Origin of the sequence: Halomonas sp. AOP7-E1-9 (assembly GCF_052376035.1) — a bacterium.
In the GTDB taxonomy this organism is placed as follows: domain Bacteria; phylum Pseudomonadota; class Gammaproteobacteria; order Pseudomonadales; family Halomonadaceae; genus Vreelandella; species Vreelandella citrativorans.
This window is the reverse complement of record NZ_JBQSVC010000004.1, coordinates 1-56694: the sequence shown is the minus strand read 5'-3', so window position 1 is coordinate 56694 and position 56694 is coordinate 1. Positions and strand designations below refer to the sequence as shown.

The window sequence follows — 56694 nt, the reverse complement described above, 5'->3', positions numbered from 1 at the left end:
CATGTGATCATAAATGTCCGGATCGGACTCGGTCGGTGCACGACCTAGCCCCGCGCCCATGCGGATATACTTCTCATAGGTCATCCACATTGAGGCAGGGGCCATAAAGGTCTTGTAGTAGAACCCTGGCGGCATAAAACCACCGCCCAGCTTGCCTACCCAGCTCATTACGTCACGCTGAACGTTGGGCCAACCATTGGTACTGCGCGCCACCAGGCCGTTGTACAGGCCCTGCTGGGTAGCGCGGACGTTGGGCACTTGGGTGTCATCCTTGGCGCCCAACTGAACGACGCCATTGGGCTCTTCGGCACCGGCGGCGACAATGCCGCGAGCGCGTGAATACTTGAAGCTACGGTTGACGATATTCACGCCGTTGGCGAGCAGTGCCGAAGCGAGCGTGTCGCCTTTCAGACCCTGGTAACGCTGACCGTTAAAGGTGAATTCAAGCACTTGGGAACGATCGACACGCCCACCGGCATCAATACGATTTTTCTGGGTCATGACGAGGCCTCCTCATTCAGTGCTTTGTTTTCAGGCCGTGCGCCCACGGTCTGCCAGCCGCCATCGGCCACCTGACCACCTTGTTCGTGACGAGCATCGGGCGTTGCCGCCGTAATGCTTGGCTGCTCACCCATGGGGTAGGTTTCGAGAATTTCGTAGGTCACCGTATTGCGGGTGATATTGAAGAACTTGCGACAGCCCACCGAGTGCACCCACATTTCGTGGTGAATGCCGCGCGGGTTGTTGCGGAAGAACAGGTAGTCACCCCACTCCTCGTCGCTGGTGTTGTCCGGGTCGGAAGGGCGCATCAAGTGGGCCTGGCCGCGAGGGTGGAACTCCTCTTCCTCGCGGTGCTCCTTGCAGTAGGGGCAGAAGATATAAAACATGATGGGCTCTCCTCAGTGCGCCACGCCAGCGGCGCCGTGTTCATCAATCAGCGCACCGGTATTGAAACGGTCGATGGAAAAAGGCGCAGCGATGGGGTGCATTTCACCCTTGGCCAGGCTTGCGGCGAAAACATGCCCGGATCCGGGGGTCGCCTTGAAACCACCGGTGCCCCAGCCACAGTTGAAATACAGACCTTTAACCTTCGTTTTGGACAGGATCGGGCAAGCATCCGGGCAGGTATCGACGATGCCGCCCCACTGGCGGTTCATACGCACCCGAGAGAACATCGGGAACATCTCGACGATGGCCTGAAGGGTGTGCTCAATGGTCGAGTAGCTGCCGCGCTGGCCGTAACCGACGTAGCCGTTGATGCCCGCCCCGATGACCAGGTCGCCCTTGTCGGACTGGCTGATGTAGCCGTGAACGTGGTTGGACATGGTGACGGTATTGAGGACCGGCTTGAGCGGCTCGGACACTAATGCTTGTAGCGGATGGGATTCCAACGGCAGCTTGATGCCCGCCATGTTAGCCAATACGCCGGAGTTGCCCGCCGCCACGCAGCCCACGGTATTGGCTTCGATATCACCGCGGTTGGTGTGGACGCCCAGCACCTTGCCATCGCGAATCTTGAAGCCGGTGACCTCGGTATTTTGCAGAAGATCCACGCCGAGAGCATCGGCACCACGCGCATAGCCCCAGGCCACCGCATCGTGGCGCGCCACGCCGGCACTCTTCTGCCAGGAAGCGCCCATGATCGGGTAGCGGGCACGGCTGGAAATATCCAGTTGAGGCTCGATCTCCTTGATCTGTTGCGGAGTGACTACCTCGCTGTCGATACCGTTCAAACGGTTAGCATGAACGCGGCGCTGAATATCACGCATGTCCTGCAGGGTGTGGCCCAGATTGAGTACACCGCGCTGGGAAAACATCACGTTGTAGTTCAAATCCTGGGAGAGGCCCTTCCACAGATCCAGCGAGTGGTTGTAAAGCCGCCCTGATTCATCCCATAGATAGTTAGAGCGTACGATGGTGGTATTACGTGCGGTGTTGCCGCCGCCCAGCCAGCCCTTTTCAACCACGGCGACATTCTTGATGCCGAACTCTTTCGCCAGGTAGTAAGCAGTGGCTAGTCCGTGACCGCCACCACCGACAATGATGACGTCGTAGCGCTTCTTGGGCTCAGGGTTGCGCCACTGGCGCTCCCAGTTTTCGTGATGTCCAAGCGCATGTTTGACCAGTCCGAAGCCGGAATAACGTTGCATAAAGTTTCTCCTTGATCGGCTCCGCGGAGCCGGCTGGCGGCTATCGTCAGGCGATTGAGGCGCTATCGGCTACGTGCTCACTGGTGGTTTGGGCTTGGCCATATACCGGGTAGTGGGCACACAGGTCGGCGACGTTTTCACGTACCTGGTTTTCTACGTCAGTGGTGTCCTGCTGGTCGGCCAGTACGTCAAGAATGTCGCAAATCCAGCCTGCCAGGTGCTCACAGTCTGCCTCAACCATTCCGCGGGTGGTTACCGCCGGAGTGCCAATGCGCAGGCCCGAGGTAACGAAGGGGCTTTGCGGGTCGTTGGGCACGGTGTTCTTGTTGACCGTGATATGCGCGCGCCCAAGGGCTGCGTCGGCATCTTTACCGGTAATGCCCTGTTTGATCAGCGAGACCAGGAACAGGTGATCGTCGGTACCGCCGGAAACCACATCAAAACCACGCTCAACGAAGATGCGCGCCATCGCACGGGCGTTGGCGATAACCTGACGCTGGTAGTTAACGAAGTCCTGGTTCATGGCCTCTTTGAACGCCACCGCTTTGGCCGCGATCACATGCATCAGCGGGCCGCCCTGCTGGCCGGGGAATACCGCGCCATTGAGCTTCTTGTAAAGCGTCTCGTCGCCATCGGCGGAGAGAATCAGGCCGCCGCGCGGGCCGCGCAGTGTCTTGTGGGTCGTGGTCGTCACGACATGGGCATAGGGCAGCGGGCTCGGGTAGAGACCAGCAGCTACCAGGCCCGCTACGTGGGCCATATCGACCATCAGATAGGCGCCGACTTCATCGGCGATGTTACGGAAACGGCGCCAGTCGACCACGCGTGAATAGGCCGAGAAACCCGCAATGATCATTTTCGGCTTATGCTCTCGCGCCAGCCGCTCTACTTCGTCGTAGTCGATTTCGCCGGTGCCTTCGACCAGGCCGTACTGGATAGCGTTGTAGTGCTTGCCCGAGAAGTTGGGGGCTGCACCGTGGGTCAGGTGGCCGCCGTGGGCCAGGCTCATGCCCAGAATAGTGTCGCCAGGACTTACCAGCGCCATGAATACCGCCGCATTGGCCTGAGCGCCGGAATGGGGCTGTACGTTGGCATAGTTGGCACCAAACAGGCTGCAAGCCCGCTCGATAGCCAGCGCTTCCACCTTGTCGACGAATTCACAGCCGCCGTAATAGCGCTTACCGGGATAGCCTTCGGCGTACTTGTTAGTCAACTGGGTGCCTTGCGCTTCCATCACCAGCTTGCTGGTGTAGTTCTCAGAGGCGATCAGTTCGATGTGGGCTTCTTGACGCGCTGTCTCTTCAGCGATTGCCGAGGCAAGGGCCGTGTCGTAGTTGGCCAAGCGGGCTTCGGGAGAAAAGTTATTGTGAGTCATCTGGGTCTCCAGGCTAGTCGCTTATATTCGGTCTGGGAGTTTGTTAGCGTCAGGAATGGCATCACCATTCACGCTATCGTGCCGCGATAGTATCGCTGGGCTTGCCCCCCAAGATGCTTACCGACGTCACCGCTCGGCGTATTTGCGACATTGACGTGAATTTTTTATGGGCCTTTATAAGGCGTCGCTCATTTATTGCTCGACGTCGTTTATAAGTAATTGCGGGTAGGCCGGGTGCGTCATGCTGCGGCAACAGGCTAATCTTTAATTGGCCTGCTGATCAGGAAGCGTTTCTCGAAAGCGCTTCACATACGCCAGCTCGATTTAAAATAATGATGCCAGCGCAGTTGTTGGAGTGGCCCTTGATAGCGTCCTTGAGACCGCTCTCTGAGAAAACCTCTTGAGACTGCGCCAGCACCCGGAAGAGAGGATTTCGCATGTCCAACAATCGTGGTGTTGTTTATATCGGCGACGGTAAAGTCGAAGTTCAGGATATCGCCTACCCGAAAATGGAAACCCCCCATGGCAAGCCCATTGATCACGGTGTCATTCTGAAAGTAGTGTCCACGAATATTTGCGGCTCCGACCAGCACATGGTACGCGGACGCACCACGGCGCCTACCGGTATGGTGCTGGGGCACGAGATCACTGGTGAGGTGATCGAAAAAGGCAAGGGCGTCGAGTTTCTAAACATTGGCGATATTGTATCCGTTCCCTTCAACGTCGCTTGCGGCCGCTGCCGCACCTGTAAAGAGGGCCACACCGGTCTTTGCCTGCATGTTAACGATGACCGAGCGGGCGGTGCCTACGGCTATGTTGATATGGGTGGCTGGGTGGGCGGTCAGGCGCACTACGTAATGGTGCCCTACGCTGACTTCAACCTGCTCAAGTTCCCGGACCGTGATCAGGCCATGAGCCAGATTCGCGATCTAACCATGTTGAGCGATATTCTTCCGACTGGTTTCCACGGCGCCTTGAAAGCGGGCGTTGGTGCGGGTTCCACCGTGTACGTAGCGGGCGCAGGCCCTGTAGGGCTGGCCGCTGCCGCCTCGGCACGCCTGTTAGGCGCAGCGGTAGTGATGATTGGCGATTTCAACAAGGATCGCCTGGAGCACGCCCGCAAGATGGGCTTTGTACCGATTGATCTAAGCAAGCATGACCGTTTGGGCGAGATGATTGCCGCAGTGGTCGGCGAGCCTAGTGTGGACAGCGCCATTGATGCGGTGGGCTTTGAAGCGATCGGGCATGGCGGTAAAGAGCAGCCGGCAGTGGTGCTTAACCAGATGATGGAAGTCACTCGCGAAGGCGGTTCTATCGGCATTCCTGGTCTATACGTAACGGAAGATCCGGGTGCGACCGAGAAAGCTGCACAAACTGGTAGCCTGAGCCTGCGCTTTGGCCAGGGTTGGGCCAAGGGGCTCTCGTTCCATACCGGCCAGACGCCGGTAGTGCAGTACAACCGCCAGCTGATGCAGGCCATTCTGCACGGGCGTTTGAACATTGCCGAGATCGTTAACGCCCAGGTGATTTCGCTGGAAGATGCGCCAGCAGGTTACGAGCAGTTCGATGCGGGCGTGGCCAGCAAGTTCGTGCTTGATCCGCATGGATTGCTTGGTGTTGCCTGATTAAGCGCTAAAAGAAGCGGGTAACCAACGCTAATAACGCTCATGGCTACGTGCCATGGGCGTTTTTTTGTGTCCGCTTAAGGCGAGTGTACGGCACAAAAAACGGATACCGAGGAGCTCAGTATCCGTTTTGGGGTTGGGCTAGTGTTGTGGATGAATGAGGGGCTACCGCGTTAGAAATCGACCACGAGGTCGCCTTTCGGTTTGCTGCAGCAGGACAGAATGTAGCCCTCTTCAATATCTTCGTCGGTGATACCGCCGTTATGCTCCATTTCCACCTCGCCAGATTTCAGCTCCACTCGGCAGGTGCCGCAGATGCCCATACCGCACGCCTTGGGAATATGCAGCCCCAGCTTGGCGGCTGCGGCGTGAACCGTTTCGCCTGCTTGTATACGTACACTTTTGCCCGACTGGGCAAATTCGATGTTGATCAGATCCTCAGGCTCTGCTAGCTCGGCTTCCACTTCGGCCTGCTCGGCAAGCTCCAGGACGTCTTCCTGAACGTCAACCGGCGTCTCGCCAAACAGCTCTTCATGGTAGTGGTCCATGTTGTAGTTGTTGGCGCGCAAAATCGCTTTGATGGCATTCATATACGGTACGGGGCCGCAACAGAAGATCTCCCGCTCAAGGAAGTCCGGTGCCATTAGCTCAAGCATGGGCTGGGTTAGAAAACCGCGGTAGCCAGCCCATGCCTCACCGATATCTTCTTTCTTCTCGCACACGATATGGAGCTTGAATTCGGGGATGCGCGAGAACATGTGCACCAGCTCGCGATGGAAAATGACATCGCGCGGGGCACGGGCGCTGTGGATGAACTCCACATCGACGTTGGCGTTGGTATCGAAGAGCCAGCGCGTCATCGACATTAGCGGTGTGATGCCTACGCCGCCTGAGAGAAGCAGTACCTTTTCGGCAGGAAAGTCGATGGAGTTGAAGTTGCCCACCGGGCCATGGACCACTAGCTCGTCGCCGACCTTTAAATTGGCATGCAGCCAGTTGGAGACCTGGCCTCCCGGCACCTGTTTGACCGTGATTGAGAAGCTGTAAGGCACAGAGGGAGAGCTTGAAATCGTATAGGAGCGCATAACGGGCTGATTATCGATTTCGAGCTCTAGTGTCACAAATTGGCCCGGCTTGAAGAAGAACATTACCGGCTGTTCAGCCATAAAGCAGAACGTGCGAACGTCCCAGGTTTCCTGAATGATCTTGACGCACCGCACATGGTGGCGGCCGTTGGTCCAGGTTTGGGTCGTGACGGGATTAAAGAAGTTCGTTGTCATCGTCGTCTCAATATGGCCGTGCTATCGCGTTGCCTTCACCGGCCCGTCCTGTCTGCACGGTCCAGCACCATTAACCTGCATTCTGGGTACGCGCTTTATGACCAGCTTGCCTGTTAGCGACACGCACTTACCTTGCGGCACCTTCTGCCTATCAAAAATCTCCGCCCACGTCGTCGCCACGCCACATAGTGTCGTGGGCAGACAATTGAAAGCAAATGGCGTGGACCACAATCCATCAACAAGTAGCAAGCGCTGCGCGCTTCACACAATCGCCAGGTTCAGCAACTTAACAACAACACAATTACGTTTGGTTAATGACTCTGTCGCCACCCTGGGTAAGGGAGGCGGTATTTAAAAGGATATCTGGTATGAACAAGACAATGGATGACACACTCAACGACCCTCTGGCTGCCATGCGTGAAGCGACGGTTGATATGCTACAGTCCCGCGCGCACGCGTTTTCTCTACCCCAACCGTTCTATAACGACGCCCGCTTGTTTGCGCTCGACATGCAGGAAGTCTTTGAAAAAGAGTGGCTATTCGCAGGGATGACCTGCGAGATCCCGGCCAAGGGCAACTTTATGACCTTGGAAATCGGTGATAATCCCGTTGTGATTGTGCGTGGCGGTGAAGGTCAGATTCATGCTTTTCATAACGTATGTCGCCATCGTGGCTCACGGCTGTGCACCAAGGACAAAGGAAAAGTCGCTAAACTGGTATGCCCCTACCATCAGTGGACTTACGAGCTTGACGGTCGCTTGCTGTTTGCCGGAAGCGACATGGGTACGGACTTCGACCTTAACCAGTTCGGGCTGAAGCCGGTTAACGTGCGCACGGCGGGGGGCTTTGTATTTATTAATCTGAGCGATAACCCGCCCGCCATCGACGACCTCCTGGAGACGCTTGAGCACTACCTTGAGCCGTACCAGATGGATAACGTCAAGGTCGCTGTAGAGTCGAGTATTATTGAGCAGGCCAACTGGAAGCTGGTCATCGAGAATAACCGCGAGTGTTATCACTGTAATGGTGCGCACCCAGAGCTTTTGAACTCGCTAATCGAGTTTGACGATACCGAAGACCCGCGCGCGACGGACAAATATAAAGACCTGGTGACCCGCAAGCAGGCCGATTGGAACGGCGAGCAGGTGCCTTGGCGGCTCAAGCGCTTTGACAAGCGTAACCGCCTGACGCGCACACCGCTACTTGATGGCGTGGTGTCCATGACCATGGATGGCAAGCCAGCGTGTAACAAGCTGATGGGCCGGTTGACCAGCCCGGACATGGGCTCGCTGCGCATTCTGCACCTGCCCAACTCCTGGAACCACTTCATGGGCGACCATGCCGTCGTGTTCCGTGTATTGCCGCTTGGCCCGCAGAAAACCATGGTCACGACCAAGTGGCTGGTGCACAAGGACGCGGTAGAGGGCGTGGATTACGACCCGGAAAACATGCGTCGCGTGTGGGACGCCACCAACGATCAGGATCGCCAGCTGGCGGAAGAGAATCAGCGCGGTATCAACTCCAAGGCCTACCAGCCCGGCCCCTATTCACCAACCTACGAGTTTGGCGTCATCGACTTTATTGATTGGTACTCCGAGCGCATGCTCAGCAATCTGGGAAGCGATAGCGTATCGCTGCAGTTGGCGCAGGGCTAACTGCACGCTGATGATGGGCTGGCCCGCTTTGGCGGGCCAGCCTGCGTCTAGCAATTGCCAATCCGTTCATCAACGCATTAATCAATCAGCTCATGCCCTTACTCAAAGGGCAGAAAACGCTCAATAGCGTGGCGTACCGAAGGCAGCAGAATGTCCTTTTGATCGATAAGCTTGCGCACCAACGTTGGCAGCTCGACAATCTCCTGCTTGCGATGGGCCTCAGCGGCGATTTGAGCACATGTATCGGGGTCGGCGTTCTCTGGAATATCGATACCCAGCGCGGTCAGCTGTGCCCGAAAATCATCACCATCAATCAGTTCGACAATCATCATGACGGCATCCTCTCTTGTGTTGGTTGTTGGTCTGTCAGTGTACCTATAAATCGGCCGGCAATAGCGCTGGCAACGCGGCAATAGCTATGCCGGGGTCGGTTTTGAATAACTGCGCAAGTGAGTATCGCCTAAAAATTTAAACGCCCTATCCGCCACCTTGGCGGTTAGCGTACAGAAAAAAATAACAATGAGGATAACCTATGGACCATGATGATCCTGTTTTGACCCCCGGTCAGGATAACAAGCAGGTGATGGGGCTGGATTTCCATAACCCCGTCTTTCCGCTCTCCGCACTCGCCATTCTGCTGTTTATTCTTTATGCGCTGATCTATTCCGATGCTGCGAATACCCAGCTTGGCCTTGCCAAGAACTGGTCGATTGAGCATTTCGACTGGCTGTTCATGATTGCGGGTAATATTTTTGTAGTGTTCTGTCTGGCGCTTATCTGTCTTCCGGTTGGGCGGATACGCTTGGGCGGAAATGATGCCAAGCCGGAATACTCGCGCACCTCCTGGTTCGCCATGCTGTTTGCGGCGGGTATGGGTATCGGGCTGATGTTCTGGAGTGTTGCTGAACCAGTGGCCTACTACACCGATTGGTACGGTACACCCTTGAATATTCCCCCAGGTACACCGGAGGGCGCTAGCGCCGCTATGGGCGCCACCATGTTTCATTGGGGGCTTCATCCATGGGCGATCTATGGCGTTGTCGCGCTATCCTTGGCTTTTTTTACCTACAATAAAGGCTTGCCGCTAACCCTGCGCTCTGCTTTTTACCCGATTTTGGGTGAGCGAACGCGCGGCTGGGCAGGCCATGCCATTGATATTCTTGCCGTATTGGCAACCATCTTTGGCTTGGCAACGTCGCTTGGCTTTGGCGCTACCCAAGCGGCTGGCGGGCTTGCCTATCTTTTCGACATACCCAATACCCTTGGAACGCAGATGGCAATCATCCTGGTGGTTACAGTGATTGCACTGTTTTCGGTATGGCGGGGAATCGACGGCGGCGTCAAGCTGTTCTCGAACATCAATATGGTGGTCGCGGCAGTGCTGCTGCTGTTTGTGGTAATCGCCGGACCGACGCTGATGATTATAACGGGAATTGGCACCACGGCAGTGGACTATGTCAGCCATATCCTGCCGCTTTCGAACTGGATTGGCCGCGATGATGACGTCTGGTATCACGGCTGGACCATCTTCTACTGGGCGTGGTGGATCTCCTGGTCGCCGTTTGTGGGGATGTTTATTGCCCGTGTATCCCGGGGGCGCACGGTACGCGAGTTCCTGATTGCGGTGCTGTTGGTGCCGACGCTGGTCACGCTGGTATGGATGAGCACCTTTGGCGGCGCGGCACTGTTTCAGGCCGAAAATAGCATGGGCGAATTAGCCAACGGCATCAGCGACGTTTCGCTTGCCATGTTCCACATGCTGGAGCTACTGCCGTTCACTGGCATCACCTCGACGCTGGCGATTGTGCTGGTGCTGGTCTTTTTCATTACCTCGGCGGATTCTGGCTCCCTCGTCATCGACAATATCACCGCGGGTGGGAAAACCGATGCGCCCAAGGGGCAGCGGGTGTTCTGGGCCGCGCTTGAAGGTGTCATCGCTGGTGTGCTGCTTTACGGTGGCGGTAGCGCGGCGCTTAGCGCGCTGCAAGCAGGCGCGGTGGCGACAGGGTTACCCTTTACGCTGGTGCTTCTGCTGATGTGTTTCAGCCTTTACAAAGGGCTTCACAAGGAGTGGCGCGAGCTCAATGCGGTGCCCAAAATAGCGCGATAGTCAGGTTTGTTGCTGTACTTTGTTGTTGCCAATAGGGGCGCCATTTCAATGGCGCCCCTATTGGTTAGCGGATATCGTGTCGTGATTCCTGCATGCGTTGCCGCTAATAGCAAAGAGTAGACAGCCAAAGCATTGCACCATGGCTAAACAATATTAATAACCTGACGGCTATTCTCATGATTTACACCATCGCAATACTGCTCAGCCTGGTGGGCTACTTTGTTATCGGGCATCTCGCCGGACGGCGCGTCAAAGGTCTGGATGATTATCTGGTTGCTGGCCGCAATGCTCCCACGTTTTTTATCCTGGGTACGCTGGTAGCAAGCTATCTCAGCACCAGCGCGTTTCTCGGTGAAACGGGTTTTGCCTATCAGGGCTATCCGTTTGTGATGCTGATCTTCGCGGCCGTCAGCACCTCGGGATGCCTGCTGGGTGCGCTGGTGTTTGGGCGTTACCTTCGGCGCAGCGGGGCACGTACCGTGCCGGAATTTTTTGGCAAGCGCTTTGCCTCGCGCCGTGTTCAGGTGATTGCCGGGCTGACCACAATTATCGGCCTTGGCGCGTATCTGTTAGGCGTTATGCAGGGCGCGGGCATCATGTTCTCTGAGCTGACCGGTATGCCGTACTGGGTCGGGTTGGTATTGGTGTGGGCAACGTATACGGGTTTTATTCTCTATTCGGGATCGCCCGGTGTCATGCTCACCGACACCATCATGTTTGTGATCTTCTCGCTGGCAGCCTTGGGCGGTTCGATCTATGTGATTCAAGATTTGGGCGGGTGGAACGGTGTGGTGGAAGGCCTGCTTACCCAAACCGACAAGCCCGGCATTGCGCTATGGCACGGCGTGCTGGAAGGGCCTGAGGCCAACTTCTCCTCGCCTGGCGAGGCGCTTACCTGGGGACTAACACTCGGCCTTGTGTGGGCAGCGGTGCTGGCGGCGAGTCCTTGGCAATCCAGCCGTTACCTGATGGCCCGCAATGAGCACGTGGTAATGCGTTCGGCCATGTTGACGGCAGTGGCGCTGGCCATCTTCTACGCATTGATGATGATGACCGGGGCGGCCATCAATCTTTACGATGCCGGGCTGGACCCGGAGCGCTCCATGATTTGGGTGGCGCTCAACGTGCTGCCAACCTGGCTTGGTGTGGTCATTCTAACGGGCGTCTTTGCGGCGGGGCTATCGTCTTGCTCGACGTTTCTGTCGATCATCGGCTTTAGCCTCTCCAACGATATCCTCTCAGCCTCGCAAGATGAGACGTCGGCCATGCGAAAAAGCCGTATTGCGGTGCTCGCTGCGGGCTTGATAGCACTGCTGCTGGCGCTGTTTCAACCGCCTGCGGTTATGTCAGTGGTATGGTTTGCCGCCACGCTATTTGCCTCTTCCTGGGGGCCGGTTGCTTTGATGAGCATCTGGAGCAAGCGGATTACCGCCGCAGGCGCGGGCTGGGGCTTGGCGGTGGGCTTTGTGGGTAACGTCGCGCTGTCGATGATGATTCAGGCCGAGTGGCTTAGCCTGCCGGTATATTTGCACCCGGTACTGCTAAGCACCTTGATGGCGCTGGTGGCGATTACGCTGGCTTCCAGGTTTACCCATGTCAGCCAGGCCGAGAAAGAGTACCAGACGTTTCTGCATACATTTGATGCTCAGGCCGTCAGTGGCTGGGTGACAGGCACCCGTGTGATTGCCCTGTGCACCATGCTTTCCGGTGGCGCCATCGGGGTATTTCTCTGGCAACAGTACGCGGTCACGTTGGCCGGGTTCGCCGAGCAGTTTAGTGTGCCTGGCAGTGCCGTGCAGGGTGGCTATATGCTGGCGGTCGGCTGCGGGAGCATGTTGCTGATGGCGGGAGCCGTAGGGTTCTGGGTAGTTCGCCCTCGCCAGCAGAGGGCTTCAACTGCGCCGGTGGCCGTGTCACCTGGCCGTTAACACGGCCTGGGCCGTGAGCCTGCGCTCAACTGTTACGCTTAACCGCTCGCCCATGGGTGAGCGGTTATCTTTTTCTGCCAACCGGGAGTCAATATCATGCAGTTAAGTGGTTATCAGCGCGGTCTGTTGATGGTGGTACTGGGGGTGGTGTTTCTCAGTTTCGACGGCCTGCTGATCCGCCTTGCCGATACCGAGGGTTGGACCATCGTCTTCTGGCGCGGCTTTTTGATGTTCTGTGTGCTGGGGCTTGCGTGTTGTCGAGGCAACCGACTGGCCACGCTACGCGTGAACCCTTTTTCATCGCTGGTTTCGGCAATACTGTTGGGGCTGATTTCGGCGCTTTTCGTACTCGCGGTGATGAACGCCAACGTAGCCAACGTGGTGGTGATCCTTAGCACTGCGCCGCTGTTCGCTGCCCTGTTTTCACGGGTGTTTCTCAAAGAGCGTGTCGCTTTGCGCACGCTGGTTGCGATCGCCGTCTGCATGCTGGGCATGAGTTTGGTCTTTATGGGCGAGGGCGCTCACGGCATGCTGGTAGGCAATCTTTATGCGCTGGCGGCGGCAGCGGCGATTGGCGGTAATTTGACGGTGCTGCGCCGCTTTCCGAGCATTGATCGCATCGTGGTGATTGCTGGTGGGGGCTTGCTTTCTGCGGCAATCGCGCTGCCTTTGGCTTCGCCGTTTGCGCTGGATGCCCCGCGCTATGGCGTCCTCGCGGTGATGGGGCTTATTCAGATGCCGCTGGCCACCGTGCTGATCAACAGCGCGACCCGCTATCTGCCGTCGACGGAAGTGGCGTTGTTCTATCTGGTTGAAACCGCGCTGGGTACGCTCTGGGTATGGTGGTTGTTGGGCGAGCAGCCCACGGCCTCAACGCTTGCGGGCGGGGCGGTGGTGATCAGCGTGCTGATGGTACATGCGGGGATTGGCCTGCATTTGGAAAGGCAGCGCCTGCGGCTATACTCGGGCTTTATGGGAAAGTAGTACGTTTGCCGCTCATGAACCTGGACTAAAAAGCCCGCCGAGAAGGCGGGCTGACAGTATCGTTATCGTGAAGCAGTGCGCCTAGCGCAGTACTCCTTCCTCCTTGAGCAGTTTGAAGATCGCTTCGGCACCCTGTTCTGGGGTGACGTCGTTAAGCGTCTGCCCACCACCACCGCCGGACTTGGCAGCGGCGGCTTTGAAACGGTCACGCGCCGATGATGACTTAACGATCTTAAGCCGCTTGGGACGCTTGCGCGCTGGCTGGAACTGCCAAGTGCTTAGTGCTTCATCAAGCTCGCTGGCCGCTTTTTGATGGGCTAACTCGCCGCGCCTGGCGGGGCCAAAGGCACTTTGGCGGGCGGCGGGAGCGCTGCTGTCCACCGTGGCAAGCGCCGGTAGACGAATGCGCAGGCGCCGCCGCTTGCCGCGCGGCAATGCTTGCAGCACCGTGATCACTCCCTGCTCGACCTTTTCTACCGCCGCTAGACCGGTAATGATCGGCCAGCCAAGCGCCTCGGCCAGTAGGTAGGGCGTTACACCCGAGGCCTCGCCGGTTTCGGCGCGAGTACCGGTCAGCACCAGCTGCGGGGCGCTGGCGCGTAACGCGTTGGCCAGCGCGGGGATTACATCGGCGTGGGGTTGCTGCTCGATCAAGCCAACAGAGTTGATACCCATGCCGAGATAGCCGCGGATGGCCTCTTCATGATCGCTATTTTGCTGGCCGGCATGTAGCAGGCTGACCGAGGCGTTTTCCAGCGTCAGGGCCATTTCTACCGCTCGGGCATCCTGGTCGGCGCGGCGTGCGCGCGCGGTCAGTGGGTGTTGGCCTACCGAAACCAGTACAGCGACGTTCAGCGCGTTGGCGGTTGATTGCTTGGCACTTTTGTTACTGACATCATGCGGCATCGCGATTCTCCTGCTGTTCAGCGCGGTACTGCTCAACCTGTGTAACAAGGGCAGCGAGTATCTGGCTGGCATCGCCGATCACTGCCAGGTCGGCACGTTTGACCATATCGCAGCCTTCATCGAGGTTGATCGCCACCACCTTCTCGCAGCTCTGAATGCCCTGAAGATGCTGGATAGCGCCGGAAATTCCTACCGCTACATAAACGCGGGCAGAGACCCAGGTGCCGGTGGCGCCCACTTGGCGGTCGCGCGGCATAAAGCCGTCATCCACCACCACCCGTGAGGCGCCTTTGGTGGCGCCGAGCACCTCGGCAGCGTGATGATAGCTATCCCAGCTTTTCACGCCATTGCCAGCAGAAAGGATAAATTCTGCTTCCGCGAGCGATACGCTGGCCGGGTCCACCGCGACTTCGCCCATGTCCTCAATGCGGCCGAGTATTTCGGGAAGCCCGTTAGAAAGTGTGATCGGCTCAGCCGCGTGGCGGGTTTCGCTGACCGGGTCGGCGCACTCGGCCAAGGCCAGTACGATACGGGGCAGGACGCGGGTAATGTCGTTTCTACCTGCCGCACCACGTGCGGTACAGCGCCAGCCGGTTGCGCTTTCAGTGTCTGCCTCGACCTGCCAGACCTGAGCGGCCGGGCGCTCGCCAAGCCTTGTGGCGAGGCGCCTGCCGAGCTCACCGCCAACGCTTGAGTCGGGTAGCAGCCAGTAGCGGGGCATCATTTCACGATCTACGCTCTGCAAGGTGGCGACGCTAAGCTCCGGCAGGTAGCCCGAGAAACGCTCGCCTTCCAAGTGTAGTAGCCGGTCAATACCCGCCTCGTCAAAGGTGGTTTCTTTATGCTCGCCAAACACCACGGCCAGTACGGCACCAGGCTGGGCCGGGTCGGCATCGGCTAGCTGGCGGGCAAGCCCTAACAGATCACGGTCGTGGGAGGAAAGGCGCCCACCAGCCATATCCGGTACGACCGCCACCATAAAGGCGGGAGTGTCGATAGTGACCGGCGTCCTCGTATCCTTGGCCTCAACGCTGCGCCCTGGCGCCTGTGCCGCCTGCTGGACGCCGCTACGATCAATGCGCCGAATGCCGTTGGGACCGATGAAGCCGACCGCATGGGGGTTGCGGCGCATCACGCCGTTAGGCCCCATCCATTCGCTGGCTACTGCGCCGCCACCCAGTTCGGCGAGCATCTCAAGATGTTGCGGGTGCAGGCGGTTGCGGGCGATCCACTCTTTTCGAGGGTCACGACGAACAAGCTCGCTCATGGCATTACCTCCAGGGTGGCGCGCGGTGATGCTGGCGCGGGCTTACTTTGGGTCGCCTTTTCGTCAGGCGTTGTGATGATCAACGCGTCGGCGACCAGTTCGGCGATATCCTTGATGTCAGCGCGGGGTTCTACCACGCCTTCAAGCATCGCAGTGCACTGTGGGCAGCCTACCGCGACCAGGTCAGCACCGGCTTCGCGAACATCTTCCATACGCATATCGGGAATCCGCTGCTTGCCAGGAATATCGGTGATCGGTGCGCCGCCACCGCCACCGCAGCAGCGCGAGCGATAGCCAGAGCGAGCCATCTCCTTAACCTCAATCCCTAGCGCCTTGAGCACCGCGCGTGGGGCTTCGTATTCACCGTTATAACGGCCCAGGTAGCAGGGGTCGTGATAAGTCACGTTGCCGCCTTTCCAGGCTTTGAACGTGAGCTTGCCGTCGGTGACGAGCTGGTTGATATAGGTGCTGTGATGGAAAACCTCATACCGGGAAGGCATGTCGGCGGTGCTGAGATCGGCGTACTCGTTTTTCAGCACGTGGAAACTGTGCGGGTCACAGGTAACGATGCGTGCGAAGCGGTACTGGCTCAACGTCTTAATGTTGCGCCGCGCCAAACTCTGGAAAGTAGCCTCATCGCCCAGACGGCGGGCGACATCGCCGCTATCACGCTCTTCATTACCCAGTACGGCGAAATCGATCTCGGCAGCACGCAGCACACTGATAAACGCGCGCAGCGTGCGCTGGTTGCGCATGTCAAACACGCCGTCGCCCAGCCACAGAAGCACCTCGGCTTCGCGCTTGTCGGCCATCAGCGGCAGATTGAGGTCTGCCGCCCAGTGCAGGCGTGAGTCAGGTTCGAAGCCGCCGGGGTTGTCGGTCGCAATCAGGTTGTCTAGCACTTCGGCGCCCTTATTGGGCGTATTACCGTGTTCCAGGGTCAGAAAGCGGCGCATATCGACGATGGCATCAACGTGCTCAATCATCATGGGGCACTCTTCAACGCAGGCGCGGCAGGTCGTGCAGGACCACAACGTTTCGGCATCCACCAATGCGCTACCCGTGCGGGCAACAATCGGGTCGTGGGGGCTGCCGCCATGCTCGCCGACCGGCTTGCCGGGGTAGGGCGAGCCTGCATAGTGGGCGTCGGTGCCGCCTGCCATGCCGACTACCATGTCCTGAATCAGCTTCTTGGGGTTGAGCGGCTGGCCGGCGGCAAAGGCCGGGCAGACGGCTTCACAGCGCCCACACTGAACGCAGGCATCAAAGCCTAACAGCTGGTTCCAGGTGAAGTCAGCCGGTACCTCAACGCCGAGCTTGGCACTTTCGTCATCCAGCGCCAACGATTTGAGCCCGGTTGAGCGGTGCTCTCCGCCAGCGCGCTTGGAAAAACGCTCGGGGCGGCGATGGAAGGCCAGGTGCAGGGCGCCGGCAAAAGCGTGTTTCATCGGCCCGCCCCAGGTCATGCCGAAGAACATCTCGCCAAGGCCCCAGGTGATGACACCGGCCAGCACCAGTGCAGCCAGCCAGCCTGCTCCGCTTTGGAAAAAGCCTTCTGGCAGAATACCGGCAGTGGGCAGCGTCACCACGAACATGCCGATGGAGAACGCCATTAGGCTCTTGGGCAGGCGCATCCACGGCCCTTTGGAAAGCCGTGAGGGTGGCGGGCTGCGCCGCTTGGCAACCACTAAACTACCCAAGAACATGCTCACCGTGGCGGCCAGCAATACCCAGGCCAAGATAGTGCTATCAAGCCCAAAGCCATGTACCACAATTGCCAGTAATGCGGCCAGCACAAAGCCGCCCGCGGTGGCCACGTGGGTATGGGAGATGAGTTTATCCCGCTCGACAACGTGGTGTAGATCCACCAGGTAGCGCCTGGGTACCTGCATCAGGCCGCGGATAATCGGTGCAGGAGAGGGCCGCCCCTGGCGCCACAGACGCACACGGCGCACAGCACCAATGGCAGCCAGTAACAGCGCAGAAAACAGCAGTATCGGTAGGAGGGTATCAAGCATGGCGTCTCTCCTCTCAGAGACACCGTAAGTACGAAATGTCATGAGCCTGATGGCCCATGACATTCAGCTTACAGCGTTAGTGGGTCAGAAGTCCTTGCATAACCGCAGCGCGTCATAAATGGCGGCATGCGTGTTGCGTGGCGCGGTGCAGTCACCCAGACGGAACAGCACGAAGCCATCGCCGCTTTCAGACAGACAGGGCTGAGGCTTGATCGCGTAGAGCGCTTCGATATCGGTCTGGCCCTTGTTACGCGACTGCTCCTTGAGGCTGTAGTAGAGGGCTTCATCCGGGCGCACGCCGTTTTCCACCACCACCTGATCCACCACCCGCTCTTCTAGCGCGCCGGAGTACTCGTTTTCAAGCACCGCCACCAGTGAGTCGCCTTCGCGATATACCTTATGCAGGGCGAGATCCGAGGTCATGATCACCTCTTTCTCGTACAGGCTGCGGTAGTAGGTCGGGAAGGTGGTGCCACCCACCGCGGCACCCGGCTTGATATCGTCGGTAACGATCTCGACCTTTGATCCCTTGTCTGCCAGGTAGTCGGCCGCTGAAACGCCGGAGAACTCGCAGATAGTGTCGTAGACCAGTACATTCTTGCCCGGCGCTACGCTGCCGCTAAGAATGTCCCAAGTGCTGACCACCAAGCTCTTGCCCAGGTCGCTGTCGTAACCCCACTCCGGTACCTGGGAGAGGAACGGCTGCCCGCCGGTGGCCAGAATTACTATATCCGGGCGCAGATCAGCAATGGTCGCTTCGTCGGCACGGGTACTCAGGCGCAGGTCGATCTCAAGGCGTGCCAGCTCCAGCTGGTACCAGCGAGTGATGCCAGCAATCTGATCGCGCTGGGGGGCTTTCGAGGCCAGGGTTATCTGACCACCGAGCTGATCCTGGGCTTCAAACAGGGTGACATCATGACCGCGCTTGGCACATACGTGTGCCGCTTCCATGCCCCCCGGGCCACCGCCCACGATGACTATCTTGCGTTTGGGGCCTTCGCTTTTCTCGACAATATGCGGCAGCCCCATGTATTCACGTGCGGTCGCGGCGTTCTGAATACACAGCACGTCGAGTCCTTGGTACTGCCGGTCGATGCAGTAGTTGGCACCCACGCACTGCTTAATCTGGTCGATCTGGCCCATCTTGATTTTGGCGATGATGTGCGGGTCGGCAATATGAGCACGGGTCATACCCACCAGGTCCACGTAGCCACCTTCAAGAATACGTTGGGCCTGATTGGGGTCCTTGATGTTCTGGGCATGGATGACCGGCACGTTGACCACTTCCTTGATGCCCGAGGCCAGGTGCAGGAAGGGCTCGGGCGGAAACGACATGTTGGGAATGACGTTGGCCAGGGTGTTGTGGGTATCACAGCCAGAGCCTATCACGCCGAAGTAGTCGATCATGCCGGTGGCGTCATGATAGGCCGCGATGCGCTTCATCTCCTCGTGGTCGAGGCCATCGGGGTGGAACTCGTCCCCGGTAATGCGCAGGCCCACCACGAAGTCATTGCCCACCTCGGCGCGCACCGCCTTGATCACTTCCATGCCAAAACGCATGCGATTTTCGAAGCTGCCGCCCCACTCATCGGTGCGCTTGTTGACGCGCGGGCTCCAGAACTGATCAATCAGGTGCTGGTGTACGGCAGAGAGCTCAACGCCGTCGAGACCGCCTTCCTTCGCCCGGCGCGCGGCCTGGGCGAAGTCACCGATAATGCGCCAGATCTCTTCTACTTCGATCGTCTTGCAGGTCGAGCGATGCACTGGCTCGCGAATGCCCGACGGCGATACCAGCGTCGACCAGTCGAAGCCATCCCAGCGTGAGCGACGGCCCATGTGGGTGATCTGGATCATGATCTTGCCGCCATGCTTGTGCACGGCATCGGCCAGGTTCTGAAAGTACGGGATGATGCGGTCGGTCGAGAGATTGACCGAACTCCACCAGCCCTGGGGGCTGTCGATGGAAACAATCGACGAGCCGCCGCAGATGCACAGGCCGCAGCCGCCCTTGGCCTTCTCTTCGTAGTATTTGACGTAGCGGTCCGTGGTCATGCCGCCGTCGGTGGCGTGCACCTCGGCGTGGGCCGTACTGACCACACGGTTACGAATGGTTTGGTTGCCGATCTGGATCGGCTTGAACAGTGCCTCAAATGCCATGGCAGCGATCCTCAGTTCTTGGGCGTGACAACAAACAGGCCGTACTCACAGCCCTTTTCGGCGCCGCTTTGGGTCTGTTCGGCAACCGTGCGCAGCGAGCTTCCACGCGCACTCAGAATCTGGTCCATGGCACCGGCAAACCAGCCGGTGAACATGTACTCGATTTTACGGTCCACTTTGCCCATCTGATACACGAAGGCGCTGTGTTCAAGGCGCACGCGGGCCGTGCCTGCATTCAGGTCAATCTCTTCAGTCACGAAGATGCCCCAGCCGCGCTGCGAAAGACGCTTCATGTAGTGCTCGAACACGTCCACGCCTTCCATACCGTGGAGTTCGGCCTCTTTTTCACACCAGTGCCAAGCGCTTTTATAGCCCGCTTGGTAGAGGATGTCGGCGTATTTTTCAGCACCCAGGGCCTCTTCAATGGCGACGTGGTTGTTGACGAAGAAGTGGCGCGGGACATACAGCATCGGCAGCGCGTCGGTTGTCCAGATACCGGTTTCGCTGTCGACGTCAATCGGGAGCTCGGGGGCGGTTTTGGTCACGGTTGTATTCCTTACACTTATATTTATTCAAAAGACATTGAGTTATTCAGTGGCTTCCAGGATCTCGTCGAACGGCAGTACAGGCTGTGCATGTACTTATTCGCCCCACACATCCTTCAAGGTTCTAACCCAGTTCTCGCCCATGATTTTTCTGACCTGAGATTCGCTCAGGCCGCGCTTGAGAAGCGCCTCTGTCAAGTTGGGGAATTCGCCGATAGTACGGATACCTTCGGGATTAATGATCTTGCCGAAGCTGGTCAGGCGGCGGGCATAGCCCTTGTCGTGGGTCAGCCACTCAAAGAAGTTCTGGTCATGGCCTTGGGTGAAATCGGTGCCGATACCGATGGCGTCTTCACCCACGATGTTCATGATGTACTCAATCGCTTCGCAGTAATCGTCGATGGTCGAATCAACGCCCTTCTTGAGGAACGGGGTGAACATGGTGACGCCGACAAAGCCGCCGTGGTCGGCGATGAACTTGAGCTCTGCATCCGACTTGTTGCGCGGGTGTTCCTTGAGTCCGGAGGGCAGGCAGTGGGAGTAGCACACCGGCTTTTTGGACTCAAGAATGACTTCTTCAGAGGTCTTGGCGCCTACGTGGGAAAGATCGCACAGCATACCCACACGGTTCATTTCGGCAACGATCTCGCGGCCAAAGCCGGACAGCCCGCCGTCACGCTCGTAGCAGCCAGTACCGACCAGGTTTTGGGTGTTGTAGCACATCTGCACAATGCCTACGCCGAGCTGTTTGAAGATCTCGACATAGCCGATCTGATCTTCAAAGGCGTGCGCATTCTGGAAACCAAAGATGATTCCGGTCTTGCCCTCTTCCTTGGCGCGCATGATGTCGGCGGTGGTACGCACCGGGCGAACCAGGTCGCTGCACTCTTCCATCAGTTTGTTGGAGGCGACAATATTGTCCACCGTTGCCTTGAACCCCTCCCAAACCGAGACAGTGCAGTTGGCTGCCGTCAGGCCGCCACGGCGCATGTCTTCCAGCAGTTCGCGATTCCATTTGGCAATGATTAGGCCGTCAATGATGATGGCGTCCTGGTGTAATTCGGCAGGGTTCATAACGTGGCTCCTGAATTGTTTATGTAGGGAGCATAGCGCTGAGGTGGTGCCTATCTGCTCTTGGAAACGACGATGGAAATTCCAAAAGCGTCATCATGAGAAATGCAGGCGCAGGAAGCCTGGTGAATAAACAGAAAACACGGTACAAAAAAAGAGCCGCCTTGCGGCAGCTCTAGTTCAGCGGTGGTACACCCGTTTAGCCAAGAGGAACGCTGGCAAAGGTGGGTTCGCCCTGGGCATAGGCCAGAGCCAGCAGCGCGCTTGATGCCGGCTCGTTGCTGACAGGTTCTGCTCCCCAGCGCTTCAGCAGCGGAGGAATCTTTTCCGGCGCTTTTTGGCGTGTATGGATGCCCAAGCGCTCATCGCGTGGCGGAATACCAAAACATTCTCGATAGCACTTGGAAAAATGCGGGGTAGAAACAAAGCCACATACCGAGGCAATCTCAATGATCGAGAGAGGCGTTTGCTTGAGCAGTTGGCGCGCCCTGACTAGGCGCAGCTTTAGGTAATACCTGGAAGGCGAACAGTGTAAGTAACGCTGGAACAGTCGCTCCAGCTGGCGGCGGGAAACATCGACATAGCTTGCCAGCTCATCAAGCTCAAGCGGCTCTTCAAGGTTGGATTCCATCAACGCGACGATTTCCAGCAACTTGGGCTGCGTCGTACCCAGCACGTGTTTTAACGGCACGCGCTGCTGATCCTGCTCGTTGCGCATACGCTCATAGACGAACATTTCGGAAATACCGGCGGAAAGCTCCTTGCCGTGATCGTGAGTGATCAGGTTGAGCATCATATCCAGCGGCGCCGTGCCGCCCGAGGCAGTGAAACGGTCACGGTCAATGGAAAACAGCCGCGTCGTCAGGACGATTTTCGGAAAGGCTTCCTGAAGAGAGGCCAGGCACTCCCAATGAATGCTGATTTCATAATGATCCAGTAAACCCGCCTGACCCAGCGCCCAGCTACCGGTACAGATAGCACCCAAGCGTCGCAGCTGGCGCGACTGAGCCTGTAGCCATTGAATATGCTCGCGGCTAACGCTGTGCTGAGGAGCGACCCCGCCACATACGACTACCCAATCAAGTGAGAGCGGCGCATGGATAGAGGCGTCCGGCGTCACATTAAGGCCGTCGCTGGCGCGCACCGGTGCACCGTCCTGAGTCAAGGTATACCAGCGGTAAAGCTCTCGCCCCGCCAACTGGTTTGCCATACGCAGTGGTTCAATCGCTGACGCCAGCGAAATGAGGGTGAAGTTGTCCAGCAGCAGAAAACCGAGCGTTTGCGGTATGTGCGAGTGACCTACTGGCATGGTTTTTTGGGATTGATCGGTGGTCATGGTCTTTACCTCTATCACCTAACATCATTGATGTTCTTTTTATTATCGTTCTATGTCGCTGGTGTCTTGTTGTGAGCCCCTGCGCTAGATACGTGCTGCTTGCCTGCATATTGGCACGAATGACGCTTATACTGACAAAGCAATCTGAAAGGCAACTCAACGGGTGTCGCAAATAGAATGCTTGAGGTCGTTTTAAAGGCGGTAAATACCGATACTAAGCGGGTGTCAGTGATTAGCGAAACGTTTTTTCAACATTCAGCGTCGTTTTAATAAGTCATTGAACCCAAAGGCTTTGCACACAAAAACGCTATAAGCTCATAATCTGAATGCGTAAGGAGGCATCAATGGCCAGGTTTTTCAAGGAGTTCCGCGAGTTTGCCGTTAAAGGCAATGTGGTAGACATGGCGGTGGGCATCATTATCGGCGGCGCGTTTACACTGATTGTGCAAAGCCTGGTAAAAGATGTCATGAATCCGGTGATCGGCCTGTTGGTCGGCGGTATCGATTTCTCTAACTTGTTTGTCGTGCTCCGAGAGGGAGCAACGTCAGCATCGTACCCCACACTTGCGGCGGCTCAGGCAGATGGTGCGGTGACCCTCAACCTTGGCCTGTTTATCAATGCGGTCGTCAGTTTTACGATTGTTGCCTTTGTGGTCTTCATGCTGGTGAGAACCATCAACCGCTTAAAGCGTGAAGAGGTAGAGGCGCCCAAAAGTCCGGTCGAAAAACCCTGCCCCTACTGCTTTATGACGGTGCCTATCAAAGCGACCCGCTGCGGACACTGTACGTCAGAGCTGCCCGTACCCACGCAAGCTGAAGAGCAGTCTCTAAAGGCGGCAACGCCTCCACCGCAGGCGTGACGGGAAACGCTATTCAGGACGGATCAACGGCATAAAAAAGGGGCGCCTCGTAGGACGCCCCTTTTTTCGTAGTGTACCTTAAGCGCGTTTTTTGGTCGCTTGCGTATCCGATTTTTGGCTGTCGCTGGCATCGCTGGGCTGGGGGAGCGAAGGCAGTGACTGCGCTAGCATTTCTACGCTGTGACGGTAGTAAAGCTGGCTTTTATTGTGTTCGCCAAGGCTTGCGTAGAGACGCGCAAGCTCGGCGCACACCTCTCCATTGGGACGCTGGCGCTGGCTGGCCTCAAAGTACTCCAGAGCTTTTTCCCACTTACCGGTACGCAGGGAGAGGCGGCCACAGGTTAGCAGTAGCTCGGGGTCATTGGGGCGCTCTTGCAGCCACTTTTCAGCTTTTGTCAGTTGGCGCGCCGCATGCACGTTAAGCAGGCCATAACGCTTCACCAACCGGGCATCCCAGTGATGATCCAGCGAGTGGTTTAGCAGACGCTCGGCGATGCTCTCTTCGTTCGACTGGACCAGCGCATCGGTATACAGCACGACCAGTTCGGTGTTGCCGCGCAGGTACTCGGGCATGTCTGCCCAGAGGCCGCGAACACGCTCGATATTACCGGGATTTTTAGCTTCAAACAGAATCAGCTCACGGTACGCCTTGAATTCAAGCTGCTCGCGCTCCTGCTGGGCAATCAGCTTTTGGGCAGCCAGGCGTGGCAGCAGCCAGCGCAAGCCCTCCCAGTCGTTGACGCTCAGGTGTACCTGCTTGAGCAGTTTCAGTACCTGCGGGTGGTCGCTTAGTTTTCTGTCCAGGCGATTCAGAATTGCCAGCGCCTCTTCAGGCTGCTGTCGATCAATCATCAGCTGCGCCTGCATCAAGCCAATGGCCGTGTCGGCGCCTTCGGTGGTGAGCTGGGCCTGGTTCAGGTGCTCTTGAGATTTAGTGTGGTTACCCTGGTAATGTGCTGCCAGGGCGGCCGACAGGTAGTTAACTAGCGGCGTGCTGGAGTCATTGGCGGCGTGGACCAGGGTTTTTTCGGCTTTTTTCCAGCGGCCTTCCGTCAAGGCGACCAAACCACGCACGGTACGCTTCATGGCACGGCGATTACGCGCACGGCTGTTCCAGGTACGGAAACGGCCCACAGGACGAAGGATGCCGGTCAGCAGCCGCAGTGCAAAATGCACCACAATAAATGCGGCCAGCAGCAGAATCAGGCCAAACCAGAACGAGGTCTGGACCGAGGTTTCACCTACCCGAATTAACCAATAACCAGGTACTGACATCATCAGGTGCCCAAACAGGGCACCGACGGCTAGGCCCGCGACCAGCAGGAGAATAAGTTTTCTCATGCATCACCTCCCTCTTCGCCATTTTGCTGGCGCGTCCTGAAGCGGTTTTCAATAAAGTGGGTCATGGCCTGCTGGGAGGCGCTGATATCCGGCAGTTCGGGCTCAATATCCGCTTGCTTAAGCTCCTGAAGGCTTGAGATCACGCTTTGCGTGGCCTCGCTGTCCAGGTCGTAGTAGCCGTTAAGTAATTCCAGCGCTTTATCGATACTGGCTTCATACAGCGGCTGCTCCTCTTTCAACAGGGCAAGCTGGGCCTGCTCAAGAATCAAGCGCAGGCTTTGGCGCAGGTACGACTCTTGCTCGGGAGTGACCAGCATTTCCATCGGTTCGTCGTGATGACGAATCACGACCAGGTCTTTAAGCTCTTCACCAAAACGTGCCAGTTGACGCTGGAAGTTGCCGGTAGGCGGCTGCTCAATGCCGGAGGTGACGGCGCTTTCTTCCACTTCCTGCGAAAGACGCAGGCTGGAAACGCGTTCTTGCAGCGCATTAAGCGCTAGATAGAGTCCCGTACGATCCACACGCGGCACGCCATCCAGTTCGGCAAGCTCGTTAGCAATATCACGACGCACGGCGGTTAGCGCTGGGTTGTCAGCATCCGCCAGGCGGGCGTCGGCGGTACGCAGCAGCGCAGCAGCACCGTCAACATCGCCTTCAAGCTGGAGGCGCTGATTTGCCAGGCGCAGCAGATAGGCCGCTTCTGCATGTAGCCAATCGCGGTCGTCGGTGTCTTGCGTCTGGGAAAGCTGGTTCAGCACGTCATCCAGCGTGCTGTTGACGTCGCTGCGGTAGCTATCAAGCTCGCTGCGTAACTCTTCCAGCGTGCCATCAAGGGCCTGGGTACGTTCGCGTTCGCTGCTTTCAATGCGTGATTCAAGCTCGCTCACGGATTGCTGCGTCGCGCTGCTGTCAGTCTGTTGGCTTAACGCATTGATGCGCTGTTGCTGGCTATTAAGGCGTTGCCAGCCTTGCCAGGCCACCACAATAAGCGCCACGCCCAGCACCAGTACCAACACCAAGGCTAACAGGCCGCCTTTGCGGCCTTTATACTGCTCACCTCCACTTGGGGGAGGCGGCGTTGTGCCTTTTCCACCGTTACCGGAGGGGCGATTGGGCGTTGCCGTATTGCCATCGGGCTCTTTTTTAGCCGTGGCAGGTTCTGTAACGCTGGCTGTCGGTTTTTCGCTGTTAGGCGTCGTACTGGGAGGGGGGGCGGTGGCAGAGGCCGCGTCAGGTTTGCCGCTGTTTTTGCCACGCCGACGAGAGCTAGCATTTTTAGGCGCGTTGCTTGATGGTTCGGCAGCCGAGCTTGCGGGTGGGCTGCTTTCAACCGCGCTTGATGGCGAGGGAGTTGAGGTAGACGCGGCAGTTTCGCCCGGCGTGGCGCTTTTTTGAGGCGCGTCGGCGGACGCTTTTTGTACGTCTTCCTGGTCGTTTGGTTGTTTGCTCATCTGTCGCTAGCCCTTAATTAAGTTCCTTGATCGACATCGGCACCCATAGGATTACAGGACCTGCCCAACGCAGCTGCAAGGGCAGCTGGCGTTGCTCCCGACGCCACCTTGAGGTCACAAAAACCCAGTGTACCGGCCAGTGTAGCTAAACGCTGACTGGAAACGATTAGCGGTTGGTTCAACGCTGTTTGATCACACCATTTTGCCAGATGTTCGAGCAGTTCGCTGCTGGTGACGATGAGTGCTCGAAAATCTCCCGTAGCAAGGCGGGCCTGGAGTGAGGCCGAAGGCGGATGAAAAATGCGCCGATACACAGCGACCCGGGTCATCTGAGCACCGCGTTCTGTCAGCGTCTCGGCCAGTAGCGTTCGGCCACCTTCTCCCGCCACCAGTAATATCCGCTGATGTGCGACATTCTTCAGTGAGGCGAGCGCTAAAAGTGCCTCGCTGGTGTTATCGCCGCGCTCATTTCCAGCCTTTTGTTGGTCAGCACCGGGTCTGTCAGCCGCTGCTGATGGGATGCGTACCCGTACGCCCAACTGGTCAAACAGTGCCTCTGCCGTAGCGCTCCCCACGCCATAATAAGCAATGCCAGTGGGTAGCTGTGGCCAGTAGCGATCCAGCGCGTTACCTAAACACAGGGCCGCGAAGGGGCTAACCACTATTACCTTGTCGTACTGGTCAATATCCAGCCAGACGCGGCGCATCAGCGGGTCCTCTGGTAGCGCTTGAAGGCTCATCACCGCCATTGGCTCTACCCAGGCGCCCGTTGCGCGCAGCGTATTGGCAAGCACTTCACCGCGCTTGCCAGGTCGGCAGATCAGCACTGGCTGTGTCATACGTGGTTGCCGTAGACCTCGGCCAAAATATCGCCTGCACCCTGGTCAAGCAGCTCTTCGGCAATGCGAATGCCCAGTGCTTCAGGCTCGTACATTGAGCCGCGGCCTTCAGCACGCAATACTTCGGTGCCCTCAGGATTGCCCACCAGCCCGCGCAGCCACAGCGTCTCATTGGCCTTGTCGAGCACCGCGAAACCGGCAATCGGTACTTGGCAGCCGCCTTCCAGGCGCGTATTCATGGCGCGTTCTGCACGTACGCGGGTGGCGGTGTCCGGGTCATCCAGCGGAGCCAGCAGGCCGATCAGTTCCGGGTCATGCAGGCGGCACTCAATGCCCAGCGCGCCTTGGCCGCAGGCGGGCAGGCACACTTCTGGCGGCAGTGCCTGGGCAATACGCTCTTCAAGGCCCAAGCGTTTTAAGCCAGAGGTCGCCAGGATAATGGCATCGAATTCACCATCGTCTAGTTTGGCCAGCCGGGTTTGCACGTTGCCGCGCAGGCTGAGAATTTGCAGGTCAGGGCGAGCTTCACGAAGTTGGAGCCCGCGACGCAGGCTGGCGGTGCCTATTTTGGCCCCTTCAGGCAATTCATCGATGCTTTTATAATGGTTGGATACAAACGCATCGGTAGGGTCTGAGCCCTCTAAAATAACCGAAAGCCCTAAGCCTTCGGGGAAAAGCATGGGGACATCCTTCATCGAGTGGACGGCAATATCCGCGCGGCCATCCAGCATGGCGTCTTCCAGCTCTTTAACAAATAGCCCCTTGCCGCCAATTTTAGACAGAGGGGTGTCGAGAATTTTGTCGCCTTTAGTAGAGAGCGCGACCAGCTCAACCTCAAGGCCCTCATGGGCAGCCATCAAGCGGTCACGGACGTGCTCGGCTTGCCACATGGCCAACTGACTTTTCCGCGTAGCAATACGCAGTTTGGTGATGGATGACACGTTATTCTCCCTTTGCCGCTGACGCGGCGCGTCAAGCTATGATGTGTCTCATCATAAAGCACCCGGGCGCACAGTAAAAATAACTGGCTGTTTTTAAGAAGCTGTTTTAAGCCACTGTCTTCAAAAGCTGTCTCCAAGAGCAGTCTTAAAGAATTGCCTTAAAGATAAGTGCTCGGCGGGCCAAACGCCATTACTCTGCAAATGTAGGCGGCCCGAACTCAAGCCATAAGCGCAATGACTCTGTTACACTTTCCGCCATCGACTCTTTTGTTTTGTCAGCAGGATATACCTCCGATGAGCCAAGCTACGAATCAGTCCTGGGGCGGTCGCTTCAGCGAGCCTACCGATGCCTTTGTGGCGCGTTTTACCGCGTCTGTCACCTTTGACCAGCGCCTTGCGCGCCAGGATATTCAGGGCTCTATTGCCCACGCCACCATGCTTAGCCGCGTAGGCGTGCTGACCGACGAAGAACGCGACGCGATTATTAACGGTTTGACCGAAATTCAAGGTGAAATCGAGCGCGGCGAATTTAACTGGTCGGTGCCGCTTGAAGACGTCCACATGAATATCGAAGCACGCCTGACCGACAAGATCGGTATCACTGGCAAGAAGCTTCACACCGGTCGTTCGCGTAATGATCAGGTAGCGACCGACATCCGCCTGTTTATGCGCGACGAGATTGACGTCATTGAGGTGGAATTAAAGCGCCTGCGCGAAGGCATGATCGAGCTTGCCGACCGCGAAGCCGATACCATCATGCCCGGCTTTACCCACCTGCAAACCGCCCAGCCGGTCACCTTTGGTCATCATCTGCTGGCCTGGCAGGAAATGCTCGCCCGTGACCATGAGCGCCTGCTGGATTGCCGTAAACGCGTTAACGTACTGCCGCTGGGCGCCGCTGCGCTGGCGGGTACTACGTACCCGATTGACCGCCACGTCACCGCTGAGCTGCTGGGCTTTGAGCGTCCGGCAGAGAACTCGCTGGATGCCGTATCGGATCGCGACTTCGCGATTGAATTCACCAGCTTTGCCAGCATCTTGATGATGCACCTGTCGCGCATGAGCGAAGAACTGGTGCTGTGGACCAGCGCCCAGTTTGACTTTATCGACCTGCCTGACCGCTTCTGCACCGGCTCTTCCATTATGCCGCAGAAGAAAAACCCTGACGTACCGGAGCTGGTACGCGGTAAAACAGGCCGCGTATATGGTCATTTGATGGGCCTGCTGACGCTGATGAAGTCGCAGCCGCTGGCCTACAACAAGGATAATCAGGAAGATAAAGAGCCGCTGTTTGACGCGGTGGATACGGTGCGCGACTGCTTGAAAGCGTTCGCGGATATGGTGCCTGCCATTGAGCCGAAAAAAGACAGCATGTATGAAGCGGCGCGGCGTGGGTTCTCTACCGCCACCGACCTTGCCGACTATCTGGTCCGTAAAGGCGTTGCCTTCCGCGATGCCCATGAAATCGTCGGCCAGTCGGTTGCTTACGGCCTGAAAACCCAAAAAGATCTCTCGGAAATGAGTCTGGAAGAGCTTCAACAGTTCTCCTCTATCATCGAGCAGGATGTTTTTGACGTACTGACGCTGGAAGGCTCGGTGGCCGCGCGTAATCACATTGGCGGGACGGCGCCCAATCAGGTGCGTGCCGCAGCACAGCGTGCCCGCGAGGCGCTCTCGTTACTGCAGGGTCAGGCATGAAAACATTAGCGCTTATCGCGATCATCGCTTTATTCGTCGCGGGTTGCGGTCAGAAGGGACCGCTCTACCTGCCCGACGATAACTCACCCGATAACGGTGTGGCCGAACAGGCTGGGTAAGCGGCTGCAGGAGAGACGACATTATGGATCATTTTAACTACCGCGACGGCGTGCTTTACGCCGAAGATGTGCCGCTTTCGCAGATTGCCGCAGAGCACGGCACGCCCTGTTACGTTTATTCCAAGGCAACATTTGAGCGCCACTTTCGCGCTTACACCGAAGCGCTTGGCGGTCACCCGCATTTGATCTGCTACGCCGTTAAAGCCAACTCTAACCTGGCGGTGCTGGGCCTGCTTGCAAGGCTAGGCGCCGGGTTTGATATTGTCTCCATTGGTGAGCTTGAGCGCGTGCTGGCAGCCGGAGGAGACCCTGAAAAAGTGGTGTTCTCAGGTGTTGCCAAGCAGCCCCACGAAATGGCCCGTGCGCTTGAAGTCGGCATCAAGTGCTTCAACGTTGAATCTCGCCCTGAGCTGGAGCGCTTAAACGCTGTAGCGGGGGAACTGGGTAACGTTGCCCCGGTTTCGCTGCGCGTTAATCCGGACGTGGACGCGGGCACTCATCCGTATATTTCCACCGGGCTCAAGGACAACAAGTTTGGCATCGCGGTCGATGACGCGCTTGAGGTTTACGAGCTGGCGGCCAGCCTGCCGAATCTTGAGGTGAAGGGGCTGGATTGCCATATTGGTTCGCAGTTGACCGAAACCGCTCCGTTTTTGGACGCGCTGGATCGACTATTGATGCTGATGGAGCGCCTGCGCGAACGGGGTATCGAGATTGATCATTTGGACCTGGGCGGCGGTTTGGGCGTGCCTTACCGGGATGAAACGCCCCCGCAGCCGTTTGATTACGCAAGCCAGCTGTTGGCTCGCCTGTCGCGCTGGGAAGGCGGCGAAAATCTGACGCTGCTGTTTGAACCAGGCCGCTCTATTGCCGCCAATGCAGGCGTCATGCTGACGCGGGTTGAATTCCTGAAGCCCGGCGAAACCAAGAACTTCGCCATTGTTGATGCGGCCATGAACGACCTGATTCGCCCGGCGCTGTATCAGGCGTGGCAGGCTATCGTGCCGGTGGACACTCGTGAAACTCGCCCAAGTGCGGTGTATGACGTGGTCGGCCCGGTGTGCGAAACCGGCGACTTTCTGGGTAAAGAGCGTGAGCTTGCGATTGCCGAAGGCGATCTTCTGGCGGTGCGTTCAGCAGGTGCTTACGGCTTTGTTATGGCGTCCAACTACAACAGCCGTCCGCGTCCGGCCGAGCTAATGGTCGATGGCGATACGTGCCACGTGGTACGGCGCCGTGAAACGGTCGAAAGCCTTTGGGCGGGCGAAGCGCTGCTGCCTGAAGGAGCGCGCTAATGCTTCTGCATTTCACCAAAATGCACGGCCTGGGCAACGACTTTATGGTCGTTGACCTGGTAACCCAGCGTGCCCGGCTGCGTGAGGAGCATATCCAACAGCTGGCTGATCGTCGCTTTGGGATTGGTTTTGATCAGTTGCTGGTGGTTGAGCCGCCCCGCAACCCCGAGATGGACTTCCGCTACCGTATTTTCAATGCCGACGGAAGTGAAGTGGAGAACTGTGGCAACGGCGCTCGCTGCTTTGCGCGCTTTGTGCGCGACCAGCGCTTGACCCACAAACATGAGATTCACGTAGAAACAGCCGGTGGCCCGCTGGTTTTGCACGTACAGCACGATGGCCTTGTGCGTGTCGATATGGGGCGGCCGCGCTTTAGCCCGGCAGCACTGCCCTTTGAAGCCCCAGGCGACCAACCATTACACGAACTTGAGGTCGACGGTGAAACGCTTCACATTGGTGTGGTATCCATGGGTAATCCCCACGCGGTATTGCAGGTGGAAAGCGTTGAGCGCGCCCAGGTTGAGCGTTTTGGGCCGTTGATGGAAGCGCACCCTCGCTTCCCCAAGCGTGTTAACGTGGGCTTTATGCAGGTTCTTTCGGCTAACCAGATTCGTCTGCGGGTATTTGAGCGGGGCAGTGGCGAAACGCTTGCTTGTGGTACCGGTGCGTGCGCCGCTGTTGCTAGCGGAATCCGCCAGGGCATCCTGAAAAGCCCGGTGAGCGTTCACCTGCCCGGCGGCGAGCTGACGATCGAGTGGCCCGACCCGGAAGCGTCGCTGATCATGGTCGGCCCGGCTACACGCGTTTTTGATGGTCGCGTAGCACTTAATTGATAGTGACGCGTAACGGATACAAGGAGAACGGTGATGTCTCAAGCCCCTGAACCGCGCAAGACGCTCGATCCAGACCAGGTAGCATTTTGGCTTGCCCGGCATCCCGATTTTTTTGTAGGCCGTGAAGGGTTGTTGCAGCAGCTTAAAGTGCCGCACCCGCATATTGATGGTGCGGTATCGCTGCTTGAGAGGCTGGTGCTGGACTTGCGTCAGCGGGCGGAGAAGGCCGAAGATCGCCTGGAGCACTTACTGGAAACTGCTCGGCACAACGAAGCTCAGTATCGGCGCCTACGGGAAACCCTGATGGCGCTGGTCGAAGCGGATAGCCGTGACGCCTTAGCGCAAGCTCTGGCGACTCAGCTTAACGAGCGATTTGATACGCCCGCGATGGCACTTTGGTGCCCGGCGTCGTTAAGCGATAGCGAACCCACCATGCCCCAGCCTCCGCGCCATGTGCTGGACCAGCACGCCAGTACACGTTTGGCCGCGTTACTGGACGGTAAAACCAGCCGCTGTGCCAAGTTAAGCGTTAGCGATTGGAAGTGCCTATTGCCGCATACTAAAGCGCCACGTAAAGCGGGCTCCTGCGCTATCTCGCGCCTCTCGGCGGGCGAGTCGCTGGGATACCTGCTACTGGCAAGCCCCAACCCTGACTGCTATCGCGCCAGCATGGATACGCTGTTTACCGAGTATCTTGGGGATATCGTGGCACGGCTTTTAATTCGCTTGGAAACGTATGGCTGAGTCGCTTCTTGCCGCAGCGGTGGCACGCTATATCGGCGCGCTAGGCCAACATGCAAGCCCGGCAACCGTCGCCGCCTATCAGCAGGATTTAAGCGCCCTGTGCCGGTTTGCCGAGCAGCGCGAAATACAGGACCCAGCGCTGCTGGATACGGCGCTGCTGCGCACTTTTCTAGGCACAGAGCGCAGCCGCGGGCTTGGCGCACGCAGCCTTGCACGGCGCCGAGCGGCACTTTCGCGCTTTGCCGATGACCTGGTCAAGCAGGGGATTCTTGCCGATAACCCGGTCGCGCTACTGCGCACGCCTAAGCAACCCAGCCACCTGCCGCGCCCGGTCGATGTGGATGCATTGGCCCATTTTCTGGATAGCCCGCATGATGGTTCGCCCCTGGCCGTACGCGACCAGGCCATGTTGGAGCTTTTTTACTCCAGTGGTTTGCGCCTGGCAGAACTTGCCGCGCTGGACCTTCACGATCTGCAGACCAGCCGCGTACGTGTGATAGGCAAAGGCAGTAAACCACGCCAGGTGCCTGTCGGGCAGCGCGCCCAGCACACCCTGGCGGAGTGGATTGCCTGCCGGGCAACTATGGCACCTGAGGGTGAAACGGCGCTTTTTGTGGGCCAGCGTGGGGCGCGGCTGGGGCATCGAGCCATTCAAAAACGTCTTGCCCAACTCTCTGTTAGCCGGGGCTTGCCCGAGCACTTGCATCCTCACCGCTTGCGTCACTCGTTTGCCAGCCATTTGCTTGAATCAAGCCAGGATCTGCGTGCGGTTCAGGAGCTGTTAGGCCACGCAAACCTCTCCACCACCCAAGTATATACTCGGCTCGACTGGCAGCATTTGGCGACCAGCTATGACGCCGCCCACCCACGCGCCAAGCGCCGCCCTTCTGGAAACACACCATGACCGCACTAGCAGCTATCACGTTTGATTTAGACGATACGCTTTGGGATAACCAGGGCGTGATGCTACGCACGGAGGAGGGGCATTACGGCTGGTTACTTGAGGCGCTGAGTATCTGGCGCGCAACGCGTCAAGAGGCGCCGCTGTCGCTGGATTATGAGGCGGGCGTGGAGGACTATTTACAGCGCCGCCAGCAGTTCGCTAAAGATGTGCCCGAGCGGCGCGGCGACTTTACCTGGCTACGCCTGCGCGCTCTGGAGGCGCAGTTGGAAGCCGAGGGCCTGCCCCGGAGTGCGGCCATTTTGTGGGCGGCAGCGGCCATGAACGAGTTTCATCGCCTGCGTATCCAGGTTTCTCCGCATCCGGAAGCGGCGGGCCTGCTTTCCGCGTTAGGCGAGCGCTACCAGCTGGCGGCCATTACCAACGGCAATATTCATTTAAAGCGTCAGCCGTTGGCGGCGTATTTTCCGGTGGCGATTGCTGCAGGCGAGCTTCTGGCGCCCAAGCCGGAACACACGCCCTTTCTAACGGCGCTTTCAAGGCTTAATGTCACGCCCGAGTGCGCGATGCACGTCGGCGACTCGTGGGAAGAGGATATTTTACCGGCTCAGCAACTGGGCATGCACGCGGTGTGGGTCTCAAGCGACCAGAGCCAGGCGCTGCCGCCCAGGGTACACCGCATCGCACATATTAAAGAGCTGCCGGGTATATTGGATAAGCTGGACGGTTCAGTGGCCTGAGGTGTCTTCCGGTGGCGTATGCAACCACTGGTCAAGCTTTTGCGAAAGTGTATCGACGCCCTGGCGCTTGAGCGATGAGAAAAGCTGAACTGACACCAGGTCTTCCCACTCTTTTAAGCGAGAACGGACTTTTTGCAGCGAGGCACTTGCCGGGCCTTTTTTCAGCTTGTCGGCCTTGGTTAGCAGGATATGTACCGGCATATTGCGCTGGTCGGCGAAGCTCAGCATCATCTGGTCAAACTCGCTCAGCGGGTGGCGAACGTCCATCAGCAGCACCAGCCCGCGCAGGCTAAACCGGCCCCGCAGGTAGTCAGACAAATGCTGCTGCCACTCGATTTTGACGGCTTCTGGCACTTTCGCATAACCGTAGCCTGGAAGGTCAACCAGACGCCGCGCCTCGTCGTTCATGACGCTGAAAAAGTTGATCAGCTGCGTGCGCCCTGGCGTGCGCGAAGTGCGGGCGAGGCCGTTCTGTTGCGTGAGCGCGTTGATAGCGCTCGATTTGCCCGCGTTAGAGCGTCCTGCAAACGCCACTTCCGCACCCGTATCGTCAGGGCAGGTAGCCAGTGTTGGGGCGCTGATAACAAATTTGGCGGTAGGGTAGTTCAACCGAGCGACGGGGCTATCTTGAGGGGTGGACATGGAATGAATCCTGAAAATCGAACCTATAAAACAGTCTGCGTTAACCACGCGTATAATGACATGGCACGCCGCACTGCGACGAATTACCCCGTCAGTCAGGTCAAGCATTGTGCTAAAAAGCGGTGATACCTGTGACCTGGGGCGTTAGTGTACCACTGGGCTTAAGCCAACAGCGACTAATCGGTAGGTTGAGCACCCTATTTGACATGCCAGATAGCGCCCACCGTTATGAATAGCGTAGCCCTTGAATCGCATAGTGAGTCGTTATTAGAACCGTCCTTAGAGTCATCATGAGCGTCGTTATGAACGTCTTTACGAAAATCTTTACGAACATCTGTGTGAAAGCAGCGCTGGCAAGCTTGGCGGCTGCTTTAAGTGCCCCCGTTATCGTTTCTGCGCAGCCTGCTGACCCGCAAGCAACGGATATCACCGCCGGTCAACAGCGCGCGCAAACGTGTGCGGCTTGTCATGGGCAAACGGGCATCAGTCCGGCCAGTGCATTTCCGCATTTAGCGGGGCAGCAAGCCTCTTACCTGGCCAAACAGATTAGAGATATTCGTGATGGCGAGCGGGTGGTTGTGCAAATGACAGGCATGGTTGACGACTTTTCTGACCAGGATGCGTGGAACGTTGCCGCCTATTATGCAGCCCAGGAGGCTAATCTGGGCCATGCCAATGCGGAAGACGAGGCGCTATTGGCACGCGGAGAAGAGATTTATCGTGCAGGGGTGCGCTCGCGTGGTGTGCCTGCCTGCAGCGCATGCCATACGCCCACGGGTGGCGGTGTTGGCAGCGCCGTTTACCCGGCGATTGCTGGTCAGTACCCCGCCTATACGATGACGGCGTTACACGCGTTTGCTAGCGGTGAACGAACGAACGACCCAAGCGGTAGCATGCACGATATTGCGACTCGGCTAAGCGAGGAGGATATGCAGGCCGTGGCTAACTACCTCTTTGGTTTACACTAAGTGGTATCCTGAAAATGAATGCTCTTTCCTATCGGTGAGGGAACCTGATAGCGTTAGAGATAGTCCTATCTTCGCTTATCCCTTGGAGAATTGTCGCATGTTCAAAACGTTATTGGTTGCCCTGACCGGTTTAGGCCTTTCAGCATCTGTCAGCGCTCAGGAATTGGTAGAAGGTAAAGACTATACGCTGCTTGATTCACCGGTCGCGACTCAGGTCGATGAGGATCACATCGAAGTGACCGAAGTGTTCTGGTTCGGCTGCCCTCACTGCAACCGCCTTCAAGCACCCATCACTGAATGGTACGAAACACTAGATGATGACGTAAGTATTGTGCATATGCCCGCTGTCATGGGCGGAAACTCCAATGTTCACGCGACGGCTTTTTATGCTGCCGAGTCGCTAGGCATTGAAGACGATTTGCATGCTGATTTCTTTACGGCGATTCACCAGGATGACCGCGCGTTAACGGATGCGGACGATATTGCCGACTTTTTTGCCGATTATGGTGTCAGTGAAGAAGATGCCAAAAAATCCTTAACTTCGTTTGGCGTACGCAGCGAAGTTAACAACGCCCACGGTCGTATTCGTGAAATGCGCTTGATGGGTGTGCCCGCGCTGGTGGTTGATGGCCGTTACGTTATTACCCCCAGCACCGCAGGCAGCCTTGAGAATATGCCGCAAGTGGCAGAAGCACTCATCGAGCGCGTGCGTACTGAGCGCGCGCAGTAAGGTGTAAGGGCATGGGGTGATAAGCAGATGGTCAATCTGACAACAGTGAATCAGCCGGGCAAGTTATCGTCTCTGCTAGAAACGGGGCACCTTCGCTTGCTGACGTTTAATTTGCAGGTGGGCATCCAAACGTCTGCTTATCATCACTACTTTACCCGCAGTTGGCAGCACTTCTTGCCGAACCCTCAGCGCGTTAAACGTCTGGATATTATGGGCGATGTGTTGAGCCAGTTTGATGTGGTGGGGCTTCAGGAGGCCGATGGCGGCAGTTTTCGCTCCAGTCGTATCAATCAGGTGGAGTACCTGGCCGCTCAGGCCGGGTTTCCGCATCACTTTAAACAGTTAAACCGTAATCTGGGGCGTATCGCCCAGCACAGTAACGGCCTGCTTTCGCGTCTGACACCTACGAAGATTGAAGAGCACCGTTTGCCCGGTACGTTACCTGGTCGCGGGGCCATTCACGTACGTTTTGGTAACGGGCCGGATGCGTTACATATTTTTATTGCTCACTTGGCGCTTAGCCAGCGTGGGCGTGGGCGTCAGCTTGACTACTTGAGTGAAATTATTGAGCCGCTACATCACGTGGTGGTGATGGGCGATCTCAACTGCACGCCGGATCAGTTGCACGCCCATCAGCGGTTTAGTGCCTCGCTGCCGCTTCATCCGGTTAAACCGCTATTGAGCTATCCCTCGTGGCAGCCACGACGTGCGCTGGACCATATTCTGCTCTCGCAAACGCTGGAGGCCGCTGAGGTGCGGGTAATGGATCATCTGTTCTCTGATCACCTGCCTATTGCCGTTGATCTACCGTTACCTAACGCCTGTCTATTGGCGATTGAAAACGCCAACTAACGCTTAAGGCCGTCAAACGGGCGAATATGTGCGTTTTAAGCCGCTTTAACCGGTAGATAATTGCCTGTTTAGGGATGACGTTCGGCCTGGAATCAGCGATGATTCCAGGCCGTTTCTTTGTGTAGGACATTTAACATGCACGCCAATGCTCATGAGCCGCGGTTGCTCCGCTGGCTCGACTGCGTGACGGAGAGAGTTGGCCGGGCCATTGCCTGGCTGGTTGTGATCATGATGCTGGTTCAGTTCGCCATCGTTGTCATGCGTTACGCCTTCGGTATGAACAGTATTGTGATGGAAGAGTCGGTAATGTATATGCATGCCGCCGTATTTATGCTGTGCGCTGGCTGGACGCTGCGTCACGAGGGCCATGTGCGGGTGGATATCTTTTATCGGCGCATGTCCGACCGCGGCCGTGCCTGGATCGATCTTCTCGGTACGCTGTTTTTACTGATCCCGGTGATGCTATTTATTGCGATCACGAGCTTTCACTACGTTTACAGCAGCTGGTCGATCATGGAACGCTCCGCCAATGGCGGTATTCCTGCCGTCTTTCTACTCAAGTCAATGATCCTGGCGATGGTGGCGCTGATGCTTCTCCAGGCGGTAGCCCAGTTAATCCGCAAAATATTGATCATTCGCGGCAAACTGCCTGCGCCTATTTCTGAGCATGAGGAGATCATCTAGTGCTGGCGACTCTATTGGAAGGTATGCCGCTGATACTATTCGCCACGGTTTGCGTTGTTTTAATGCTGGGGTATCCGGTGGCGCTGTCGCTGGCGGGCACTGCGCTGGCATTTGCCGGGTTGGGATGGTTGCTTCAGTCGATGGGCGTTGCGGTGCCGTTTGAAGCGCGCTGGATGAACTCCATGCCCAACCGAATTTACGGCATCATGACCAATAGCACCCTGCTGGCGGTGCCTTTATTTGTGCTGATGGGTGTGCTGCTTGAGAAGTCCAAGGTCGCTGAAACACTGTTAGACGCGATGACCATGGCGTTTGGCGCTCTACGTGGGGGGCTGGGCATTGCCGTGGTCTTGGTCGGTATGCTGCTGGCCGCGTCTACCGGTATTGTAGGGGCTACGGTGGTCACCATGGGCCTGCTCTCGCTACCTACGATGCTAAAGCGTGGCTACTCGCCAGCGCTTGCGACCGGCACTATTTGTGCGACCGGAACGCTTGGTCAGATTATTCCACCGTCCATTGCGCTGGTGTTACTGGGCGACGTGCTCAACAATGCCTACCAACAGGCCCAGCTTGCCATGGGCGCCTGGAGCCCGAAAACGCTTTCCGTAGGGGATCTGTTTGTTGGCGCACTGGTGCCCGGCCTGATACTGGTGGTCGCATATATTATCTACTTACTGATGGTGGCGTGGCTTAAGCCGGGCGCCGCTCCTGCCGCTGATCGTCAGGCGTTGATGCAAGAGCTTGGGCATACCGGCAGTATCTGGCCGCTACTCATAAAAGGGCTTTTACCCCCGGTACTGCTGATCGTTGCCGTGCTGGGGTCTATTTTGGGCGGCATTGCGACGCCCACCGAGGCATCCGCCGTGGGCGCGTTTGGTGCCTTGCTGCTGGCCGCTTTTAATCGCCAACTGAGTGTTCCCATGCTGCGCGAGGTGGTGTACTCCACCGCTAAAGTCACCAGCATGGTGTTTTTAATCCTGATTGGGGCGGCGCTGTTTTCGCTGGTTTTCCGTGCCTTCGGCGGTGAAGAACTGGTGACCCACCTGTTTGAAGCGATGCCGGGGGGCGTTGTAGGCGCCACGATCGTGGTCATGCTGGTGATCTTCCTGCTTGGGTTTATCCTCGACTTTATCGAAATTACCTTTGTTGTGGTGCCGATTGTCGGCCCGGTTCTGCTGGCCATGGGCGTTGACCCCATTTGGCTAGGTATTATGATCGCCGTTAACCTGCAAACCTCGTTTTTAACGCCGCCGTTTGGGTTTGCGCTCTTTTACCTGCGGGGCGTAACGCCACAAAGTGTGCCGACCTCCGCCATCTACCGAGGCGTCATTCCGTTTATTCTTTTGCAACTGGGAATGCTATTGGCGCTGGCGCTGTTCCCCGAGCTTGCCACGTGGCTACCGTCGGTTATTTAGGAAACCCCATGACACGAAACGTAAATGTACTGACGATTGCAGGCTCTGATCCCTCCGGTGGCGCAGGGCTGCAGGGTGATTTAAAGACGTTCTCGGCGCTGGGCGTCTATGGCACCAATGTGATTACGGCGGTGATTGCGCAAAATACTTGCGGCGTTTCCTCGGTCTATCCGGTATCCCCCCAGGCGATCCGTGAGCAGTTGGAAACCCTGTTGGACGATGTGGAGCTGGATGCCGTCAAGATTGGCATGGTCGCAAGCCAGGATGTCGCTGACGTGATTGCTGATGTACTGCGCAAGCGCCGCCCACGCTGGATCGTGCTTGATCCGGTGATGGTCGCCAAAAGTGGCGATATTTTGGTAGACGATGTGGGGATTCGGGCGGTACGCGACATTCTGGTACCGCTGGCCGATGTGATCACACCTAACCTGCCAGAAGCCGCCGTGCTGCTGGATACCGCCTCACCTACGAGCCTGGACGCCATGGAAGCCATGTTGCCAGGCTTGGCCCAGCTGGGCGCGCCTTATGTCGTGTTAAAGGGGGGGCATTTGCGTGGCGAGACATGCCCTGACTTGCTGGCAACGCCGGATGGTCACGAGTGGCTACCTGCGTCACGTATCCAAACAGAGAACTTACACGGCACCGGCTGCGCCTTGTCATCCGCTATTGCGGCCTGCCTGGCAAAGCTGCCCATGGATGCGCCTGCCCAGGCCCCCGCTGCGGCTATTAGCGATGCTAAACGGTGGCTGCATGCTGCTCTTGAGGCCAGCGTTCAACTAAGCGTTGGCAAAGGGCGCGGGCCGGTGCACCATTTTCATGCCTGGTGGTAACGCGCTACACGCTAAAATGAATCGTTAGCTTGCGGGATATGGCTTCGCCCACCATGCTGAAGGGTGTCTGTGAAACGACTGCCTGGATGCTTGTCTGAGGAGCGTTATGCCATGACCCGCACGTTTGTGTTTGCCACTGACCTCTCTGCTGAAAATCGCGCTGGCTTTGCGCGCGCCTTGCGCCTTGCTTATACGCACAACGCCCATCTGGATGTTCTGCATGTGCTGGACCCCCATCTGCCGCATCGGCTACTGCAAGCAGTAGAGCATGCGATCAATGAAGATATTGGCGCCACGTTGACCGATATTCGTGAAGACTACGCGCTGGAAGCCCCCAAGACCGTGGTGCAAACCGTTACCGGCGAACCCCATGTTGAAATTGCACGCAAGGCCCATGAAGAGCAGGCCAGGTTGATTGTATTGGGGATGCACCGCAAGCGTGGCCAGAAAGCGCTGTTGGCGGGCACCACGCTAATGCGCGTCGTACGCAATGCGCCGTGTCCTGTGGTGATTACCCAGTACACGCCCACCCAGCCCTGGCAGCATATTGTGATACCCGTTGATGCCTGTTTGAGCGCTCGCCGCATGCTAAAACAGACGCTAAGCCACTTTCCCGATGCAAAACTAACACTGCTGCATGCCTGGACAGTGCCCGGTGAAGAGGCACTGGGTTCTGAGGTCACTTTTGCTCAGTGGCGTGAGCAGGAAGTGGCGCACCTGCGGGAGGCATTAAAACACCAGATTGATGAACTGGTGCGCGAGCTCGACGATGCCCCCGATATTGAGCTGGTGCTTGAACCCGGCACGCCGTGCGAGGTGACCCAGGACTATATCAGGTACCATTCGCCTGACCTGGCGGTGATGAGTAGCCGTAGCCAGCCTTTTCACTCCAGCCAGCTAACGCAAGCGCTGCTCAGCGAACCCCACTGCGATCTGATGTTATGCCGCGCCTGGTGACGTGAATAGGTACACTAGGCGCTGATATCGTCAGGAGAAGTGCAAGTGAAAGTACTGATACAGCGTGTGAGCCAGGCAAGCGTCAGTGTCGAGGGGCAAGCGGTGGGTGCTATTGAGCAAGGGTTATTGGCACTGGTGGGTGTTGAGAAGGGCGACACTGACGCCGCCGTTGAGAAAATACTTCACCGACTTTTGCACTACCGTGTCTTTAGCGACGCCGAAGGCAAAATGAACCTCAATCTTCAGCAGGTAGACGGTGGCTTGCTGCTGGTATCGCAGTTTACCCTGGCCGCTGAAACCCATAAGGGCCTGCGCCCGGGCTTTTCCAGCGCCGCTCCCCCTGCCGAAGGTGAACGGCTGTTTAATGCGCTGGTCAGCCAGGCCCAGTCGGCCTGGCCGAAGGTGGCCACCGGCCAGTTCGGCGCCGATATGCAGGTGGCGCTGGTTAACGATGGCCCGGTGACGTTCCTGCTGGAAAGCTAGCTATTTGGTTTCGCAGAGTACAAACATCCTGGCACTAAGCGTTTTCACTGGCCAACAGCTCAGCTTCCATGGCTTCCAGCGACTCTTCCGCTGCTAGCCACTGCTGCTCGGAACTGTCCAGGCGGGCCTTGATGGTGGCTTGCTGGGCCAGCGCATCGGTAAGCTCGGCCTTGCGGCTGCTGTCGGTATAAAGCTCGGGGTCGGCCAGCACAGACTCTACGTCTTCCAGTTCGGCCTGGGCTTTTTCCATGGCTTTTTCAGCCTGGTCGCGCTCTTTTTTCAGCGGACGCAGCTTTTCACGCAGCTCGGCAGCGGCCTTACGGGCTGCCTTGCGCGCGTCGCGGCTATCCCCGCTGGGTTGCTGGTTCTGACGTTCGTTTTTCTCGCTGCGCGAGTCGCGGCGGCTCTCCTCAAGGCGTGCCTTCAACCAGGCGCGATAATCCTCAAGGTCGCCATCAAACGGCTCTACACGGTTGTCCGCCACGCACCAGAACTCATCGACCGTAGCACGCAGCAGGTGGCGGTCGTGGGATACCAGAATCACCGTGCCTTCAAAACCGGCCAGCGCCTCGGTAAGCGCTTCGCGCATTTCCAGATCCAGGTGGTTGGTGGGCTCATCCAGCAGCAGCAAGTTGGGCTTTTGCCAGGCGACCAGCGCCAGTGCCAAACGCGCTTTTTCACCGCCTGAGAAAGTAGCCACTTTGCCAAAGGCGTCATCGCCTTTAAAACCAAAGCCGCCCAGAAAGTTGCGAATCTCCTGGTCGCTGGCTCTAGGTGAAAGGCGCTGGACATGCACAAAAGGGGTAGAGGTGACATCTAGCCCTTCCAACTGGTGCTGGGCAAAGTAGCCAATCGCCAAGTGCTCACCGGGAACGCGCTTGCCGTTTAGCAGCTCAAGCTCGCCGGTCAAGGACTTGATCAGCGTTGATTTACCCGCACCGTTAGGCCCCAGCAGGCCAATACGGCTGCCCGGCAGCAGCGTAATATTGACCTTGTCGAGCTGAACGGTGTCACGCTCTTTACCCTGATAGCCCAGCTGGGCCTGATCAAGTACCAGCAGCGGGTGCGAGGTTTTATCGGCGGCCGGTAGCGTGAAGTGAAAGGGCGAATCGACGTGGGCGATGGCAATATCTTCCATACGCTCCAGCATTTTTACCCGGCTTTGCGCCTGCTTCGCTTTGGTTGCCTGAGCTTTGAAGCGTGCAATAAAGCGCTCAATCTCTTCGCGGCGGGCCTGCTGCTTGGCGGCTTCGGCTTGTTGCAGGGCTAGCTTCTCGGCTCGCGTTCGCTCAAAGAGAGAGTAGTTGCCCCGATAAAGCTCAAGCGTCTGGTGGTACATGTGCACAATGTGGTCACATACTGCATCCAGAAAATCGCGGTCGTGGGAAATCAGCAGCAGGGTGCCTGGGTAGCGGCTTAGCCACTGCTCCAGCCACAGCAGCGCGTCGAGGTCCAGGTGGTTGGTGGGCTCATCCAGCAGCAATAAGTCAGAGGGCATAAACAGCGTACGCGCCAGGTTAACGCGCATTCGCCAGCCGCCTGAAAAGTCGGAAAGCGGACGGGAAAGATCTGGCTGGAAAAAGCCAAGCCCAACCAGTAACTGGGCGGCGCGAGACTCTGCACGGTAGCCATCCAGGGTTTCGATTAGCCCGTGAAGCTCGGCTTCGCGGTGCGCTTCGCCCGCCTCCTGGGCGGCGAGCAGTTCGGCTTCAGCTTGGCGCAGGGCCTTATCGCCATCCAGCACATATTCGATAATTGGCCGATCAAGCGCTTCAACTTCCTGGGCCATATGTGCGATGCGTTGCCCACCGCTCATTTCAACATCGCCCTGGTCGGGGCCTAATTCACCCAGCAGGAGCTTGAAAAGGCTCGATTTACCAGCGCCGTTTGCCCCGATAATACCCGCCTTGATACCGTCGTGCAGGGTCAAGTCGGCGTTCTCGAGTAGCGTTTGCGTGCCGCGTTGCAGGGCGACTTGGCGCAGTGCGATCATGCTCTCTCCCAATGAAAAGTGGGTAAACCAATGCTCGATTCTAACCGATTGCGCCGCCTGGAGCAGATGCCATTATGGGATTTTGCCCTCTCGTTTTATAAAGCCCCCGGCGTTGAAGACGCCTGCCTGACGCTACAGGACACATTAGGCGTCGATGTGTGCGAGCTGTTATTTCACGGCTGGCTGTTTGTGAATGGGCTTGAAGCACGCCCAGAAGCGCTGGCGCCACAGCGTGAGCGGCGTCAGCTATGGCAGCGTGAGACCACAGAAGTGCTGCGTCATTTACGCCGCACGTTAAAGCCCCAGGCACGACACAGCGCCTCTGTTTCCGCTCTGCGTAAAACGATTCAGCAGGCTGAGCTGCAGGCCGAACGTGAAAACCTTCAACGTTGGCAAAGGTGGGCGATCGAAAATTCTGACAGCGACCAGCGATTAACAAACTGCGCGTTGTTTTCGAACGATAGCGAGAAATGGCTGCAAGATAAGCTGTTTTTTGCCGAACTTGACAAAGGTTGTCAGGGTGAGCCAAGCGCGCGCGAAAGCGTGGTTAACGCTTGGCAAACCCTGGCAGCCCGGCTTGACCACTTCGAGTCACCGCGCTAGCCTGAAAATAAGCTGCTTTTGAATAATCTTTCGTTATGCGTCCGCTGACCCACAGCAATGGATAACGTTTTTGCGTGTCAGCGAATGTTAAAAAGCGAATGTAAAAAAACAAAGGCAGAATTTTTGCGCACTCGTACGGCGCGCTTACCACTGCAAGGGGAACATCGCATGAAGGCAAGCAAGTTAGTAACGACGGCTAGCGTTGGCGCACTGTTGCTGGGCATGACCGCGGCTGCCCAGGCAGACAACTGGCGCTACGCTCACGAAGAGTACGAAGGTGATGTACAGGATGTGTTCGCCTACGCATTCAAAGAGTATATCGAAGATAATTCCGACCACACCGTTCAGGTTTATCGCTTTGGCGAACTGGGCGAGTCTGACGACATCATGGAGCAGACTCAAAACGGCATTCTCCAGTTTGTTAACCAGTCACCGGGCTTTACCGGCGCGCTGATTCCAGAAGCTCAGATTTTCTTTATTCCTTACCTTCTGCCTACCGATCAAGATACGGTGCTAACGTTCTTCGACGAAAGCGAAGCGATTAACGAGATGTTCCCCGAGCTTTACGCTGAGCAGGGGCTTGAACTTCTTAAGATGTACCCAGAAGGCGAAATGGTGATTACCACCGATGAGCCGGTCAGCTCGCCCGAGGATCTGCAGAACAAGAAAATCCGTACCATGACCAACCCGCTGTTGTCAGAAACCTACAGCGCGTTTGGTGCAACACCCACTCCGCTGCCGTGGGGTGAAGTGTACGGTGGTCTGCAAACCGGGATTCTTGACGGCCAGGAAAACCCGATCTTCTGGATCGAGTCGGGCGGTCTCTATGAAGTCTCTCCGCACCTGACGTTTACCGGCCATGGCTGGTTCACCACCGCCATGATGGCGAACCAGGACTTCTATTCAGATCTTTCTGAAGAAGACCAGCAGCTGGTTCAAGATGCCTCTGAAGCTGCTTATGACCAAACCATGGAGCACATCCAGGGCTTGGCCGACGAAGCGCTGGAGAAAATCCAGGCGGCTTCTAGCGATGTGACCGTTACGCGTCTGAACGAAGAGCAGATTCAGATGTTCCGTGAACGGGCGCCACAAGTGGAAGAAGCCTTCCTCGAAATGACGGGTGAGGGTGGCGCTGAACTGCTGGAGCAGTTCAAAGCCGACCTGGAAGCCACAAACCCGTAATGTTGAGTTGCCGTTTAAGGCAGAAAGGGTGACTCATATCAGGGGCAGCCACGGCTGCCCCTTTTCTATTGTTTATCGATACCTTTAAGGGGAGCAACGTTGGTGGATAGTAGCCCCATACAAAAGGCGAAAAGCTTGAGTACCCCCTACGCTAAACGTATGTCGGTACTGCTCTCTCACCCTTCAACTTTGAACGTGGAATAACCTTGATGACTAGCATGTTATTGGCCGTTGCTAGCCATCGTCATGCCGCTAAACATGCCGTTAAAAAGGAGTCCGGCCATGACCGATGAAGAATCCGAAAAGAGCTATCATTCTGGTTTACCCGGCGTGTTGGGAGTGATCGACACTGCAATTAGCAAAATCGAGTCAGTGATATTGGCGCTAGGGGTTTTGCTAATGGCGCTGAATACGGTCACCAATGTGATTGCCCGCTTTGTATTTGGCAATAGCATCATGTTCTCCGGTGAATTAAACCGCATTTTGATCATCATGATTACGTTTGCTGGTATTGGCTATGCGGCGCGCCATGGGCGTCATATACGCATGTCGGCAATTTACGACGCTTTACCGGTGGGTGGGCGTAAAGCGTTGATGATCTGCATTTCGCTCGTCACCTCTTTCATTATGTTCTTCCTGTTTTACTACTCGATCGTTTATATCCTCGACTTGTATAGCAAAGGACGCGTGCTGCCTTCGTTAAGTTTGCCGGTCTGGATAATTTACCTATGGGTGCCGATGGGCTTTTTCATCACGGGTATTCAGTACCTGCTAACCGCCATTAAAAACCTCACGAGTCGGGATGTGTATCTCTCAACGGGTGTGGTCGATGGTTATAAAGATACCGAAACTGAAGTTTGACGCAGGGCATCGTATCCTGAGGAAAGAGCTATGACGACAATAATGATAGTCACCATGATTGCCCTGCTACTGCTGGGCTTTCCCATGATGGTGCCGCTCATTGCAGCGGCGATCATCGGTTTTTACATGATGTTTAACGGCTTCGGCCAGATGGATACGCTGATTCAGCAAATGATGGCAGGCATACGGCCAGCCTCACTGATCGCGGTACCCATGTTTATTTTAGCGGCCGATATTATGACCCGCGGCCAATCGGCTAACCGTTTGATCGCGATGGTAATGTCGTTTATCGGCCATATTAAGGGCGGGCTTGCGGTCAGTACCGCGGCCTCTTGTACGTTGTTTGGCGCTGTTTCAGGTTCAACCCAAGCAACCGTGGTCGCGGTGGGTTCGCCGTTGCGGCCCAAAATGCTTAAAGCCGGCTACTCCGACTCCTTTACGCTGGCGCTGATTATTAATGCCAGCGATATCGCTTTTTTGATTCCGCCGAGTATTGGCATGATTATCTACGGGGTCGTGTCGGGCACATCGATTGGTGAGCTGTTTATCGCCGGTATTGGCCCCGGTCTTCTGATTCTGTTGATGTTTTCAGCCTACTGTATTACCTACGCCATCGTTAAGGATGTACCGACTGAGGCGAAAGCCAACTGGAGAGAGCGTGGCGTTGCGGTTCAAAAAGCGCTCTGGCCGTTGGGTTTCCCGGTTATTATTGTCGGTGGTATTTATGGCGGTATTTTTAGCCCTACGGAGGCTGCCGCAGCGTGTGTGCTGTATGCGGTGCTGCTGGAATTTGTGGTGTTTCGGTCCCTCAAAATGGCCGATATCTACACGATTGCCAAATCTACCGGCTTGATTACCGCTGTGGTGTTTATCCTGGTAGCAGTCGGTAATAGCTTCTCCTGGATTATTTCCTTCGCTCAAATTCCCCAAACGATCCTGGAAGCCGTAGGCGTGAATGATGCCGGGCCGACCGGTGTCTTGATCGCGATTTGTATCTCCTTCTTTATCGCCTGCATGTTCGTTGACCCTATCGTGGTTATCCTCGTGCTTACGCCTATCTTTGCCCCTGCCATTGCCGCAACAGGACTCGACCCGGTACTGGTCGGCATCTTGATTACCCTGCAGGTGGCGATTGGCTCGGCCACACCACCGTTTGGCTGCGACATCTTTACCGCGATTGCGATCTTTAAGCGGCCTTACTGGGAAGTTATTAAAGGCACGCCGCCGTTTATCTTTATGCTCATTCTGGCGGCCGCGCTTCTCATCATGTTCCCGCAGATTGCGCTGTTTCTACGCGACCTGGCGTTCCGCTAGCCTTCCATTAAGGAGAACTGCATGTTTAACCGCATTTTAGTCCCAGTGGATGGCTCGAAAGGCGCCATTAAGGCGCTCGATAAAGCAGTAGGGTTACATCTGCTAACGGGCGCTGAGCTCTATTTCTTGTGCGTATTCAAGCACCACAGCCTGCTTGAGGCGTCACTTTCCATGGTACGCCCCAATCAGTTGGATATTCCCGACGATGCGTTAAAAGAGTACGCCACCGAGATCGCTATACACGCGAAAAACCATGCCATTGAGCAAGGCGCGGACAGCACGAGCGTGCGTGCTTTTGTTAAAGGAGGTCGGCCTTCACGTACCATTGCACGCTTCGCCTGGAAGCGAGAGTGCGATTTGATCGTGATTGGTGCTCAAGGCACTAACGGCGAAAAAAGCATGCTGCTGGGCAGTGTATCTCAACGGGTGGCCGGTGCGGCGCATTGTCCCACCTTGGTGGTGTAGCTTCGTTGTAGGCATCACGATTGACGTAAGCATTGCTGCACAAGGTTAAACCTCTTGGTAAAAGCGAGGTCGTAACAGGCGTAGCTACAGTCTTAACTATGGTTTTAACTACGGTTTTAACTACGGTCTTAACTACGGTCTTAACTACGGTCTTAACTACAGTCGTAACAACAGCACCCGTTTCAGGTAGATACACCCTGAAGCGGGTGTTAGGCTTTGAAGCACTTAACATCTGGCGTATTGCGCCGTCGAATAAGGTTACTTTTTTATGAAAACATTGCTCTCCTCAACGGCTCTGACAGGTCTGCTTTTAGTGGCACCGTTTGTTGCTGCGGCCCCTGAAACTGACGATCAGCGCCTTGCCTACAGCCTTGGGGTTACGCTGGGTGAAAGCATGAAAGCGGATATCGGCGACCTTGACCTGGATGCGTTTAACGACGGCATGCGCGATGTTTTCGAGGACAATGAGTTGGCGCTCGACGAAGAGCAAATGGTTGAGGCCATTATGGCCTTCCAGGAGCGCTCTTTGGAGGCGCGTGAACAGGAAGCCGCTGAGATCGGCCAGGCAAACCTCGAGGAAGGCGAAGAGTTCCTGGCAGAAAACGCCGAGCGTGAGGGCGTAGAGGTGACGAATTCTGGCCTGCAGTACGAAGTGCTTGAGTCGGGCGATGGTGCAACGCCCGGGCCTGAGGACACTGTTGAGGTGAATTACGAAGGCATGCTGCTGGATGGCACGATATTCGACAGCTCGTTTGAGCGCGGCGAGTCGGTTAGCTTCCAGGTCAATCAAGTTATTGAAGGCTGGCAGGAAGGCCTGCAGATGATGAGCGTTGGCGATAGCTGGATGCTGTATATCCCTGCTGACCTGGCTTACGGCGAAAACGGCCAAGGCCCGATTGGCCCCAATGAAATGCTCACGTTCCGGGTTGAACTGTTAGGCGTTGAATAATCCATGCCTATGGCCCTGCGGGTTGCTCACACGCTAAGTGCGTTGTTGTTGCTAAGCGGCCCGCTGGCAGCCAGTGCAATGGCTGAAACGCCTGAGCGTTTGCCCGCGCTGAATGCCATGTCAGAGCAGGCAAGCGTCGTTGGCGTTTCATCAGGCGGTTATATGGCAACCCAGCTAGCGGTTGCCTGGCCTGAGCGCTTTAGCGTGTAGGCGTGCTGGCGGCAGGGCCTTGGGGCTGTTCGCAGGGCTCCTTAAATCTTGCGCTTAATCAATGCATGCAAACCCGTGCAGGCCAGCCAGCCTTGGACAGGCTAGACGCACGTTGGGCGGGTTATGAAAGGCATGACCGGGTCGGTGCTCGTGAAGACCTGGCTCAGCTCCGTGCCTTTATCTGGTATGGCGATGCTGATGATGTCGTACAGCCCGAGCTGGCTGAGCTATTGGTCAAGCAGTGGCTGGGCTGGCTGACATCACCTGAGCAACTGCAACGGGTACGTAGTCAGGCAGCGGGGCATGGCTGGCCAGTCCAGCTACGCGAGGAGGAGGCCGTTGGTCCGCAGGAATTGGGCAACTGCCGCCAGGGCGGTGGTAGCCATGTGCTGGCCTGTGATGAAGATGTTGCGCAAGAAATGCTTGCCTGGTTATATCCCGAACGTGACGCTTCTATTTCCGCAGCTACTTCCACAACTACTTCCGCAACGGGAGAGCTGGTCGCTTTCGATCAGTCGGAGTTTGCGGTTAAAGGGCTAGCGGACACGGGGTATGTATTTATTCCCGCGGCATGTGAAGAGGGAGCATGCCCGGTCACTATTGCGCTGCACGGCTGCCAAATGAGCGCTAACGCTATTGGTGATACCTTTGTTAGCCATAGCGGTTTGAATCATTGGGCCGCCAGCCACCAGCAGATAGTGCTTTACCCACAAGCTGACAGCAGCTTGTCGAACCCGCAAGGGTGCTGGGATTGGTGGGGGTATGCAGAAAGCCTCTGGCAGAAAAATCCGCTGCACGATACCCGTGAAGGCGTCCAGGCGAGCGCGCTCATGCGTATGCTTGACCGTTTGGAAGCCGCGCCGGTTATGCCGGTTCTGTCTGACTAGTTCTGCCTGGCTAGCTCTTCTTTACCACTTCAAAGTCAAACCAGCTCCCCATATCTCCCTCCGGTGTTTCAAGAATCACGCGTGCCCGCCAGGGCGTAGCAGTTTGCACCTCTTTATCCACTTGGCCTTGACCACGAAAACGGCTTGGCGTGATGGCATCCAGCACAAAGCGCTCAATCCTCGAATCTCGATAGCGGTCAACCAAATCCACGTTGACCTGATGGGCTGGAATGCCTTGAATATCGACTTCCAACGGTAAAGCAGCGTGCGCTTCTATAGGGCCGTTGATATCAATATGAAAGGTCAACTGGCGCCCACTGCCCAGTGCGACTGAACAAGGGTGAGCATGGACATCGCAACTGGCGGCGGAAGGGAACCAGGTAACGTGGCTGTTATCGTGATATTGATGAAAAAATACGTACCATGTAGACATCGCCAGTGCTAAACCGGTGACTAAAATCAGCACCTTGAGTCCCTGTAAACCTGAAAAACCAGCAGTTTTAGGTAGTATCTTCATGGCAGAATACCGCTACGCAGGCCGTGAGGCGGGGTGTCGTTTCATGGTAACAGTAAACGTGTCGATGTCGTTGTGCTGTGATGTCGCAGTCACTAAGGAAAACCCATGGAGAGTATTACCACTGCGTTAGGGCCCCTGTTCCTACTCATTCTATTAGGAGCGGGCATGGGCTACTGGCGCTGGCCCGGTGCAGATTTTTGGCCGCAAATGGAGCGGCTAATTTACTTTGTGCTTTTCCCGGCCATGCTGGTGGGAACGCTGGCCACCGCCGATGTCAGCCAGGTACCGGTAGGGCGCTTGGCCCTGGTGCTATTAGGCGCCATTGCGTTTTTTGGGCTACTGATCTGGTGGTTTCGCCATTGGCTACAGCTAACGCCTGCAGCGTTTACCTCGGTGTTTCAAGGCGCGGTGCGCTTTAACACCTATGTAGGCGTAGCGGGGGCCGCGGCATTGCATGGCGAGTTAGGTGCAACCACGGCAGCGGTTGCCGTAGCGCTGATGGTGCCCGTGGTGAACATCATGTGTGTGGCAAGTTTTGTGGCTGCTGGCACATTAGGCAGTGCGAGCATGGGTAAAAGCGTCATGGCGCTGGTGAAAAACCCGCTGATCCTCGCCTGCCTGGCAGGCATAGGATTAAACCTGAGCGGCATTGGCCTGCCAGGGTGGAGTGAGGACACCGTCGGCCTGCTAGGGCGTGCCGCGCTACCACTAGGGCTGGTTGCCGTGGGGGTGGCACTACGCCCGGCCGCGTTGTTACGCATTGACCGTGGCCTGCTAGCGACCAACAGCGTCAAATTGTTACTAATGCCAGCGCTGGTATTGGTGCTGGCGTGGGCGCTAGGCCTGGATACCGTTAGCCGGGACGTGGCGCTGCTGTTTGCAGCACTTCCCACGGCAACCTCGGCCTATATTCTGGCCCGCCAGTTAGGCGGTGACGCTGAGCTAATGGCAGCCATTATCACCGGTCAAACGCTACTCGCCATGCTCACGCTTCCGCTCTGGTTACAGCTCTCAGGGTAAGATGTAAAAATAAATAAAAAGTATTCGCATTTGTATTGACGAGTTAAATGATAATGATTATATTGTGCTTGTAGCGTTTAATGAGTCGCTACAGACCACGACAGCGAGCCGCCAGTTTGTTGTCATGGTTTCTCCCTCTCATTGCTAGTCACGGTCTTTTGCCACTCCTTTGGAGTGGCTTTCTTTTTTGCACATTACGTAAATTATTTTTTGTAATAAGTGCAGGATGGTGAATTAAAGTAATGCCGCCAGTTGGGGCCAAGTCAAATAAAATCAATCCTGTTACAGCAGTCTTTACCCATCAATTCAACGAATTCTGGGCTGTTTTGGATGTATAACCACTACTGCTTGTTCAGTCCTCATTATCTCATCCAAGCGTTTAATTTATCGAAGAAAGCGAGACATTGGTTGAGTTGCTCTATTTCTATAAATTCGTCGGGCTTATGGGCTTGCCGAATGGAGCCAGGCCCAAGTATTACGGAAGGTATACCGCCATCAACTTCGAAAACGCCACCTTCAGAGCCATAAGACACTTTTCCTCCACGCTCGGGAAGAATGGGTTCAAGTTGTTTAAACATCTCGCTGTCAGTGGCATCGCCCATGGCAGGGTAGGCAAACAACTCTTGCCACTCAATGGCGGAATCTGATGATTGGCGCTGCATTTCGGGCAGCAGGGCCGACTCGATATCGTTGATCAGCGTTTGAATATCCGTGGCGGCCGCATCTTGATCAATGCTACGCAGCTCGAAGATAAAGCTACACATGTCGGGGGTAACGTTGGTTGCTACACCGCCTTCAATAATGGTGGTAAGGGTGGTGGCATGAGGAACGGTAAAATCGTGATCGAAGGGGCCATCCTGCTCATATCGTCGTGCTCGTTCAGCGATCATGGTGATGATACGTGAGGCATACTCGACAGCGTTGACGTGCTGGGGAGAAAACGATGAGTGCCCCCCTTCACCGCGCACCGTCACTCGCATGGCGATCTTGCCTTTCTGGCCGTTGATCAGCTTCATTTCGCTGGGCTCACCAATAATCGCCAACGCCGGTGGTACTTTCAGTTCTGATAAATAGCGTGCGATGGCGGGCGCCCCCAGGCAGCCCACTTCTTCATCGTGAGAGAAGCAGAAATAGACGGGGCGCTGTAGTTCAGCGTTGGCAAACGCCGGTGCTGCCGCCATGACGCACGCTGCAAAACCTTTCATGTCGCAGGTGCCGCGACCAAACAGGCGGCTGCCGCGCTGCTCCATTTTGAAAGGGTCACTTAGCCAACTCTTCGGGTTGGCAGGAACCACGTCGGTATGGCCAGAGAGAACGATGCCAGGTAGGTCGGCCGGGCCCAAACGAGCGACCAGGTTGGCTTTCTCACCGCTCTTATCCGGTAACACCGTCACATCCGCGCCTAGATTGGTGAAGAATTTCTCCATGTAGTCAATAAGTTCGAGGTTGGAGTACGCACTCGTTGTGTCGTAAGCGATCAGGTCGGCAAGGTGTGATATTGAAGCTGCCAACTGCGGGTGAGCGTTCGGCGTGGTACTAGCTTGCATGGTGTTAAATCCTCGGCAATAGGGGAGTCGTTGGCTCAAACCTGGGCTTTTTTAAGTTGCTGACGAATCGTTACTACCACCACAAATATCGCCAAAGACGCGAACAACCAGGTGATCGGCGATGACACCAGAATGCTGGGATCACCACGAGATAGGGCAAGGGCGCGACGCAGGTTTTCTTCCAGCATTGGGCCAAGAATGAACGCGATTAAAAAGGGCGCGGCGGGAATGGCGAACAGGAACATGAAAAAGCCAAATACGCTCATCGCCAGCAGCACGATGACGTCATACATGCTGTTGGAGATCGAAAAAATACCGAATACGCACAGGGCGAGGACAATCGGCGCCATCAAGCCAGGCGGAATACGTGAGATATGCGAGAAAAAGCGCATCGTTGCCTTGCCGGCCCCAAACAGCAAAATGGATGAGAACAGCATGCCAATAAACAGCATGTAAACTTCATGAAGGTTGTTCTCAAACAGCATGGGGCCTGGCGACATACCGTGAATCATAAAAGCGCCCAGCATTACGCCTGTAATCACGTCACCCGGTACGCCTAGTGCTAGCAATGGAATCATGGTGGAGCCACAGCAGCCATTATTGGCAGACTCTGATGCCGCGATGCCTTCCAGCTCGCCTTTACCAAAGTTTTCGCGGTTCTTTGAACTACGCTGTGCTTCGCCGTAGGAGGAGAAGGCCGCCGCCGAAGGGCCAATGCCGGGAATGGCCCCCATCACAACCCCAATCATGCTGCCTTTGAGCATTGCTTTTAAGGAACGGCGCAGCTCATTGCGTGTTACGCGGTTATCGCCCAGCTGCATGGGCTTATGGTTTTGGTTGTGACGAAACACAATAATCTTAAGAAGCTCGGGAATCGCAAACAGGCCAATCAGCACGGGTGCCACGGCCAAGCCGCTCTGCATATCCACTGTCAGGTCAAAGCGGAACGAGCCGTACATATCTTCACCCACGGTGGCCAACAAAAGCCCCAGGCATGCAGAAACCAGCCCAAGCAGTAGCGAGCGCCCGGATACGCCCGCCACGGTAGTGAGCGCAAAAATCATCAGCATGAAATATTCGGGAGGACCGATACGCAGTGCGAGAAGTGCCAGTGGCGCGGCGATAAAAAACAGTGAGAGATTGGAAATAAAATCCCCGGTACATGAGGAGTAGAGCGCCATGTTAAGGGCTTTGCCCGCCTTTCCCTGTTGGGCCAGAGGGTAGCCATCAAGGGTGGTGCAGGCGGCTGAAGCAGTACCTGGGGTTTTGATCAATATCGCCGATACCGAGCCGCCATAGGTCGAGCCTTTATAAAGCGCGACAAGCAGCAAAATACTCGGGATAGGCTGCATGTAAAAGGTGAAGGGCAGCGCCAGCGTAACGGCCATGGTGCCGGTCATGCCGGGAATCGCGCCAATAATCACTCCACCCCAGATACCGGCGGCCATGATCAGGAAATTCTCAAAGGTGGCCACCGCCTGAAAGGCAACCAGCAGATCGTTGAGCATAGTGGTCAGTCCTGTACGCGACAGTTAAATTCCGAGAACCCTGAAAAGGCTACCAACCGGGAAACGCGTATTGAGAGCGCTGGAGAAAAACAGGTAGAGAAGCATTGGAAGTATGATGGCTACGATGGTTGCCACTATTTTGTGGCGCCAATAACCCGTCAGTACCAGCATCGCCATTAACAGCAGGATGCTCGATAACAAGAACCCTAATAGCGTCACCGCGCCGATAAAGAGCGCAAAGGCCAGTACTGTCCAACCGAAGCGAGTGAGCAACGTGACAAGAGGTGTACCGCCGCGAAGGGCGCTGGCATCTTCAGGGTCAGCGAGTGCTTCGGTTTTACGGGAAAACGATAGCCCGACAAGCAGCACTCCCAGCGCCATGCCCAGCATGGAAACCGTTCGTGGCCACATATCAGGCGGTGGTGCAAACCCCGGAATAAAGCGTGGGCGGGGCACATAGGCGGGGATCAGTAAAAAAAGCACGATCCCGAACAGCACTGTAATAACCAAGCCGCGTGTTATACCCATGACCCCTCCAGCGATGAAGTGATATATACCGTCGTTACGCGATGTTTAGCGTGTATTTATTCCAGATAGCCAAACTGTTCAGCCAAGGAGCGATAGAACTCGTATTGCTCTTCTGCATACGTCTCCATATCGACACTGCCGATGGTAGAAATCGAGCCACGGCCTTCGGCACGGCTGAGCCACGTCTCATCTTCGGCAACCTGCTCCATTACCTGGCTCCAGGTATCCATCACTTCTTCGGGCAGGTCAGGCGGGCCGTACAAAGCGCTCCAGCCAATAACCTGGCCTGCCAGCTCATAGCCCAGCTCTTCAGCGGTGGGCACTTCCGGTAATGCTTCCATACGCTCGGGTGAGAACACCATTAACGGGCGCATATCGCCACTCTCGATATGCGGCATCAGTGACGCTGCCGCGATGGCGAGAAAATCAACGTGCCCACCTAGCAGGGCCGTTGCCAGCTCGCCGCCGCCCCGATAAGGAATCAATGTTGCCGCCGTCAATGGGTCCATTCCCGCATCAGCAAGCAGTGATTGCACCGTAAAACCATCAATGGCGGTGGCGCCAGAAGCGGCGTAGCTCATTGCTCCAGGGTTGTTTTCGATGCCTTCCAGCAGATCCTCAACGTTTTCGTAGGGGGAGTCATCGGCCACGGCCAGAATCATGGGAGTGGCTTCAAGTGGGCTGATAAACGTGTACTCATCCCAGTCAACACTGCTGTTTTCATTGACCGCCGGTGACAGCGCCATGCCGACGCGGGCCAACAGCAGGGTGTAACCATCGGCCTCGGCCTGTGTCACATCGCGAGCGCCGGTCATTCCACCGGCGCCGGCCTGATTGACGACGGTGACAGGCTGGCCTAGATATTCGCGCGCAGACTCCGCCAAGGCCCGGCCCGCAAGGTCAGAAGCGCCGCCCGGGCCATAAGGAACAACGAGCGTGACGGGTTCGGAAGGATAGCTTTGAGCATAGGCGGTGGACGCAGCGAGAAGCGTTGCCGCCGTTAAGCTTAGGGTGAGTTTCATACTTATCTCCGCAGCAGTTGTTAGAAGTTTTATTAAACGGCGTTGCCAGCAGCAGTTTTAAACCCAGCTTATTCAACATAGACAAGTATGAAATTTGTTTCAATGATTCTATTTAGTATGCATTAATGTTCTAGTGGTGGGCCAAAATTGCAAGCTTATGGTTTATAAAGTTCGTTTTTATCTGTTAATGATTTAGCGAAGGTTTTTAGAGTGAGTTCAAGATAATGAAAATAAAAGAGATTGAAGCATTTGATGCATTTATGAAGCACGGCACCACCAAGGCGGCTGCAGAGATGTTGGGCATTAGCCAGTCAATGGTGAGTCGATTACTTACTGGGCTTGAGGAAGCGTTGGGTTT

The 56694-nt window shown here is 56.6% G+C and carries 55 protein-coding genes (1 of these 55 only partly in view); 31 read left to right on the top strand and 24 right to left on the bottom strand.

The genetic code is table 11. The features are described 5' to 3' along the window. The 4 genes in view from ACT3R4_RS03780 to glyA are tightly spaced (at most 46 nt apart) and all read right to left on the bottom strand, a layout consistent with a single transcriptional unit that may run on beyond the window. Positions 1-501, bottom strand: the start of a protein-coding gene (locus ACT3R4_RS03780) for a sarcosine oxidase subunit alpha family protein (RefSeq protein WP_441677733.1). Its footprint begins 2541 nt before the window's first position; the window shows 501 of its 3042 coding nt (coding positions 1-501); its start codon is at positions 499-501; the stop codon falls past the left edge of the window. Beyond that, complete coding sequence (locus ACT3R4_RS03775) at positions 498-887, bottom strand: sarcosine oxidase subunit delta (protein ID WP_172116814.1); 390 nt, start codon at positions 885-887, stop codon at positions 498-500. The genes ACT3R4_RS03780 and ACT3R4_RS03775 overlap by 4 nt, the downstream gene beginning before the upstream one ends. Before the next feature lie 12 nt (positions 888-899). Further along, entirely contained in the window at positions 900-2150 is a 1251-nt protein-coding gene (locus ACT3R4_RS03770) for a sarcosine oxidase subunit beta family protein (protein ID WP_192526867.1), read from the bottom strand. Between the two features lie 46 nt (positions 2151-2196). After that, positions 2197-3525 (bottom strand): serine hydroxymethyltransferase, encoded by a 1329-nt coding sequence (gene glyA / locus ACT3R4_RS03765; protein WP_192526868.1) that lies wholly within the window; start codon positions 3523-3525, stop codon positions 2197-2199. A 437-nt stretch (positions 3526-3962) separates the two neighbouring features. Between glyA and fdhA the strand changes: the two genes are divergently transcribed. Next, entirely contained in the window at positions 3963-5150 is a 1188-nt protein-coding gene (fdhA, locus tag ACT3R4_RS03760) for a formaldehyde dehydrogenase, glutathione-independent (protein ID WP_192526869.1), read from the top strand. A gap of 173 nt (positions 5151-5323) precedes the next feature. Here the strand turns inward: fdhA and ACT3R4_RS03755 are convergent, their stop codons facing one another. Continuing rightward, on the bottom strand, positions 5324-6430 hold the full coding sequence (locus tag ACT3R4_RS03755; protein ID WP_192526870.1) for a glycine betaine monooxygenase reductase subunit: 1107 nt from the start codon (positions 6428-6430) through the stop codon (positions 5324-5326). Positions 6431-6798: 368 nt separating this feature from the next. Here ACT3R4_RS03755 and ACT3R4_RS03750 point away from each other — a divergent pair, with 368 nt between their 5' ends. After that, complete coding sequence (locus tag ACT3R4_RS03750) at positions 6799-8085, top strand: glycine betaine monooxygenase oxygenase subunit (protein WP_193054061.1); 1287 nt, start codon at positions 6799-6801, stop codon at positions 8083-8085. A 98-nt stretch (positions 8086-8183) separates the two neighbouring features. Here the strand turns inward: ACT3R4_RS03750 and ACT3R4_RS03745 are convergent, their stop codons facing one another. Beyond that, a complete protein-coding gene (locus tag ACT3R4_RS03745; RefSeq protein ID WP_193054060.1) occupies positions 8184-8417 on the bottom strand; it encodes a hypothetical protein in 234 nt (77 codons plus the stop codon). Positions 8418-8617: 200 nt separating this feature from the next. Here ACT3R4_RS03745 and ACT3R4_RS03740 point away from each other — a divergent pair, with 200 nt between their 5' ends. From ACT3R4_RS03740 to ACT3R4_RS03730, 3 genes are all read left to right on the top strand, one after another. Further along, positions 8618-10195, top strand: coding sequence for a BCCT family transporter (locus ACT3R4_RS03740; RefSeq protein WP_193054059.1), 1578 nt, complete (start codon positions 8618-8620; stop codon positions 10193-10195). A gap of 176 nt (positions 10196-10371) precedes the next feature. Further along, complete coding sequence (locus ACT3R4_RS03735; protein WP_193054058.1) at positions 10372-12123, top strand: sodium:solute symporter family protein; 1752 nt, start codon at positions 10372-10374, stop codon at positions 12121-12123. A 96-nt stretch (positions 12124-12219) separates the two neighbouring features. Next, positions 12220-13107 carry a DMT family transporter gene (locus ACT3R4_RS03730; protein WP_193054057.1) on the top strand — a complete coding sequence of 296 codons (888 nt, stop codon included), beginning with the start codon at positions 12220-12222 and terminating at the stop codon, positions 13105-13107. An 81-nt stretch (positions 13108-13188) separates the two neighbouring features. Here the strand turns inward: ACT3R4_RS03730 and etfB are convergent, their stop codons facing one another. The 7 genes from etfB to ACT3R4_RS03695 all read right to left on the bottom strand — a co-directional run bounded on the left by etfB (position 13189) and on the right by ACT3R4_RS03695 (position 22407). Further along, entirely contained in the window at positions 13189-14013 is an 825-nt protein-coding gene (gene etfB / locus ACT3R4_RS03725; protein WP_192526875.1) for an electron transfer flavoprotein subunit beta, read from the bottom strand. Beyond that, entirely contained in the window at positions 14003-15280 is a 1278-nt protein-coding gene (gene etfA / locus ACT3R4_RS03720) for an electron transfer flavoprotein subunit alpha (protein ID WP_193054056.1), read from the bottom strand. Before etfA ends, etfB begins: the two co-directional genes overlap by 11 nt. Further along, a complete protein-coding gene (locus ACT3R4_RS03715; protein WP_193054055.1) occupies positions 15277-17298 on the bottom strand; it encodes a (Fe-S)-binding protein in 2022 nt (673 codons plus the stop codon). The genes etfA and ACT3R4_RS03715 overlap by 4 nt, the downstream gene beginning before the upstream one ends. Positions 17299-17382: 84 nt before the next feature. After that, positions 17383-19455, bottom strand: a complete 2073-nt coding sequence (gene dgcA / locus ACT3R4_RS03710) for a dimethylglycine demethylation protein DgcA (RefSeq protein WP_193056986.1) — start codon at positions 19453-19455, stop codon at positions 17383-17385. 11 nt (positions 19456-19466) lie between these two features. Next, entirely contained in the window at positions 19467-20000 is a 534-nt protein-coding gene (locus tag ACT3R4_RS03705; protein ID WP_192526879.1) for a DUF5943 domain-containing protein, read from the bottom strand. A gap of 96 nt (positions 20001-20096) precedes the next feature. Further along, positions 20097-21074 carry a dipeptidase gene (locus ACT3R4_RS03700; protein ID WP_193054053.1) on the bottom strand — a complete coding sequence of 326 codons (978 nt, stop codon included), beginning with the start codon at positions 21072-21074 and terminating at the stop codon, positions 20097-20099. Positions 21075-21270: 196 nt separating this feature from the next. Further along, the gene (locus ACT3R4_RS03695) at positions 21271-22407 is read right to left on the bottom strand and encodes a choline metabolism transcriptional regulator GbdR (RefSeq protein ID WP_193054052.1); all 1137 of its coding nucleotides are present in this window, start codon (positions 22405-22407) and stop codon (positions 21271-21273) included. A gap of 344 nt (positions 22408-22751) precedes the next feature. Here ACT3R4_RS03695 and mscL point away from each other — a divergent pair, with 344 nt between their 5' ends. Continuing rightward, entirely contained in the window at positions 22752-23267 is a 516-nt protein-coding gene (gene mscL / locus ACT3R4_RS03690; protein ID WP_193054051.1) for a large-conductance mechanosensitive channel protein MscL, read from the top strand. Between the two features lie 78 nt (positions 23268-23345). Here the strand turns inward: mscL and ACT3R4_RS03685 are convergent, their stop codons facing one another. From ACT3R4_RS03685 to hemC, 4 genes are read right to left on the bottom strand one after another with little or no spacing between them, the layout of a single operon-like run. Further along, on the bottom strand, positions 23346-24608 hold the full coding sequence (locus ACT3R4_RS03685; protein WP_193054050.1) for a heme biosynthesis HemY N-terminal domain-containing protein: 1263 nt from the start codon (positions 24606-24608) through the stop codon (positions 23346-23348). Next, a complete protein-coding gene (locus ACT3R4_RS03680) occupies positions 24605-26059 on the bottom strand; it encodes a uroporphyrinogen-III C-methyltransferase (RefSeq protein ID WP_193054049.1) in 1455 nt (484 codons plus the stop codon). Before ACT3R4_RS03680 ends, ACT3R4_RS03685 begins: the two co-directional genes overlap by 4 nt. A 17-nt stretch (positions 26060-26076) precedes the next feature. Continuing rightward, positions 26077-26898 carry a uroporphyrinogen-III synthase gene (locus tag ACT3R4_RS03675; RefSeq protein ID WP_193054048.1) on the bottom strand — a complete coding sequence of 274 codons (822 nt, stop codon included), beginning with the start codon at positions 26896-26898 and terminating at the stop codon, positions 26077-26079. Further along, positions 26895-27839, bottom strand: coding sequence for a hydroxymethylbilane synthase (gene hemC, locus ACT3R4_RS03670; RefSeq protein ID WP_087110446.1), 945 nt, complete (start codon positions 27837-27839; stop codon positions 26895-26897). The genes ACT3R4_RS03675 and hemC overlap by 4 nt, the downstream gene beginning before the upstream one ends. Positions 27840-28133: 294 nt before the next feature. Here hemC and argH point away from each other — a divergent pair, with 294 nt between their 5' ends. From argH to ACT3R4_RS03635, 7 genes are read left to right on the top strand one after another with little or no spacing between them, the layout of a single operon-like run. Beyond that, complete coding sequence (gene argH / locus ACT3R4_RS03665) at positions 28134-29537, top strand: argininosuccinate lyase (protein WP_193054047.1); 1404 nt, start codon at positions 28134-28136, stop codon at positions 29535-29537. Then, positions 29534-29656, top strand: coding sequence for an LPS translocon maturation chaperone LptM (lptM, locus tag ACT3R4_RS03660; protein WP_087110450.1), 123 nt, complete (start codon positions 29534-29536; stop codon positions 29654-29656). The genes argH and lptM overlap by 4 nt, the downstream gene beginning before the upstream one ends. A gap of 23 nt (positions 29657-29679) precedes the next feature. Then, positions 29680-30951 (top strand): diaminopimelate decarboxylase, encoded by a 1272-nt coding sequence (lysA, locus tag ACT3R4_RS03655; RefSeq protein WP_193054046.1) that lies wholly within the window; start codon positions 29680-29682, stop codon positions 30949-30951. Beyond that, entirely contained in the window at positions 30951-31784 is an 834-nt protein-coding gene (gene dapF, locus ACT3R4_RS03650; RefSeq protein WP_193054045.1) for a diaminopimelate epimerase, read from the top strand. Before lysA ends, dapF begins: the two co-directional genes overlap by 1 nt. 33 nt (positions 31785-31817) lie before the next feature. After that, the gene (locus ACT3R4_RS03645) at positions 31818-32528 is read left to right on the top strand and encodes a DUF484 family protein (protein WP_087110456.1); all 711 of its coding nucleotides are present in this window, start codon (positions 31818-31820) and stop codon (positions 32526-32528) included. Beyond that, positions 32521-33432: a tyrosine recombinase XerC gene (locus ACT3R4_RS03640; protein WP_087110458.1), complete on the top strand. Its 912-nt coding sequence runs from the start codon at positions 32521-32523 to the stop codon at positions 33430-33432. Before ACT3R4_RS03645 ends, ACT3R4_RS03640 begins: the two co-directional genes overlap by 8 nt. Next, the gene (locus ACT3R4_RS03635) at positions 33429-34169 is read left to right on the top strand and encodes an HAD family hydrolase (protein ID WP_087110461.1); all 741 of its coding nucleotides are present in this window, start codon (positions 33429-33431) and stop codon (positions 34167-34169) included. Before ACT3R4_RS03640 ends, ACT3R4_RS03635 begins: the two co-directional genes overlap by 4 nt. Here the strand turns inward: ACT3R4_RS03635 and yihA are convergent. Continuing rightward, positions 34158-34811, bottom strand: coding sequence for a ribosome biogenesis GTP-binding protein YihA/YsxC (gene yihA, locus ACT3R4_RS03630; RefSeq protein WP_087110463.1), 654 nt, complete (start codon positions 34809-34811; stop codon positions 34158-34160). The two genes, ACT3R4_RS03635 and yihA, sit on opposite strands and share 12 nt — an antisense overlap. A gap of 338 nt (positions 34812-35149) precedes the next feature. On the opposite strand from yihA, the gene ACT3R4_RS03625 reads away from it, so the two are divergent. The 8 genes from ACT3R4_RS03625 to dtd all read left to right on the top strand — a co-directional run bounded on the left by ACT3R4_RS03625 (position 35150) and on the right by dtd (position 41730). Further along, on the top strand, positions 35150-35779 hold the full coding sequence (locus ACT3R4_RS03625; protein WP_407647901.1) for a c-type cytochrome: 630 nt from the start codon (positions 35150-35152) through the stop codon (positions 35777-35779). Between the two features lie 97 nt (positions 35780-35876). Beyond that, positions 35877-36509 (top strand): thiol:disulfide interchange protein DsbA/DsbL, encoded by a 633-nt coding sequence (locus tag ACT3R4_RS03620; protein WP_087110468.1) that lies wholly within the window; start codon positions 35877-35879, stop codon positions 36507-36509. Positions 36510-36536: 27 nt separating this feature from the next. After that, positions 36537-37361 carry an endonuclease/exonuclease/phosphatase family protein gene (locus ACT3R4_RS03615; protein WP_087110470.1) on the top strand — a complete coding sequence of 275 codons (825 nt, stop codon included), beginning with the start codon at positions 36537-36539 and terminating at the stop codon, positions 37359-37361. A gap of 135 nt (positions 37362-37496) precedes the next feature. Continuing rightward, the gene (locus tag ACT3R4_RS03610; protein WP_087110472.1) at positions 37497-38045 is read left to right on the top strand and encodes a TRAP transporter small permease subunit; all 549 of its coding nucleotides are present in this window, start codon (positions 37497-37499) and stop codon (positions 38043-38045) included. After that, on the top strand, positions 38045-39460 hold the full coding sequence (locus ACT3R4_RS03605) for a TRAP transporter large permease (protein ID WP_087110474.1): 1416 nt from the start codon (positions 38045-38047) through the stop codon (positions 39458-39460). Before ACT3R4_RS03610 ends, ACT3R4_RS03605 begins: the two co-directional genes overlap by 1 nt. A gap of 8 nt (positions 39461-39468) precedes the next feature. Further along, positions 39469-40290, top strand: a complete 822-nt coding sequence (gene thiD / locus ACT3R4_RS03600; protein ID WP_087110476.1) for a bifunctional hydroxymethylpyrimidine kinase/phosphomethylpyrimidine kinase — start codon at positions 39469-39471, stop codon at positions 40288-40290. Between the two features lie 111 nt (positions 40291-40401). Continuing rightward, the gene (locus tag ACT3R4_RS03595; protein ID WP_193054044.1) at positions 40402-41247 is read left to right on the top strand and encodes a universal stress protein; all 846 of its coding nucleotides are present in this window, start codon (positions 40402-40404) and stop codon (positions 41245-41247) included. 45 nt (positions 41248-41292) lie between these two features. Further along, positions 41293-41730 carry a D-aminoacyl-tRNA deacylase gene (gene dtd, locus ACT3R4_RS03590; protein ID WP_193054043.1) on the top strand — a complete coding sequence of 146 codons (438 nt, stop codon included), beginning with the start codon at positions 41293-41295 and terminating at the stop codon, positions 41728-41730. Positions 41731-41764: 34 nt separating this feature from the next. Here the strand turns inward: dtd and ACT3R4_RS03585 are convergent, their stop codons facing one another. Beyond that, positions 41765-43723: an ATP-binding cassette domain-containing protein gene (locus ACT3R4_RS03585; protein ID WP_193054042.1), complete on the bottom strand. Its 1959-nt coding sequence runs from the start codon at positions 43721-43723 to the stop codon at positions 41765-41767. Between the two features lie 30 nt (positions 43724-43753). Between ACT3R4_RS03585 and ACT3R4_RS03580 the strand changes: the two genes are divergently transcribed. From ACT3R4_RS03580 to ACT3R4_RS03545, 8 genes are all read left to right on the top strand, one after another. Continuing rightward, entirely contained in the window at positions 43754-44326 is a 573-nt protein-coding gene (locus tag ACT3R4_RS03580) for a TIGR02444 family protein (RefSeq protein ID WP_193054041.1), read from the top strand. 168 nt (positions 44327-44494) lie between these two features. Beyond that, on the top strand, positions 44495-45508 hold the full coding sequence (locus ACT3R4_RS03575; RefSeq protein WP_193054040.1) for a TRAP transporter substrate-binding protein: 1014 nt from the start codon (positions 44495-44497) through the stop codon (positions 45506-45508). Between the two features lie 282 nt (positions 45509-45790). Next, the gene (locus tag ACT3R4_RS03570; RefSeq protein ID WP_192526888.1) at positions 45791-46369 is read left to right on the top strand and encodes a TRAP transporter small permease; all 579 of its coding nucleotides are present in this window, start codon (positions 45791-45793) and stop codon (positions 46367-46369) included. Between the two features lie 30 nt (positions 46370-46399). Continuing rightward, positions 46400-47683, top strand: a complete 1284-nt coding sequence (locus ACT3R4_RS03565) for a TRAP transporter large permease (RefSeq protein ID WP_192526889.1) — start codon at positions 46400-46402, stop codon at positions 47681-47683. 21 nt (positions 47684-47704) lie between these two features. Beyond that, positions 47705-48148 carry a universal stress protein gene (locus ACT3R4_RS03560; protein WP_172116854.1) on the top strand — a complete coding sequence of 148 codons (444 nt, stop codon included), beginning with the start codon at positions 47705-47707 and terminating at the stop codon, positions 48146-48148. A 268-nt stretch (positions 48149-48416) separates the two neighbouring features. Then, entirely contained in the window at positions 48417-49097 is a 681-nt protein-coding gene (locus ACT3R4_RS03555; protein ID WP_172116855.1) for a BamJ family beta-barrel-assembly machinery protein, read from the top strand. Positions 49098-49100: 3 nt separating this feature from the next. Beyond that, complete coding sequence (locus tag ACT3R4_RS03550) at positions 49101-49307, top strand: hypothetical protein (protein ID WP_319022141.1); 207 nt, start codon at positions 49101-49103, stop codon at positions 49305-49307. 65 nt (positions 49308-49372) lie between these two features. Next, complete coding sequence (locus tag ACT3R4_RS03545; protein WP_319022140.1) at positions 49373-50194, top strand: alpha/beta hydrolase family protein; 822 nt, start codon at positions 49373-49375, stop codon at positions 50192-50194. A 10-nt stretch (positions 50195-50204) separates the two neighbouring features. On the opposite strand, the gene ACT3R4_RS03540 is transcribed toward ACT3R4_RS03545, so the two are convergent. Then, positions 50205-50711 carry a hypothetical protein gene (locus ACT3R4_RS03540; RefSeq protein ID WP_193054039.1) on the bottom strand — a complete coding sequence of 169 codons (507 nt, stop codon included), beginning with the start codon at positions 50709-50711 and terminating at the stop codon, positions 50205-50207. 105 nt (positions 50712-50816) lie between these two features. Between ACT3R4_RS03540 and ACT3R4_RS03535 the strand changes: the two genes are divergently transcribed. Next, a complete protein-coding gene (locus ACT3R4_RS03535; protein ID WP_193054038.1) occupies positions 50817-51731 on the top strand; it encodes an AEC family transporter in 915 nt (304 codons plus the stop codon). A gap of 362 nt (positions 51732-52093) precedes the next feature. Here the strand turns inward: ACT3R4_RS03535 and argE are convergent, their stop codons facing one another. The 4 genes from argE to ACT3R4_RS03515 are packed head-to-tail and all read right to left on the bottom strand — an operon-like array spanning position 52094 to position 56336. Then, the gene (gene argE / locus ACT3R4_RS03530; RefSeq protein ID WP_193054037.1) at positions 52094-53278 is read right to left on the bottom strand and encodes an acetylornithine deacetylase; all 1185 of its coding nucleotides are present in this window, start codon (positions 53276-53278) and stop codon (positions 52094-52096) included. Positions 53279-53313: 35 nt separating this feature from the next. After that, positions 53314-54786 carry a tripartite tricarboxylate transporter permease gene (locus ACT3R4_RS03525; protein WP_193054036.1) on the bottom strand — a complete coding sequence of 491 codons (1473 nt, stop codon included), beginning with the start codon at positions 54784-54786 and terminating at the stop codon, positions 53314-53316. Between the two features lie 24 nt (positions 54787-54810). Next, entirely contained in the window at positions 54811-55314 is a 504-nt protein-coding gene (locus ACT3R4_RS03520; RefSeq protein WP_193054035.1) for a tripartite tricarboxylate transporter TctB family protein, read from the bottom strand. 56 nt (positions 55315-55370) lie between these two features. Further along, positions 55371-56336, bottom strand: a complete 966-nt coding sequence (locus tag ACT3R4_RS03515) for a Bug family tripartite tricarboxylate transporter substrate binding protein (RefSeq protein ID WP_193054034.1) — start codon at positions 56334-56336, stop codon at positions 55371-55373. A gap of 224 nt (positions 56337-56560) precedes the next feature. Here ACT3R4_RS03515 and ACT3R4_RS03510 point away from each other — a divergent pair. Continuing rightward, a partial coding sequence (locus ACT3R4_RS03510; RefSeq protein ID WP_444614977.1) for a LysR family transcriptional regulator occupies positions 56561-56694 on the top strand: 134 nt, incomplete at its 3' end.

Excerpts from the sequence above, each read along its gene's own strand:
- ACT3R4_RS03775 (WP_172116814.1), bottom strand. The coding sequence starts at position 887 with ATGTTTTATATCTTCTGCCCCTACTGCAAGGAGCACCGCGAGGAAGAG.
- ACT3R4_RS03770 (WP_192526867.1), bottom strand. The coding sequence starts at position 2,150 with ATGCAACGTTATTCCGGCTTCGGACTGGTCAAACATGCGCTTGGACAT.
- glyA (WP_192526868.1), bottom strand. The coding sequence starts at position 3,525 with ATGACTCACAATAACTTTTCTCCCGAAGCCCGCTTGGCCAACTACGAC.
- fdhA (WP_192526869.1), top strand. The coding sequence starts at position 3,963 with ATGTCCAACAATCGTGGTGTTGTTTATATCGGCGACGGTAAAGTCGAA.
- ACT3R4_RS03755 (WP_192526870.1), bottom strand. The coding sequence starts at position 6,430 with ATGACAACGAACTTCTTTAATCCCGTCACGACCCAAACCTGGACCAAC.
- ACT3R4_RS03750 (WP_193054061.1), top strand. The coding sequence starts at position 6,799 with ATGAACAAGACAATGGATGACACACTCAACGACCCTCTGGCTGCCATG.
- ACT3R4_RS03745 (WP_193054060.1), bottom strand. The coding sequence starts at position 8,417 with ATGATGATTGTCGAACTGATTGATGGTGATGATTTTCGGGCACAGCTG.
- ACT3R4_RS03740 (WP_193054059.1), top strand. The coding sequence starts at position 8,618 with ATGGACCATGATGATCCTGTTTTGACCCCCGGTCAGGATAACAAGCAG.
- ACT3R4_RS03735 (WP_193054058.1), top strand. The coding sequence starts at position 10,372 with ATGATTTACACCATCGCAATACTGCTCAGCCTGGTGGGCTACTTTGTT.
- ACT3R4_RS03730 (WP_193054057.1), top strand. The coding sequence starts at position 12,220 with ATGCAGTTAAGTGGTTATCAGCGCGGTCTGTTGATGGTGGTACTGGGG.
- etfB (WP_192526875.1), bottom strand. The coding sequence starts at position 14,013 with ATGCCGCATGATGTCAGTAACAAAAGTGCCAAGCAATCAACCGCCAAC.
- etfA (WP_193054056.1), bottom strand. The coding sequence starts at position 15,280 with ATGAGCGAGCTTGTTCGTCGTGACCCTCGAAAAGAGTGGATCGCCCGC.
- ACT3R4_RS03715 (WP_193054055.1), bottom strand. The coding sequence starts at position 17,298 with ATGCTTGATACCCTCCTACCGATACTGCTGTTTTCTGCGCTGTTACTG.
- dgcA (WP_193056986.1), bottom strand. The coding sequence starts at position 19,455 with ATGGCATTTGAGGCACTGTTCAAGCCGATCCAGATCGGCAACCAAACC.
- ACT3R4_RS03700 (WP_193054053.1), bottom strand. The coding sequence starts at position 21,074 with ATGAACCCTGCCGAATTACACCAGGACGCCATCATCATTGACGGCCTA.
- ACT3R4_RS03695 (WP_193054052.1), bottom strand. The coding sequence starts at position 22,407 with ATGACCACCGATCAATCCCAAAAAACCATGCCAGTAGGTCACTCGCAC.
- mscL (WP_193054051.1), top strand. The coding sequence starts at position 22,752 with ATGGCCAGGTTTTTCAAGGAGTTCCGCGAGTTTGCCGTTAAAGGCAAT.
- ACT3R4_RS03685 (WP_193054050.1), bottom strand. The coding sequence starts at position 24,608 with ATGAGAAAACTTATTCTCCTGCTGGTCGCGGGCCTAGCCGTCGGTGCC.
- ACT3R4_RS03680 (WP_193054049.1), bottom strand. The coding sequence starts at position 26,059 with ATGAGCAAACAACCAAACGACCAGGAAGACGTACAAAAAGCGTCCGCC.
- ACT3R4_RS03675 (WP_193054048.1), bottom strand. The coding sequence starts at position 26,898 with ATGACACAGCCAGTGCTGATCTGCCGACCTGGCAAGCGCGGTGAAGTG.
- argH (WP_193054047.1), top strand. The coding sequence starts at position 28,134 with ATGAGCCAAGCTACGAATCAGTCCTGGGGCGGTCGCTTCAGCGAGCCT.
- lptM (WP_087110450.1), top strand. The coding sequence starts at position 29,534 with ATGAAAACATTAGCGCTTATCGCGATCATCGCTTTATTCGTCGCGGGT.
- lysA (WP_193054046.1), top strand. The coding sequence starts at position 29,680 with ATGGATCATTTTAACTACCGCGACGGCGTGCTTTACGCCGAAGATGTG.
- dapF (WP_193054045.1), top strand. The coding sequence starts at position 30,951 with ATGCTTCTGCATTTCACCAAAATGCACGGCCTGGGCAACGACTTTATG.
- ACT3R4_RS03645 (WP_087110456.1), top strand. The coding sequence starts at position 31,818 with ATGTCTCAAGCCCCTGAACCGCGCAAGACGCTCGATCCAGACCAGGTA.
- ACT3R4_RS03640 (WP_087110458.1), top strand. The coding sequence starts at position 32,521 with ATGGCTGAGTCGCTTCTTGCCGCAGCGGTGGCACGCTATATCGGCGCG.
- ACT3R4_RS03635 (WP_087110461.1), top strand. The coding sequence starts at position 33,429 with ATGACCGCACTAGCAGCTATCACGTTTGATTTAGACGATACGCTTTGG.
- yihA (WP_087110463.1), bottom strand. The coding sequence starts at position 34,811 with ATGTCCACCCCTCAAGATAGCCCCGTCGCTCGGTTGAACTACCCTACC.
- ACT3R4_RS03620 (WP_087110468.1), top strand. The coding sequence starts at position 35,877 with ATGTTCAAAACGTTATTGGTTGCCCTGACCGGTTTAGGCCTTTCAGCA.
- ACT3R4_RS03615 (WP_087110470.1), top strand. The coding sequence starts at position 36,537 with ATGGTCAATCTGACAACAGTGAATCAGCCGGGCAAGTTATCGTCTCTG.
- ACT3R4_RS03610 (WP_087110472.1), top strand. The coding sequence starts at position 37,497 with ATGCACGCCAATGCTCATGAGCCGCGGTTGCTCCGCTGGCTCGACTGC.
- thiD (WP_087110476.1), top strand. The coding sequence starts at position 39,469 with ATGACACGAAACGTAAATGTACTGACGATTGCAGGCTCTGATCCCTCC.
- ACT3R4_RS03595 (WP_193054044.1), top strand. The coding sequence starts at position 40,402 with ATGACCCGCACGTTTGTGTTTGCCACTGACCTCTCTGCTGAAAATCGC.
- ACT3R4_RS03585 (WP_193054042.1), bottom strand. The coding sequence starts at position 43,723 with ATGATCGCACTGCGCCAAGTCGCCCTGCAACGCGGCACGCAAACGCTA.
- ACT3R4_RS03580 (WP_193054041.1), top strand. The coding sequence starts at position 43,754 with ATGCTCGATTCTAACCGATTGCGCCGCCTGGAGCAGATGCCATTATGG.
- ACT3R4_RS03575 (WP_193054040.1), top strand. The coding sequence starts at position 44,495 with ATGAAGGCAAGCAAGTTAGTAACGACGGCTAGCGTTGGCGCACTGTTG.
- ACT3R4_RS03570 (WP_192526888.1), top strand. The coding sequence starts at position 45,791 with ATGACCGATGAAGAATCCGAAAAGAGCTATCATTCTGGTTTACCCGGC.
- ACT3R4_RS03565 (WP_192526889.1), top strand. The coding sequence starts at position 46,400 with ATGACGACAATAATGATAGTCACCATGATTGCCCTGCTACTGCTGGGC.
- ACT3R4_RS03560 (WP_172116854.1), top strand. The coding sequence starts at position 47,705 with ATGTTTAACCGCATTTTAGTCCCAGTGGATGGCTCGAAAGGCGCCATT.
- ACT3R4_RS03555 (WP_172116855.1), top strand. The coding sequence starts at position 48,417 with ATGAAAACATTGCTCTCCTCAACGGCTCTGACAGGTCTGCTTTTAGTG.
- ACT3R4_RS03550 (WP_319022141.1), top strand. The coding sequence starts at position 49,101 with ATGCCTATGGCCCTGCGGGTTGCTCACACGCTAAGTGCGTTGTTGTTG.
- ACT3R4_RS03545 (WP_319022140.1), top strand. The coding sequence starts at position 49,373 with ATGCAAACCCGTGCAGGCCAGCCAGCCTTGGACAGGCTAGACGCACGT.
- ACT3R4_RS03540 (WP_193054039.1), bottom strand. The coding sequence starts at position 50,711 with ATGAAGATACTACCTAAAACTGCTGGTTTTTCAGGTTTACAGGGACTC.
- ACT3R4_RS03535 (WP_193054038.1), top strand. The coding sequence starts at position 50,817 with ATGGAGAGTATTACCACTGCGTTAGGGCCCCTGTTCCTACTCATTCTA.
- argE (WP_193054037.1), bottom strand. The coding sequence starts at position 53,278 with ATGCAAGCTAGTACCACGCCGAACGCTCACCCGCAGTTGGCAGCTTCA.
- ACT3R4_RS03525 (WP_193054036.1), bottom strand. The coding sequence starts at position 54,786 with ATGCTCAACGATCTGCTGGTTGCCTTTCAGGCGGTGGCCACCTTTGAG.
- ACT3R4_RS03520 (WP_193054035.1), bottom strand. The coding sequence starts at position 55,314 with ATGGGTATAACACGCGGCTTGGTTATTACAGTGCTGTTCGGGATCGTG.
- ACT3R4_RS03515 (WP_193054034.1), bottom strand. The coding sequence starts at position 56,336 with ATGAAACTCACCCTAAGCTTAACGGCGGCAACGCTTCTCGCTGCGTCC.